Origin of the sequence: Sphingomonas sp. S2M10 (assembly GCF_012650175.1) — a bacterium.
Classification (GTDB): domain Bacteria; phylum Pseudomonadota; class Alphaproteobacteria; order Sphingomonadales; family Sphingomonadaceae; genus Sphingomonas.
This window is the reverse complement of record NZ_JAAILI010000050.1, coordinates 57,672-103,781: the sequence shown is the minus strand read 5'-3', so window position 1 is coordinate 103,781 and position 46,110 is coordinate 57,672. Positions and strand designations below refer to the sequence as shown.

At 67.9% G+C, this 46,110-nt stretch carries 48 protein-coding genes, 1 tRNA gene and 2 pseudogenes (1 of these 51 cut by a window edge); 36 read left to right on the top strand and 15 right to left on the bottom strand.

Going from position 1 to position 46,110, the window contains the following annotated elements:
• Positions 1-236 precede the first annotated feature (236 nt).
• The 10 genes from S2M10_RS12325 (at position 237) to S2M10_RS12280 (ending at position 7,197) form a co-directional block, all read left to right on the top strand.
• The gene (locus tag S2M10_RS12325; protein WP_168846331.1) at positions 237-1,001 is read left to right on the top strand and encodes an exonuclease domain-containing protein; all 765 of its coding nucleotides are present in this window, start codon (positions 237-239) and stop codon (positions 999-1,001) included.
• A gap of 212 nt (positions 1,002-1,213) precedes the next feature.
• Complete coding sequence (locus tag S2M10_RS12320) at positions 1,214-1,666, top strand: YbgC/FadM family acyl-CoA thioesterase (RefSeq protein WP_168846330.1); 453 nt, start codon at positions 1,214-1,216, stop codon at positions 1,664-1,666.
• 6 nt (positions 1,667-1,672) lie between these two features.
• The gene (tolQ, locus tag S2M10_RS12315; RefSeq protein ID WP_168846329.1) at positions 1,673-2,359 is read left to right on the top strand and encodes a protein TolQ; all 687 of its coding nucleotides are present in this window, start codon (positions 1,673-1,675) and stop codon (positions 2,357-2,359) included.
• A gap of 4 nt (positions 2,360-2,363) precedes the next feature.
• Positions 2,364-2,804, top strand: a complete 441-nt coding sequence (gene tolR, locus S2M10_RS12310; RefSeq protein WP_168846328.1) for a protein TolR — start codon at positions 2,364-2,366, stop codon at positions 2,802-2,804.
• A gap of 13 nt (positions 2,805-2,817) precedes the next feature.
• Entirely contained in the window at positions 2,818-3,711 is an 894-nt protein-coding gene (locus S2M10_RS12305; protein WP_168846327.1) for a cell envelope biogenesis protein TolA, read from the top strand.
• 10 nt (positions 3,712-3,721) lie between these two features.
• Positions 3,722-5,113, top strand: a complete 1,392-nt coding sequence (tolB, locus tag S2M10_RS12300) for a Tol-Pal system beta propeller repeat protein TolB (RefSeq protein ID WP_211091023.1) — start codon at positions 3,722-3,724, stop codon at positions 5,111-5,113.
• Between the two features lie 65 nt (positions 5,114-5,178).
• Positions 5,179-5,694 carry a peptidoglycan-associated lipoprotein Pal gene (gene pal, locus S2M10_RS12295; protein ID WP_168846326.1) on the top strand — a complete coding sequence of 172 codons (516 nt, stop codon included), beginning with the start codon at positions 5,179-5,181 and terminating at the stop codon, positions 5,692-5,694.
• A gap of 130 nt (positions 5,695-5,824) precedes the next feature.
• Positions 5,825-6,730 carry an SPFH domain-containing protein gene (locus tag S2M10_RS12290; RefSeq protein WP_168846325.1) on the top strand — a complete coding sequence of 302 codons (906 nt, stop codon included), beginning with the start codon at positions 5,825-5,827 and terminating at the stop codon, positions 6,728-6,730.
• 9 nt (positions 6,731-6,739) lie between these two features.
• Positions 6,740-6,958, top strand: coding sequence for a toxin-antitoxin system HicB family antitoxin (locus S2M10_RS12285; protein ID WP_348770591.1), 219 nt, complete (start codon positions 6,740-6,742; stop codon positions 6,956-6,958).
• Positions 6,955-7,197, top strand: a complete 243-nt coding sequence (locus S2M10_RS12280; protein WP_168846324.1) for a hypothetical protein — start codon at positions 6,955-6,957, stop codon at positions 7,195-7,197. The genes S2M10_RS12285 and S2M10_RS12280 overlap by 4 nt, the downstream gene beginning before the upstream one ends.
• 3 nt (positions 7,198-7,200) lie before the next feature.
• Here the strand turns inward: S2M10_RS12280 and S2M10_RS12275 are convergent, their stop codons facing one another.
• On the bottom strand, positions 7,201-7,644 hold the full coding sequence (locus S2M10_RS12275; RefSeq protein WP_168846323.1) for a hypothetical protein: 444 nt from the start codon (positions 7,642-7,644) through the stop codon (positions 7,201-7,203).
• A 165-nt stretch (positions 7,645-7,809) separates the two neighbouring features.
• Between S2M10_RS12275 and ruvA the strand changes: the two genes are divergently transcribed.
• Positions 7,810-8,406 carry a Holliday junction branch migration protein RuvA gene (gene ruvA, locus S2M10_RS12270; protein WP_168846322.1) on the top strand — a complete coding sequence of 199 codons (597 nt, stop codon included), beginning with the start codon at positions 7,810-7,812 and terminating at the stop codon, positions 8,404-8,406.
• A gap of 41 nt (positions 8,407-8,447) precedes the next feature.
• Here the strand turns inward: ruvA and S2M10_RS12265 are convergent, their stop codons facing one another.
• Positions 8,448-9,338: a 2-hydroxyacid dehydrogenase gene (locus S2M10_RS12265; protein ID WP_168846321.1), complete on the bottom strand. Its 891-nt coding sequence runs from the start codon at positions 9,336-9,338 to the stop codon at positions 8,448-8,450.
• Between the two features lie 74 nt (positions 9,339-9,412).
• Between S2M10_RS12265 and S2M10_RS12260 the strand changes: the two genes are divergently transcribed.
• Genes S2M10_RS12260 through ruvB form a run of 3 tightly spaced genes read left to right on the top strand, consistent with a single transcriptional unit; the run spans position 9,413 to position 11,345 of the window.
• Positions 9,413-10,075: a hypothetical protein gene (locus tag S2M10_RS12260; RefSeq protein WP_168846320.1), complete on the top strand. Its 663-nt coding sequence runs from the start codon at positions 9,413-9,415 to the stop codon at positions 10,073-10,075.
• Positions 10,072-10,326 (top strand): hypothetical protein, encoded by a 255-nt coding sequence (locus S2M10_RS12255; protein ID WP_168846319.1) that lies wholly within the window; start codon positions 10,072-10,074, stop codon positions 10,324-10,326. The genes S2M10_RS12260 and S2M10_RS12255 overlap by 4 nt, the downstream gene beginning before the upstream one ends.
• Positions 10,323-11,345, top strand: a complete 1,023-nt coding sequence (gene ruvB / locus S2M10_RS12250) for a Holliday junction branch migration DNA helicase RuvB (RefSeq protein ID WP_168846318.1) — start codon at positions 10,323-10,325, stop codon at positions 11,343-11,345. Before S2M10_RS12255 ends, ruvB begins: the two co-directional genes overlap by 4 nt.
• On the opposite strand, the gene thiL is transcribed toward ruvB, so the two are convergent.
• From thiL to hisG, 4 genes and pseudogenes are all read right to left on the bottom strand, one after another.
• On the bottom strand, positions 11,342-12,244 hold the full coding sequence (gene thiL / locus S2M10_RS12245; RefSeq protein ID WP_168846317.1) for a thiamine-phosphate kinase: 903 nt from the start codon (positions 12,242-12,244) through the stop codon (positions 11,342-11,344). The genes ruvB and thiL overlap by 4 nt on opposite strands.
• Positions 12,245-12,272: 28 nt before the next feature.
• A complete protein-coding gene (gene nusB / locus S2M10_RS12240) occupies positions 12,273-12,734 on the bottom strand; it encodes a transcription antitermination factor NusB (RefSeq protein WP_168846316.1) in 462 nt (153 codons plus the stop codon).
• Positions 12,735-12,746: 12 nt separating this feature from the next.
• Positions 12,747-14,033 (bottom strand): histidinol dehydrogenase, encoded by a 1,287-nt coding sequence (gene hisD, locus S2M10_RS12235; protein WP_168846315.1) that lies wholly within the window; start codon positions 14,031-14,033, stop codon positions 12,747-12,749.
• 173 nt (positions 14,034-14,206) lie between these two features.
• A pseudogene (hisG, locus tag S2M10_RS12230) lies at positions 14,207-14,851 on the bottom strand (ATP phosphoribosyltransferase); the annotation flags it as partial.
• Positions 14,852-14,911: 60 nt separating this feature from the next.
• Between hisG and S2M10_RS12225 the strand changes: the two are divergent.
• Complete coding sequence (locus S2M10_RS12225; RefSeq protein WP_168846314.1) at positions 14,912-15,994, top strand: DUF2332 family protein; 1,083 nt, start codon at positions 14,912-14,914, stop codon at positions 15,992-15,994.
• Positions 15,995-16,235: 241 nt separating this feature from the next.
• Positions 16,236-19,040, top strand: coding sequence for a TonB-dependent receptor (locus S2M10_RS12220; RefSeq protein WP_348770590.1), 2,805 nt, complete (start codon positions 16,236-16,238; stop codon positions 19,038-19,040).
• Positions 19,041-19,091: 51 nt separating this feature from the next.
• Here S2M10_RS12220 and S2M10_RS12215 read toward each other — a convergent pair whose 3' ends face one another.
• Complete coding sequence (locus S2M10_RS12215) at positions 19,092-19,991, bottom strand: alpha/beta hydrolase (protein ID WP_168846313.1); 900 nt, start codon at positions 19,989-19,991, stop codon at positions 19,092-19,094.
• Between the two features lie 101 nt (positions 19,992-20,092).
• The gene (locus S2M10_RS12210) at positions 20,093-20,992 is read right to left on the bottom strand and encodes a pirin family protein (RefSeq protein WP_168846312.1); all 900 of its coding nucleotides are present in this window, start codon (positions 20,990-20,992) and stop codon (positions 20,093-20,095) included.
• Positions 20,993-21,189: 197 nt separating this feature from the next.
• Here S2M10_RS12210 and S2M10_RS12205 point away from each other — a divergent pair, with 197 nt between their 5' ends.
• From S2M10_RS12205 to S2M10_RS22430, 9 genes are all read left to right on the top strand, one after another.
• Positions 21,190-21,834, top strand: a complete 645-nt coding sequence (locus S2M10_RS12205) for a PepSY-associated TM helix domain-containing protein (protein WP_168846311.1) — start codon at positions 21,190-21,192, stop codon at positions 21,832-21,834.
• A 10-nt stretch (positions 21,835-21,844) separates the two neighbouring features.
• Entirely contained in the window at positions 21,845-22,369 is a 525-nt protein-coding gene (locus S2M10_RS12200) for a DUF2271 domain-containing protein (protein ID WP_211091021.1), read from the top strand.
• A gap of 16 nt (positions 22,370-22,385) precedes the next feature.
• Positions 22,386-23,279, top strand: a complete 894-nt coding sequence (locus tag S2M10_RS12195) for a DUF4198 domain-containing protein (RefSeq protein ID WP_168846310.1) — start codon at positions 22,386-22,388, stop codon at positions 23,277-23,279.
• Between the two features lie 98 nt (positions 23,280-23,377).
• The gene (locus tag S2M10_RS12190; protein ID WP_168846309.1) at positions 23,378-24,271 is read left to right on the top strand and encodes an FAD:protein FMN transferase; all 894 of its coding nucleotides are present in this window, start codon (positions 23,378-23,380) and stop codon (positions 24,269-24,271) included.
• A 128-nt stretch (positions 24,272-24,399) separates the two neighbouring features.
• Complete coding sequence (gene cobT, locus S2M10_RS12185; protein ID WP_168846308.1) at positions 24,400-26,229, top strand: cobaltochelatase subunit CobT; 1,830 nt, start codon at positions 24,400-24,402, stop codon at positions 26,227-26,229.
• Between the two features lie 52 nt (positions 26,230-26,281).
• Entirely contained in the window at positions 26,282-26,491 is a 210-nt protein-coding gene (locus tag S2M10_RS12180) for a ribbon-helix-helix domain-containing protein (protein WP_348770589.1), read from the top strand.
• Positions 26,492-26,708: 217 nt separating this feature from the next.
• Positions 26,709-29,096, top strand: a complete 2,388-nt coding sequence (locus S2M10_RS12175; protein WP_348770588.1) for a TonB-dependent siderophore receptor — start codon at positions 26,709-26,711, stop codon at positions 29,094-29,096.
• A gap of 143 nt (positions 29,097-29,239) precedes the next feature.
• On the top strand, positions 29,240-29,923 hold the full coding sequence (locus tag S2M10_RS12170) for a Fe2+-dependent dioxygenase (RefSeq protein ID WP_168846307.1): 684 nt from the start codon (positions 29,240-29,242) through the stop codon (positions 29,921-29,923).
• 270 nt (positions 29,924-30,193) lie between these two features.
• On the top strand, positions 30,194-30,415 hold the full coding sequence (locus tag S2M10_RS22430; RefSeq protein ID WP_211091020.1) for a hypothetical protein: 222 nt from the start codon (positions 30,194-30,196) through the stop codon (positions 30,413-30,415).
• Between the two features lie 220 nt (positions 30,416-30,635).
• Here the strand turns inward: S2M10_RS22430 and cobS are convergent, their stop codons facing one another.
• Positions 30,636-31,640 (bottom strand): cobaltochelatase subunit CobS, encoded by a 1,005-nt coding sequence (gene cobS / locus S2M10_RS12160; protein WP_168846306.1) that lies wholly within the window; start codon positions 31,638-31,640, stop codon positions 30,636-30,638.
• 73 nt (positions 31,641-31,713) lie between these two features.
• Positions 31,714-32,373, bottom strand: coding sequence for a winged helix-turn-helix transcriptional regulator (locus S2M10_RS12155; protein WP_211091019.1), 660 nt, complete (start codon positions 32,371-32,373; stop codon positions 31,714-31,716).
• Between the two features lie 98 nt (positions 32,374-32,471).
• Between S2M10_RS12155 and S2M10_RS12150 the strand changes: the two genes are divergently transcribed.
• The 5 genes from S2M10_RS12150 to S2M10_RS12130 are packed head-to-tail and all read left to right on the top strand — an operon-like array spanning position 32,472 to position 35,010.
• Positions 32,472-32,903 (top strand): VOC family protein, encoded by a 432-nt coding sequence (locus S2M10_RS12150; RefSeq protein WP_168846304.1) that lies wholly within the window; start codon positions 32,472-32,474, stop codon positions 32,901-32,903.
• Positions 32,904-32,921: 18 nt separating this feature from the next.
• Positions 32,922-33,152, top strand: a complete 231-nt coding sequence (locus S2M10_RS12145) for a DUF4287 domain-containing protein (RefSeq protein WP_168846303.1) — start codon at positions 32,922-32,924, stop codon at positions 33,150-33,152.
• Between the two features lie 16 nt (positions 33,153-33,168).
• On the top strand, positions 33,169-33,840 hold the full coding sequence (locus S2M10_RS12140) for a glutathione S-transferase family protein (protein WP_168846302.1): 672 nt from the start codon (positions 33,169-33,171) through the stop codon (positions 33,838-33,840).
• A gap of 13 nt (positions 33,841-33,853) precedes the next feature.
• Complete coding sequence (locus tag S2M10_RS12135) at positions 33,854-34,210, top strand: DUF1428 domain-containing protein (protein WP_168846301.1); 357 nt, start codon at positions 33,854-33,856, stop codon at positions 34,208-34,210.
• 20 nt (positions 34,211-34,230) lie between these two features.
• Positions 34,231-35,010, top strand: a complete 780-nt coding sequence (locus S2M10_RS12130; RefSeq protein WP_168846300.1) for a VOC family protein — start codon at positions 34,231-34,233, stop codon at positions 35,008-35,010.
• 71 nt (positions 35,011-35,081) lie between these two features.
• Here S2M10_RS12130 and S2M10_RS22690 read toward each other — a convergent pair.
• Together S2M10_RS22690 and S2M10_RS12120 are read right to left on the bottom strand one after the other, a co-directional pair.
• A pseudogene (locus S2M10_RS22690) lies at positions 35,082-35,306 on the bottom strand (endonuclease domain-containing protein); the annotation flags it as partial.
• Positions 35,307-35,607: 301 nt separating this feature from the next.
• The gene (locus tag S2M10_RS12120) at positions 35,608-36,147 is read right to left on the bottom strand and encodes a J domain-containing protein (protein WP_211091018.1); all 540 of its coding nucleotides are present in this window, start codon (positions 36,145-36,147) and stop codon (positions 35,608-35,610) included.
• Between the two features lie 107 nt (positions 36,148-36,254).
• Here S2M10_RS12120 and S2M10_RS12115 point away from each other — a divergent pair, with 107 nt between their 5' ends.
• Together S2M10_RS12115 and S2M10_RS12110 are read left to right on the top strand one after the other, a co-directional pair.
• A complete protein-coding gene (locus tag S2M10_RS12115; RefSeq protein ID WP_064311004.1) occupies positions 36,255-36,539 on the top strand; it encodes a BolA family protein in 285 nt (94 codons plus the stop codon).
• Entirely contained in the window at positions 36,536-36,976 is a 441-nt protein-coding gene (locus S2M10_RS12110) for an NUDIX domain-containing protein (protein WP_168846298.1), read from the top strand. Before S2M10_RS12115 ends, S2M10_RS12110 begins: the two co-directional genes overlap by 4 nt.
• A 181-nt stretch (positions 36,977-37,157) precedes the next feature.
• On the opposite strand, the gene S2M10_RS12105 is transcribed toward S2M10_RS12110, so the two are convergent.
• Both S2M10_RS12105 and S2M10_RS12100 read right to left on the bottom strand, forming a co-directional pair.
• Positions 37,158-41,780 carry an NAD-glutamate dehydrogenase domain-containing protein gene (locus S2M10_RS12105; RefSeq protein ID WP_168846297.1) on the bottom strand — a complete coding sequence of 1,541 codons (4,623 nt, stop codon included), beginning with the start codon at positions 41,778-41,780 and terminating at the stop codon, positions 37,158-37,160.
• An 89-nt stretch (positions 41,781-41,869) separates the two neighbouring features.
• Complete coding sequence (locus tag S2M10_RS12100) at positions 41,870-43,135, bottom strand: hypothetical protein (RefSeq protein WP_247650780.1); 1,266 nt, start codon at positions 43,133-43,135, stop codon at positions 41,870-41,872.
• Positions 43,136-43,353: 218 nt separating this feature from the next.
• Between S2M10_RS12100 and S2M10_RS12095 the strand changes: the two genes are divergently transcribed.
• The 3 genes from S2M10_RS12095 (at position 43,354) to S2M10_RS12085 (ending at position 44,462) form a co-directional block, all read left to right on the top strand.
• A tRNA-Thr gene (locus S2M10_RS12095) sits at positions 43,354-43,429 on the top strand.
• A gap of 146 nt (positions 43,430-43,575) precedes the next feature.
• A complete protein-coding gene (locus S2M10_RS12090; protein WP_168846295.1) occupies positions 43,576-44,154 on the top strand; it encodes a hypothetical protein in 579 nt (192 codons plus the stop codon).
• 5 nt (positions 44,155-44,159) lie between these two features.
• Positions 44,160-44,462: a hypothetical protein gene (locus S2M10_RS12085; RefSeq protein WP_247650777.1), complete on the top strand. Its 303-nt coding sequence runs from the start codon at positions 44,160-44,162 to the stop codon at positions 44,460-44,462.
• Positions 44,463-44,676: 214 nt separating this feature from the next.
• On the opposite strand, the gene S2M10_RS12080 is transcribed toward S2M10_RS12085, so the two are convergent.
• The gene (locus S2M10_RS12080) at positions 44,677-45,090 is read right to left on the bottom strand and encodes a hypothetical protein (RefSeq protein ID WP_168846293.1); all 414 of its coding nucleotides are present in this window, start codon (positions 45,088-45,090) and stop codon (positions 44,677-44,679) included.
• Positions 45,091-45,210: 120 nt separating this feature from the next.
• Here S2M10_RS12080 and S2M10_RS12075 point away from each other — a divergent pair, with 120 nt between their 5' ends.
• Positions 45,211-46,110, top strand: partial view of a LysR family transcriptional regulator gene (locus S2M10_RS12075; RefSeq protein ID WP_168846292.1) — the 5' portion only. The gene runs 6 nt beyond the window's last position; only the first 900 of its 906 coding nucleotides appear in the window; the start codon lies at positions 45,211-45,213; its stop codon lies off the right edge, out of view.

Sequence of the window (46,110 nt, the reverse complement as noted above, 5' to 3'; positions counted from 1 at the left end):
GGAGGGAGGGGCCCGCCGCCGACAGGCGGTGGGAGGGAGAGGGGGCGATTTGCGGAACGCAAATCGCGCGGCGCTTCGCGCCGCTCACCCTCTCCAAGCTGCGCTAGGCGCTGAAGCGCCAAGCTACGCTATCATCCCCCGTCAAAGGGGAGGAGCGATAGCCGCGGGCACGGCCGTGCTCCTTCTCCCCACGCTTTCGGCTGGCATTTCCCCCTAAAAACCCCCACATCGCGGCCATGGCATCGCCACCCCCCTCGATCATTCGCGTCATCGACCTAGAGACCACCGGCGACAAGCCGCCCGTTCACGCCGTGTGCGAGATCGGCTGGCAGGACGTGGCGCTCGGGCCCGACGGCCGCTGGGAACTGCAGGGCGAGGGGGGCAACCGCCTCGTCAATCCCGGTCGCGGCATCCCGCCGCTGACCATGGCGATCCACCATATCCGCGACGAGGACGTCGCCGACGCGCCCTATTGGCACGATGTCGCGCGGCCGATCCTCGACCCCTGGCCGCGCCGAATCGCGCTCGCCGCGCACCGCGCTACCTTCGAGGAGCAATTCTGCACGCCCGCGCTCACCCGCGGCGCGGACTGGATCTGCACCTGGAAATGCGCGCTGCGGCTGTGGCCGGACAGCCCCGGCTTCTCCAACCAGATGCTGCGCTACTGGCGTCGTCCCGAGGGGATGGAGCACGAGCGCGGCCTGCCGGCGCACCGCGCCTTTCCCGACGCCTATGTCACCGCGCACCATCTGCGCGACATGCTCAACGAGGCGAGCGTGGCGCAGCTGATCGAGTGGTCGAGCCAGCCGGGGCTCTTGCCGCGGGTCCGCTACGGCCCCGATCGTGGCAAGGAATGGAGCGAGATCTCCGAGGATTCGCTGGAAGGCTTCCTCACCGATCGCGACGAGGATGTGCGGTTCACGGCGGAGACGGAACTCGCGCGCCGGCGAGGCGGTGCGCCGGTGGGGCGCGGGAGTTCGACGCAGCGGCTGCTGTTTTGACCTAATCTTAACCTCCTCCTCCTTGGAGGAGGGGTTTGGGGGTGGAGGGATTCCAGAACGCTGGTTGGTCTCGGTGAGACACTGCCCCACCCCAACCCCTCCCCTGAAGGGGAGGGGCTTGAAGCGCCAGCGACCACCAACACCCGTCCACCCCCGAAAGCTTCCCCCTTTGGGGTTCCGCTAGGGCATCCCCTCCGCTAGGAGGCCGGATGATGACCAGCAGCGACCAAGCCCCTGCCGGCCGGTTCGACGGCCGCGAGCACCGCTTCGCGCTGCGCGTCTATTTCGAGGACACCGATCTTACCGGCGTCGTCTACCATGCCAATTACCTGCGCTACCTGGAACGTGCTCGGTCGGACATGCTCGACGTCGCAGGCATCGACCAGCGCGGCGTGTTCGAGGCGGGCGGCGGGGCCTATGCGGTCGCCGGGCTCGACATCCGCTACCGTGCGCCCGCGAAACTCGGCGACACGCTGGTGGTTGTCAGCAGACTGACCCGATTGCGCGCCGCCGTCGTCATTATTCAGCAACGAGTCATGCGGGACGAAACCATAGTCGCCGAGGCAACCGTGGAGGTGGCGTTCGTCGCCCCCGGCGGTCGCCCGCGTCGGCAGCCGGCCGAGTGGCTGGCGGCGTTCGAACCGCTCGTGTGGAAGGAAAGTTAAGCGCCCATGCCGTCCGTCACAACCGGTGCCGTCCTGTCGCCGATCCATCTGTTCCTCCAGGCCGACATCGTCGTGAAGCTGGTCATGATCGGCCTGCTGCTCGCCAGCCTGTGGACCTGGACGATCATCGTCGGCTTCGCGCTGAAGGTCAGCGGGCTGCGCAAGGAAATGCAGCGCTTCGAGACCGAATATCGCGAGGCCGATGACTTCGACGAATTCCACCGCCGCGCCGCCGGCCGCGACCAGCCGATCGCGCGCGTGTTCGCCGCAGGGGTGAGCGAATGGCGCCGCTCGACCGCTGGCAAGACGATCGACCGCGAAGGCACCCGCGAGCGCCTCGCCACCGCGATGGGCGCGACGGTCGCGATGGAGATCGACCGGCTTTCGGACCGCCTGAACTTCCTCGCCACGGTGGGCTCGGTCGCACCCTTCGTCGGCCTGTTCGGCACCGTCTGGGGCATCATGCGCAGCTTCACCGGCATCGCCGCGGCGCAGAGCTCGTCGCTCGCCGTCGTCGCGCCGGGCATCGCCGAGGCGCTGTTCGCCACCGCGATCGGCCTGTTCGCCGCCATCCCGGCGGTGATCGCGTACAACCGCTACAGCCACGCCGTGAACCGCGTCGAGGCGCGGCTGAACCGCTTCGCCGACGGCTTCCACGCGACGCTCAGCCGCCGCCTGGAGATGGAGGGCTGAGCCGATGGCCATGCACCTCCCCTCCGGCAAGGGCCGCGGCCGCCGCACGCCGATGGCCGAGATCAACGTCACCCCGCTGGTCGACGTGATGCTGGTGCTGCTGATCATCTTCATGGTCACCGCGCCGCTGCTCACCGCCGGCGTGCAGGTGAACCTGCCCGAAAGCCGCGCCAAGGCGCTCGACCAGGAGCAGAAGCCCGTCCAGATCTCGATCGACGACAAGGGCCAGGTGTTTATCGACACCGACGCGGTGAGCGATGCCGAGCTGCCGGCGAAGCTGGCAGCGATCGCCGCCAGGAAGGGCCCCGATGGCAAGCCCGCCGCCATCTATCTGCGCGGCGATACTGCGCTCGGCTATGGCAAGGTGATGCGGGTTATGGGCGAGCTCAACCAGGCCGGGCTCAACAAGGTGTCGCTGCTCACCGAACCGAGCGACCAGCGCTGAGGTGAGCGAGACCATGGACCGTAGCGAGCGATTAGGGCTCGGCGTTTCCATCGTGGCGCATGCCGCGGTGTTCGCCGCGCTGGCGCTCAGCTTCGCGAAGACGCCGCCGCAGGAGCCCGCCAAGGCGATTCCGATCGACATCTCGCTCGCCGACAAGGTGGGGCTGGAAAGCAGCGCGCCGGTGCCGAGCCAGGAAGAGCTGGCCGCGAAGAAGTCGCCGGTCGAGGCGCCGGTGGAGCCCGAGGCAGCGCCTGCGCCCGCGCCCGAGCCGCAGCCGCTCCCCAAGCCGCAGCCGGCCCCGCCCAAACCCGCGCCGGAACCGCAGCCGCAGCCCAAGCCGGCCCCGCCGCAGCCCAAGCCCAAGCCGGCCGAGAAGCCCGCGCCGGCCAAGCCGAGCAAGCCCTCTCCCGCCGCCAAGCCGCAGCCGCAAAAGCCGAGCACCGCGCCCGCGCAGAGCGCCGCGACCGGCAGCGCGCGCCGCCCGGTCAAGCCCACCGGCAATCTGGCCGGGCTCGATCTGGGTCGCTCGAACAACAAGACCGCCAGCACGTCGCTCCAGAACCCCGGCAGCAAGGCCTCGGCCGAGGACGTGGCGAGCTTCCGCGGGGTAATCGCGCGGCAGATCCAGCCCTGCGCCAACCGCCAGGTCACCCCCGGACCCGGCGCCGAGCGCATCCGCGTGCTGCTGCGGGTGAACTTCAAGCCCGACGGCTCGCTGGCGGGCGATCCGGATATTACCGGCGTACAGGGGAACGATGCGACCAATGGTCGGTATGTGGAGCGGGTGAAGGATCTGGCGATCGCCACCTTCAAGGGCTGCACGCCGATCCGTGGGCTGCCCGCCAATCTCTACGCCGTGCCGAGCGGCTGGAAGAGCCTGGCGTTCAGCTACAAGCTGCCTGGATGAGGATGAAGCGATGAAGTTCAAATTTGCGGCCCTTGCGACCGTGTGCCTAACGAGCGCGGCCCATGCGCAGACCACGCCGCCGCCGATCGCCAACAGCCCCCAGGCCGAGGCTCAGGCCCAGGCCGGCCAGCAGGCGGGCGCCCAGCCGGTGATCGACATCGTCGGCGGCATCTCCGCGCCGATGCCGATCGCGATTCCCGCGATGCCGACGTCTGCCGTGGTCGACACGCCTGCGGGCTCCACCGACGTGCTGGGGCAGAAGCTGGCCGATGTGATCACCAACGATCTGCGCGGCTCCGGGCTGTTCACCCCTGTTCCGCCGGCGCAGCTGCGCACCGTCGCCTTCCCGGAAGTGACCGCGCCCGCCTATGACTATTGGGGCGGCACCGGCGCGCAGTCGCTGGTGCAGGGCTATGTCCGCGCCAATTCGAACGGCACGCTGACGGTCGGCTGCTATCTCTACGACGTATCGTCAAAGGTCGAGCTGATCCGCCAGGGCTTCGTGGTGTCGCCGGGCGACTGGCGCCGCGCGGGCCATAAATGCGCCGACGCGATCTATTCGCGGCTCACCGGCGAGGGCCCCTATTTCGACACGCAGGTCGTCTATATCGCCGAGAGCGGCCCCAAGAACCGCCGTCGCAAGCAGCTGGCGATCATGGACCAGGACGGTGCCAACCACCGCTTCCTCACCAACGGCCAGTCGATCGTGCTGACCCCGCGCCTGAGCCCCAGGCTCAACGCGATCCTGTACATGAGCTTCGAACGCGATCGCCCCTCGATCCATGTCTATGATCTCGCGTCGCGCCAGGATCGGACGCTTGTCTCCAACGTGGCGCTCAACTTCGCGCCGCACTGGTCGCCCGATGCGCGCTGGGTGCTGTTCTCGATGGCGGTGGGCAGCAATACCGACCTGTACCGCGTACCGGCAAGCGGCGGTACGCCGCAGCGGCTGACCAACTCGCCGGGAATCGATACCGGCGGCACCTATTCGCCCGATGGCTCCAAGATCGTGTTCGAAAGCGATCGCGGCGGCACGCAGCAGCTCTATGTGATGAATGCGGACGGCTCCAACCAGCACCGCATCAGCTTCGGCGGCGGACGCTATGCGGCGCCGGCGTGGAGCCCGCGCGGCGACCAGATCGCCTTCACCCGCATGGGCGGCGGCGCGTTCCGCATCGGTGTGATGAACCCCTCGGGCGGCGGCGAGCAGCTGCTCACCAACAGCTGGGGCGACGAAGGCCCGAGCTGGGCGCCCAACGGCCGGGTGATCATCTTCTTCCGATCGGCGCAGGGATCGGGCCGCCCGGACCTGTGGACGGTGGATCTCACCGGCCGCGCGACCCGAAAAGTGCCGACTCCGCTCGATGGATCGGATCCAAATTGGGGCGCCGTGCGTCCCTGACACCGAGTAGAAACTCCAGCGTAACGAATGCGCGGCATGCGCGACACCCGTAAAAGGAGGATTTCATGACCAAGCTCGTCCCCAGCCTGATGCTCGGCGTGGCACTCATCGCCACCGCGGCCTGCTCGAAGAAGCCGCCCAAGGAATTGCCGCCCGCGCCGACCGAAACCCCGGTCGCACCGGCTCAGCCCTATGGCAATGGCGAGACGACGCAGACCACCCCGCTCTCCGAGCAGTTCCGCCGCGAAGTGACGAGCGACACGATCCATTTCGGCCTCGACCAGTATGACGTCGATCAGGAATCGCGCACGATCCTCGACAGCCAGGCGAAGTGGCTGGTCGCGCACCCGAATGTCCGCATCACGCTGGAAGGGCATTGCGACGAGCGCGGCACGCGCGAATACAACCTCGCGCTGGGCGATCGCCGCGCCAATGCCGCGAAGAACTATCTCGCCGCGCAGGGCGTTTCCGCGGATCGCATCACCACGATCAGCTACGGCAAGGAACGCCCGATCGCGACCGGCTCGGACGAGGCCAGCTGGGCGCAGAACCGCCGCGCGGTGACGCTCGTCCTGAACTGAGGACTGCTTCAGCGCTGAAAAGCAAGGCCGCCGGGGCGAAGCCTCCGGCGGCCTTTTTCGCGCGTGCCGAATCCGCTTGTCCGGTCTTCTGATTCGATATAAATATGATATCATAATCCAGGAGGGAAAGATGACGGACGTACGGAGCACCGCACCGGCTTTGCGCCAGAGCACCGAGGCGGTGGCGCACACGGCGAGCGGCTACGGCATGTTGTTGGTGGCGGTGGCGGCGCCAGTCTTGGGCGGACTGGCCTTCACGCAGATCGATCGGCTGCCGGACTGGATGGTGGTCGTCTGGCTCCTGCTCGCGTCGCTCGTCTTCCTGTTCGTGCTGTGCGGCTTCTACCTGCTCCAGCCCAACCAGGCGGCGGCGATCCTGCTGTTCGGCGATTATCGCGGCACCGATCGCACCACCGGCCTGCGCTGGTCCTGGCCCTGGCTGATCAAGACCAAGGTCTCCGTCCGCGCCAACAACATGATCTCGGACAAGATCAAGGTGAACGATCTGCGCGGCAACCCGATCGAGATGGCCGCGCAGGTCGTGTGGCGGGTGACCGACACCGCCCAGGCGCTGTTCGACGTCGACGACTACAAGGCCTTCGTGAACGTCCAGATCGAGGCGGCGGTGCGCACCATCGGCTCGCGCTACCCCTATGACGATTTCGAGCATCAGGAGGTCACCCTGCGCGGCAACCACGACCAGGTCGGCGGCGAGCTGCGTGCCGAGCTGATCGCGCGGTTGGCGGTGGCGGGGATCACCGTCGACGAATGCGGCTTCACCCACCTCGCCTATGCGCAGGAGATCGCCGGCGCGATGCTGCGGCGCCAGCAGGCGCAGGCGGTGGTCGCGGCGCGCAAGGCGCTGGTGGAAGGCGCGGTCGGCATGGTCGAAATGGCCCTGGACCAGCTTTCGGCCAAGAATGTCGTCGAGCTCGACGACGAGCGGCGCGCAGCGATGGTCTCCGACCTGATGGTGGTCCTGTGCGGCGAGCGTGACACCCAGCCGGTGGTGAATGCTGGTTCGCTCTATCAGTAAGGTCGTGTTGTGAGCGTGCCTCCCCACAAGAAAGCGTTCCCGCTCCGCCTCGATCCGGCGCTCTACGCCGCGATCGAGCGGAGCGCGGCGACCGACCTGCGCAGCGTCAACGCGCAGGTGGAATGCCTGCTGCGCGAGGCGCTGGCGCGGCGGGGGGTGAAGCTGGCGGACCCGGTGCGGCCCAAGCGCGGCCGTCCGCCCAAGCAGGTGGAAGGAGACGAGGAATGACCGACGATCGCATTCGGCCGGGCTTCTGGTTCAAGCCCAAGCGGCCGGGCTATGGCGCAACGCCGGTGACGTGGCAGGGCTGGCTCGTCGTGACGCTGTTCGTCCTGCTCACGGGGCTGATCCTGCGCCTGGCGATGCCGAGGCACCCGCTGTTCCTGGCGCTGCTGGCGCCGCTGACGCTGGCACTGGTCTGGATCAGCTGGACGAAGACCGACGGCGAGTGGCGCTGGCGATCCTGAGGGCTAGGCCGCGAGCGCGAAGGCGGGTCCTTCGGCATCGTCGTTCGCAGTGGGCCGCGCGGTCCGGCGCGTCCGCCGCGCGCGGGGCAGGCGGCGGCTGAAGCGCGCCGCCACCCAATGGCGCAGCCCCTTCACCCGCAGGGCCGTGAACACCGTCACCGTCGTGATCGCGATGTCGACCAGCGTGCCGATCTCGAACATGCTCGCCCAGGCGATCGCTTCGGGGGCCATCATCCCGAAGACCACCGCGCCTTCGGTCTCCATGACCCAGACGATCGCGGCGGCGGCGGCCACAAAGCCGAGGACGAGCACCACCTCGCCGCGCGACCAGCGATTGCACCAGCGCGCAGGGGCCTCGACCAACACCCGTCGCAGCGTCCGGCCGATGGGGGTACCGTCCGCCACCAGCAGGGCGAACCAGAACAGCAGCAGCGCCCCCTGGATCATCGTGAAGTCCCCCGTTGTTCGCGGTGAGTTGGGGATCGGTGGCGGCATTGCCAGACGGTTGCGCCGAAAATTGCTTCCTCCGACCTGCTGTTCCGCTTATGTACCCGCCATGCTGCGCTTCGTCTCGTTCCTGCCGCCGCTCCCCCTTCTCTGGGAGCCTCGCCGATGATCGCGCATCTTCGCGGCGCGCTCGCCGCCAGCGGCGCCGATCATGCGGTGATCGACGTGAACGGGGTCGGCTATCTGGTCGGCGCCTCGGCCAAGACGCTGGGCAAGCTGGGGGCGGTAGGCGAGCAGGTCACGATCCATACCGAGATGCTGGTCAGCGAGGATTCGATCCGGCTGATGGGCTTCGCCACCGCCGACGAGCGCGACTGGTTCAAGCTGTTGACCAGCGTGCAGGGCGTCGGCGCCAAGGTCGCGCTGGCGATCCTCTCAATCCTGGCGCCCGAGGAACTGCGCACCGCGGTCGCCCGCGCCGATGCGGCAACGATCGCGCGGGCGAACGGCGTCGGCCCGAAGCTCGCCCAGCGCATCGTCAACGAGCTGAAGGACAAGGCCGGCGGCCTCGCGCTGGGCGGCGCGGGGGCGGCGGCGGCACCCAGCGGTGGCGCGGCGGCGGATGCGGTGTCGGCGATGCTCAACCTGGGCTTCCGGCCCGCCGAGGCGAGCGCGGCGGTGAATGCCGCCAGCGACGAGCTGGGGCCCGCGGCGACGCTCGATGCGCTGGTCCGGCTCGCGCTGCGCAAGGCAGCGAAGTGAAGGCTTTGCCGCAACACCCTCCCGTGTCGGGGCGGTTCTTTTTACAGCAACGGCGTCGGCAGCGACTCCCCGGCGAAATGCGCATCGAGATTGGCCAGCACCAGCGCCGCCATCGCCGCGCGCGTCTCGATCGTGGCGCTGCCCTGATGGGGGGCGAGCACCACCTGCGCCATCGACCGGAGCGCCTCGGGCACCTGCGGCTCCTCGGCGAACACGTCCAGGCCGGCGCCTGCGATCGTGCCCGTCTCCAGCGCCGCGATCAGCGCGGCCTCGTCGACCAGGCTGCCGCGCGCGACATTGACCAGCACGCCCTCCGGCCCGAGCCTGGCGAGCACCCCGGCATCGACGATCTTCTCGGTCGCGGCCCCGCCCGGCGCCGCGAGGATCAGCACGTCGCTCGCCTCGGCCAGCGCGGCGATATCGGGCAGGTGGCGCCACGCCACCGGCTTGGCACTGCGGGCGGTGTAGAACAGTTCGCCGGCAAAGGGTGCTGCGCGCGCGGCGATCGCGGTGCCGATACGGCCCAGCCCGAAGATGCCGATGCGGCGCCCGCTCGCGCGCCGGCCGAGCGGCGCCTTCCATCCGCCACCGCGCACCAGTGCATCGTTGGCGGCGATCCGGCGCTGCACCGCCAGCATCAGCCCGACGGCGAGATCGGCGACATCCTCGGTCAGCACGTCGGGCGTGGTCGACACGCGGACGCCGCGGGCGCGCAGCGCGGCGAGGTCCAGCCCGTCATGGCCGACGCCGTTGACCGCGACGATTTCCAGCGCGGGCAGCCGATCCAGCATCGCCGCGTCGAGCCGCATCTGCCCGCCGCCGACGATCGCGCGGGTCGTCGCGGGCGGCGCGCCCTCGTGCAGCGTAAAGCGGGCGGCGAGTTCGGCGCGGAGATCGTCCGAGACGGCGGCGGCGAGATAGAGATCGACCATGGCATCCTGATGCGCCCGATGCGCGCGGCTGGCCAGCCCCCGGCGCGCGTGCGGGATGATCGGAGGACGAAGCGATGAACCCACCCCATACCGATTTCGTCCAGCGCATGGCCGAATCCTTCCCGTCCGGCCTTGCGGTGCCCGCTCCCCTGGCGGACTTCTTCGCATGGCAGGCGTCGAACGGGCTCGTGCGGGCGTTTCGCTCGGGCGGCAGCTATGCCCGGATCGATACGCGCAGCGAGGCGGGCTGCATGTACACTACGCCCGTGGATCCCGGCTTTGCCGAGGCATGGCTGCCGCATGCCCCAAAGGCGGAGCGCGATCGGCTGGCGACCTTTTTCCGCACCGGCGGCGACGGTTCCTATGCCGCGCTGTGGCGCGACGACGCCGGCGCGCCGCATATCGTCCATCTCGGATCGGGATCGGGATCGACGATGCTGGGCGTTCTCGCCTCGGACCCGATCGATTTCCTGCGGCTGCTCGCGATCGGCTATGAGGAGCTGTGCTGGCCGGACCAGTTCGACCGGACGCCGGCGGAGATCGATGCCGAGAACGAGTATCTGGAGGATGCGCCCTGGGATCGCAGCGCTGCCCTGCGGGAGTGGGTGACCGCAAGGTTTGCGGTAGCGGTGCCGCGGCGGGCGTCGGACCTGCTGGGCAGGGTGTCGGACATGGGCGACGAGACCAACACCGACCCCTTTCTCGCCTGGCTGCGCGGGTGGGACGAAGCCCGGTGACCGAACCCGTCATCCTTCATCTGCGCGACCGGATCACCGATGCAGACGGGCAGATCGAGCAGGACTATCATTATCTCGTCTATGATTTCGGCGACGACGTGATCGCCCGCGCGTATCTCGACACGCACCATCGTGTCGCCGTGATGCGGCCGGGCGCGGTGCCGGAGCCGGTACTTGCCTATCTCCGCGCGCGGTTCGACGTGATCGACCAACTCGGCCCTACGGGCTATCAAACCATCTGGACCGCATGACCGAACCTGATCGCCTCCTCACCGCAGGCCGACGCGCCGAAGACGTTGATGCCGCGCTCCGCCCCAAGTCGCTCGACGAGTTTGTCGGGCAGAAGGCGGCGCGCGAGAATCTCCGCGTGTTCATTGATGCCGCCAGGGCGCGTGGCGACGCGCTGGACCATGTGCTGTTCTTCGGGCCACCGGGGCTGGGCAAGACCACGCTCGCCCAGATCATCGCGCGCGAGATGGGGGTGGGGTTCCGCTCGACGTCGGGGCCGGTGATCGTCAAGTCGGGCGATCTGGCCGCGCTGCTCACCAATCTCGAGGACGGCGACGTGCTGTTCATCGACGAGATCCACCGGCTCAATCCGGCGGTGGAAGAGGTGCTCTACCCGGCAATGGAGGACCGCGCGCTCGATCTGATGATCGGCGAGGGGCCGTCTGCGCGCAGCGTGCGGATCGAGCTGCCGCGCTTCACGCTGGTCGGCGCGACGACACGGCAGGGGCTGCTGACCACGCCGCTGCGCGACCGTTTCGGCATTCCGGTGCGGCTGCAATTCTACACGGTGGACGAGCTGGAACGGGTGGTGACGCGTGCCGCCGGGCTGCTGGGCCTGCAGATCGCCGCCGATGGCGCGCGCGAAGTCGCCCGCCGCTCGCGGGGCACGCCGCGCATCGCCGGGCGGCTGCTGCGCCGTGTGCGCGACTTCGCCAACGTGTTCGGCGAGGCGGTGGTCCATGCCAAGGTCGCCGATGCCGCGCTCAATCGGCTGGAGGTCGACGGGCTGGGCCTCGATGCGATGGACCGGCGCTATCTGATGATGATCGCCGACGTCTATCGCGGCGGTCCGGTGGGAGTGGAGACGCTCGCCGCCGGCCTCAGCGAACCGCGCGACACCGTCGAGGAAGTGATCGAGCCCTATCTGATCCAGCTCGGCCTGATTGCCCGCACCGCCCGCGGGCGGTGCCTGAACGGGCCGGGCTGGAAGCATCTCGGGCTCAACCCGCCCGCCGGATCGCAGGACGGGCTGTTCGACTAGGCGCCGTGTTCGAAGCCCAGCCGGCTGGGGAGCGCCAGCGCCGTGCCGGCATCGTGGAGCGTCAGGCCTGTGCCCGCGCTGAACGCGCCGAGGCAGGTCGCTGCCAGCGGCAGCGGCAACCCCGACGGCGCGGCGAACAGCAGCTCGTAATCGTCGCCCGCGGTCGCGGCGGCGAGGCGCGCCTCGCGATCGCCTCCGCGCACCGCTCGATAATCCGCCGAAAGCGGCACGGCGGCGAGATCGATCGTCACCGCCAGCCCGCTGGCATCGGCCATCCGCGCTGCGTCGATCAGCAGCCCGTCGGACACGTCCATCATCGCATGCACGCCCGAGGCGAGCGCCTGCCCCTCTTCCAGTCGCGGGGTCGGTCGACGATAGCGGGCGAGCAGCGTTGCCGGGCCTTCGCCTGCCAGCGCCACTGCCAGCCCCGCGCCACCGTCGCCGATGGTGCCGGTCACGTAGAGCAGGTCGCCCGGCTGCGCGCCGCTCCGGGCGGGGGCGTGGGCGGAGCGGCCGAGTGCGGTGAGCGACAGCGTGCGCGGGGCGCCCGCCGGCGCCGTCACCGTATCGCCGCCGATCAGCGGGCAGGCGAACGCCGTCAGCGCCGCCTCCAGGCCCGCCAGAAACGCGCCGTCCCATGCGTCGTCGCCCGCGAGCGGATAGCCGAGCAGCACCCCTTCCGGCACCGCGCCCTTGGCGGCGAGGTCGGACAGGTTCACCGCGAGCAGCTTCCAGGCGACGTCCTCCGCCGGGTCGTCCGGCAGGTAGTGGATGCCTTCCACCAGCACGTCGTGCGTGACGACGAGATCGCCGAGCACGGCGGTATCGTCGCGCAGGCCCCGCGCGCCGGCATGGAGCGGCAGGTGGCGCAGATAGGCGAGGAACGCGGCTTCGTTCATCCCGCCCGGCACGGGGCAGGGGCGCGCATCAGGCGCGTGCTTCCTTGGCGATCGCGTCGAGGATGCCGTTCACGAACCCCTTTTCGCGGCGATCGTAGAAGGCGTCGGTCACGTCGAGATATTCGCTGATCACCGCCGCGGTCGGCACGTCGGCGCGGGCGAGCAACTCATAGGTGCCGGCGCGCAGGATCTGGCGCATCGGCTTGTCGAGCCGCTCCAGCGACCAGCCGGTGGTCAGCTTGCCCGCGATGATGCCGTCGATCTCCTCGCGGCGGGCATCGGCCCCGCTGACGATGTCGTCGAAAAAGGCGATGTCCGCCTCGGCATATTCGACGTCCTCGATGATCGCGCCGAGCCGGTGCTGGTGGAATTCGTGCAGCAGCGCGGGGATCGAGGTGCCCTCCATCTCGCGCTGGTAGAGCGCCTGAACGGCGCCGAGGCGCGCGGCGGCGCGAGCCTTGGAACGGGACTTTGCTTGCGGACTGGCCATGTTCTTACTCTATCACTTCAAACGGATCGCGACCGACCTTGCGTGCGCGGGCAGGCCTTCGGCGTCTGCGAGCGCGACCGCGGCGGGGCCGATCGCGGCGAGCCCGGACGGATCCAGGCTCAGGAACGAGGTGCGCTTCATGAAATCGAGCACGGACAGGCCCGATGCGAAGCGCGCGCGCCGCCCGGTGGGCAGCACGTGGTTGGGGCCGGCGACATAATCGCCGACGGCTTCGGGCGTATAGCGGCCGAGGAACACCGAGCCCGCGTGGCGGACCATGTCGAACAGCGCCTCGGCATCGTCGCAGGCGAGTTCGAGATGCTCGGGCGCCAAGCGATCGACCAGCGGCATCGCGGTGGGCAGGTCGGGCACCAGGATGATCGCGCCGTTGGCGTCCCAGCTGGTGCGCGCGGTGGCGCCGGTCGACAGGGTAGCGATCTGCGCGTCGACCGCCGCGGCGACCCTGTCGGCAAAGGCAGCGTCGTCGGTGAACAGGATCGACTGGCTGGTGGGGTCGTGTTCGGCTTGGCTGAGCAGGTCGGCGGCGATCCATTCGGGATCGTTCTGGCCGTCCGCCACCACCACGATCTCGGACGGACCCGCGACCATGTCGATGCCGACCACGCCGTAGAGCTGGCGCTTGGCCTCGGCCACCCAGGCGTTGCCCGGGCCGGTGACGACATCGACCGGCGCGATCGTGTCGGTGCCATAAGCAAGGGCGGCCACCGCCTGCGCCCCGCCGACGCGGTACAGTTCGTCCACGCCCGCGACATGCGCGGCGGCGAGGACCAGCGGGTTGACCTCGCCATTCGGCGTCGGCGTGACCATCACGAGCCGGCGCACACCCGCCGCCTTGGCGGGAATGGCGTTCATCAGCACGGAGCTGGGATAGGCGGCACGGCCACCGGGGACGTACACGCCCGCCGCGTCGACCGGGGTCCAGCGCGCGCCGAGGCGGATGCCCTGCGCGTCGGTTTCGTCGCGATCCTCGGGGCGCTGCTTCGAATGATAGACCGCGATGCGCTCGGCGGCGAGTTCCAGCGCGTCGCGCAGCTCGGGAGGCAGCCCCTCAAAGGCGGCGAGGCAGTCGGCGCGGTCGATCGTCCAGCCCGAGCGGTCCAGATCATGCTTGTCGAACAGCCGGGTGAGGTCGCGCAGCGCGACATCGCCTTCGTCGCGGACGCGCTTGATGATGTGGGTGACGTTGCGCGCGACATCGTCGTCGGCCTCGCGGCGCGCGTTGACCAGCGCGGTGAAGGCGTCGGCGAAACCGGCATCGGTGGAATTCAGGCGGATCATAAGCCCCTCCCCTTCAGGGGAGGGGTTGGGGTGGGGGATTTCGCCCCCAGCGCCGGACTCGCTCCCAGATCAGGCCCCACCCCCAACCCAGTGTCAGGTCGGTCAGCCTCCCAGGCTGACCTGAACCGCGCGGGGCGCGGTTCACCTGACACTCCTGAAGGGGAGGGGCTTTGAATCGCCTTTCGAAAGCCATCCACCAGCGGCACGACGTCGCTCGCGCGCGTCTTGAACGCGGCGCGGTTGACGATCAGGCGGCTGGTCACCTCGGCGATGACTTCCACTTCGACGAGTCCGTTTTCCTGGAGCGTGCGGCCCGAGGAGACGAGGTCGACGATACGCGGCGCCAGGCCCAGCACCGGCGCCAGTTCCATCGCGCCGTTGAGCTTGACGCACTCGGCCTGCACCCCGCGTGCCTCGAAATGGGCGCGGGTGATGTGCGGATATTTGGTCGCGACGCGGACATGGCTCCAGCCGCGCGGATCGTCCTGTTCGGCGAGCGCCACCGGCTCGGCCACCGAAATACGGCAATGGCCGATGCCCAGGTCGACCGGCGCGTAGAGCTCCGAATAGTCGAACTCGGCCAGCACGTCCGATCCGACGATGCCCAGATGCGCGGCGCCGTGCGCGACGAAGGTCGCCACGTCGAAGGCGCGAACCCGGATCAGGTCGATCGCGGGATTGTTGGTGGCGAAACGCAGCGCGCGCGAGTTCTTGTCGGAAAAGGCCGCTTCGGGCACGATGCCGACCGCCGCCAGCAAGGGCAGCGCCTCTTCGAGAATCCGGCCTTTCGGCACGGCAAGGATCAACGGCTCGGTCATGGGTTCGGGGGCTTTACTTGGGGGGCGCCATGGGCGCAACACGCGCCAAAGGGGAAGCGCATGGCGACCGAAGCCGAAAATCGCAAGAGTTTTGCCGTCCAGGCCGGATATTGCACGGCGATGGAGGCGCCGATCACCGCGCGCATCTGTATCGCGCTGGGGCAGGGCATCACCCGCGCGAGCGAGACCGGCCGGCGCGTGCTCGACTGGCCGGGCGAACCAGTGGCCGATGCGCTGGTGCTGCGGCTGGTCGGCGGGCTGCACGCGCTGCACCGCCGCGGCGTGCCCGAGCTGCGGCGCATCTTCACCGGGGAGGAGACCGACCTTGGCCGGATGGGCGCGGCGCTGGACGCGGTGCTGTGCGCCTATGACCTGCCGCTGATGCCGTGGCTCTACGGCCCGCCCCAGACCAACGAGGCGGCGCGCTCCGCGGGGCTGATGACCGGGCTGCTGCATTTGGCCGAGCGCCACGGCCCCCGCTTCGAGCTGCTCGAGATCGGCGCGAGCGCGGGGCTGAACCTGATGATCGGGCGCTATCGATTCGATCTGGGCGGGGTGGCCGTGGGCCCGACCGAGTCGCCGCTCACGCTGCGGCCGGAATGGCGGGGAAGCCCGCCGCCCGCCGCGCCGGTGGAGATCGTGTCCACGCGCGGCGTCGATATCGCACCGCTCGATCTGACCGACGATCGCGATGCCGATCGGCTCCAGGCCTATGTCTGGGCCGAGGCGGTGGAGCGGCAGGCGCGGCTGGTAACGGCCATCGCCATGCTTCGTGCGGCGCCCGTGCAGTTGGCGCGCGGCGACGCGGCCGACTGGCTCGGGACAAGTCTCGCCGAGCCGCAGCCGTCCGGCGTCACCCGGGTGCTCGTACATTCGGTCGTCTGGCAATATCTCCGCCCCGAGGCGCAGGCGCGCATCACCGCCCTGATGGAGGCGGCCGGCTCCGCCGCCACGCCCGATCGGCCGCTGGGCTGGGTGATGATGGAGCCCAACCGCGACCTTGCCGCGCACGAGGTGCGCGTGCGCGGCTGGCCGGGCGACACGCCGATGGAACTGGTCGCCCGCAGCCATGCGCATGGCGCATGGGTGGAGGGGCTCGCGCCGCCCTATGCCACCACGCCCTATGTGATGCGCACGGCCTGACGGCCCCGCAGACCCTCGCTTCCACCGGACTGCCCGACGGCGTCGCCGCTGCTGCCGCTGCCACGACTGGTTGGCTGGCCGTCTTTCATCCATGCCGGCCAAATTTCATCCACGCATCATTGACAGTCTTACCTTTTTGTCAGACTTAAAAGATCGACACCGCGTTGGGCGCGGCAGTCTGTGTCCGTTTTGGCGATCGGGAAAAACCCGGCCCGGCGGACGTCATATTGGGGAGGACCAAGTGACTCGCAAAATGCATTTATCGCAGGGCGTTGCCCTGATCGCGCTTGCCGGTGCCACGCCAGCCTGGGCGCAGATCGACGTTCCGCCCGATGACGCAGCGCAGGCCGCGAGTGCGCAAAGCACTGAGACCGAGGAAGAGATTCTGGTCACCGGCATCCGCGCGAGCCTTGCCTCGGCGCGTGAGTTCAAGCGCAACTCCGACTCCATTCTGGACGCGATCGTCGCCGAAGACATCGGAAAGTTGCCAGACAATAACGCGGCGGAGAGCCTTGCGCGCCTGCCGGGTGTGCAGGTCAGCCGTTATGCCGATGAGGCATCGGGTGTGTTGATCCGCGGCCTGCCCGATGCCGGCAGCACCTTCAACGGACGCGAGATCTTCACCGCCGAGAACCGTACCGTGCAGGTGCAGGACTTCCCGGCCGGCGCGCTGGCCGCGCTCGAGGTGTACAAGTCCGCAACCGCCGATCTGGTCGAGCCCGGTCTTGCCGGGCTGGTCAACGTCCGCTCGCGCCGCCCGTTCGATTTCAAGGGGCTGGAGATCGCCGGCGCGATCCGCGCCTCGTACAACGACCAGTCGAAGAAGACGAACCCCAACGGCAACCTGCTGATCAGCGATCGCTGGAACACGCCGATCGGCGAGATGGGCGCGCTGATCAACGTCGCCTATAATCGCTTCTACTACAACAACGCGATCCGCTATACCAATGGCGGCGTCGATCCGGTGGCGAACAGCAGGGCGACGCTGCCCGCCGGCGAAGCGGCGGACTTCCGGTTGCCGTACAGCGTCGGCCTATATTATCCGCGCGGGCTGCGCGAGCGACCCTCGGTGAACGGCTCGCTCCAGTGGAAGCCGGCGCACAATCTCGAAATCTATGCCGACGGGCTGTGGCAGGCGTTCCGCAACCAGGGGTCGACCGAGAGCTTCGACGTCTCGCTGCTCCGTGCCGCGCCGCGGAATGCCGACGGGGTGGAAGTGCCGCCCACCCTGTCCAACATCGTTCGTGTCGACGGCGAGCCGAACAAGCTGGTCAGCGTCAGCAAGACCGGCGGCTATCCGGCGGAAATGTTCCGCTCGACCAGCCGCGACTTCACCAACACCTATCAGGCGGCCGCCGGATTTATCTGGAATACCGGCCCGGCTGTGATCTCCAGCGACTTTGCCTATACCTTCTCGGAATATGGCGCCAACGAGCGCAGCCTCGACTCGCAGACCGTATCGGCTCCGCCGGTCAATGTGATCTTCGAGAAGGAAAAGTCGTCCTGGTTCGATCTCGGCGGCTACGACATGACCAACCCCGCCAACTATGCCTGGCGGGGCTATTACGAGCGCGAATATTATGTCAGCGGCGCCGGCATCCAGTGGCGCGGCGACATCGCGCTGGATACCGAGATCGACTGGCTGCCGAACATCAAGTTCGGCCTGCGCGCGACCGATCGCGACGCCAAGCGCCGCCAGGGCAGCCGCTACGCCTATACGGCAACGCTGGGCATTCCGTTCACCAGCCTGCCGACCGGCAGCCTTGAGCAGGTGCAGGACGGTTTCCGCGGCGACGGTCCGCCGTTCCGCAACTGGCTGATGCCGTCCTACGACTCGATCCAGAGCAATGCCGATGCGCTGCGCCAGCTCTCCTATGAATCGCTGCAGAGGATCGTCGCGGCCAATCCGAACGATCAAGGCTACAAGGACGCGCTGCAGCAGTTCAGCACGAAGGCGATCCCGATGGATCCCTATGGGGGCTTCTATGCCAAGGAATCGAGCTATGCCGCCTATGCCTCGGCCGGCTATGCCCTCGATGTGGGCATTCCGATCGACGGCACGGTCGGCGTGCGGATCGTCAACACCGACGGACGCTATGTCGGCACGTCGCGCGTGACGGCGCTCGACGGCAGCGTCTCGGCGGTGACCGACACCAATCGGCAGAACTATGTCGATGTGCTGCCGAGCTTTGGCCTGCGCGCCAAGCTTGCGCAGGGGCTGCAGGCCCGGTTGGGTTTCACTATGACCCGAACCCGGCCAGGTTTCGGGCAGCTCAACCCCGCGTTCAGCCTCAACCGCAACACCGATACCAGCTCGGGCGGTAACAATGCGCGCTACGCTTTTTTCGGGTCGGGCGGCAATCCGGATCTGAAGCCGCTGACGTCGAAGAATTATGATGCGACCGTCGAATATTATTTCGGCCGCAACGGCGCGGTGAGCGGCGCGGTCTTCTACCGCGATCTCGACGGGTTCATCAGCAACTATACCCGCGACGTCAACGATCCGGTCTATGGCCTGATCCAGATCAGCCGTCCGGAAAATGCCGGCACCGGCAAGATCAAGGGCTTCGAGCTATCCGCACAGAGCTTCTTCGACTTCCTGCCGGGCTGGCTGAGCGGTTTCGGCGCACAGGCGAACCTCACCTATGTCGATGCGAAGAACCAGCTGCCCAGGGCGCTCGGGGCCGCGCAGCCGATGGTTTCGCTGACCGGCCTTTCGAAATGGGCGTACAATCTCAGCGGGTTCTATGAGCGCGACCGGGTTTCGCTGCGTCTGTCGTACAATTATCGCAGCTCCTATGTCGATTTCTACAGCCGCAACTCGAACGACCAGCAATATACCGGCCAGATGGTGCGGCCGATCTCGCGGCTTGATTTCTCGGGTTCGTTCACCCCGATCGAGAACATCACGTTGACGGCCGAGGTCAACAACATCCTCGCGCAGCCGTTCAGCAACTATCGCTACTTCAACGAAACGCAATATTATCCGATCGATACGCGCTACGAGGGGCGCTATTACAGCGCGGGCGTGCGCTTCCGCTTCTGATCGGCAGGCCTCCGGCGCTGTCCGCTGCGCCCGGCCTGGCCGGGCGCCCTTTCACACCGGTCGTTTCTCCAGCCACTCCAGCAGGGTGGCGGTCACTTCGTCAGGCTGCTCCCAGGGGACGAAATGGCCTGCGTCGCGGATCGGCGCCAGCGTGTAATCGGGGATCAGCGTTTCCAGCCCGTCCAGCAGGCAGGGTAGCAGCCCGCGATCGCGCATGCCCCAGATGACCAGCGTCGGCTGGGGCTGGAGCGGGAAGGGCCCGTCGATCCAGCCGGGGCGCGGCGGGTCCTCGTCGACGGCCGGCACCACGATCTGGGTGGCGCGATACCAGTTGAGCATCGCGGTCAGCGCACCCGGCTGGCTCCACTGATTGAGGTAGATCGCCTTCTCCTCCGGAGTCACCGTCACCTGCAGATGCTCGCCGAACAGCGACAGCAGGAACTGCTCGAGGCCCGTCTTGTCCGGCGCGCGGTCAAGCTCGGTCTCGCGAAAGAAGCGCATATATTGGCTGGCGCGGCGCTGACCCGCATCGTCGAACAGCTTGCGCTGGAAGACCTGCGGATGCGGTGCATTGAGAATGGCCAGCCGGACGACGCGCTTGGGTTCGCGCAGCGCGGCCATCCAGGCGATCGCGCCGCCCCAGTCATGCCCCACCAGCGTGAAGCGGTCGATGTCCAGCGCATCCGCCAGCGCGAACAGGTCTGCGGCAATCTTGTCCGCGGCGTATGCCTCCACCCCGTCGGGCTTGGAAGAGCCGGCATAGCCGCGCTGATCCGGGGCGATGACGAAATAGCGTTCGGCCAGCGCCGGAATCTGATGCCGCCAGGTGCGATGCGATTCGGGAAAGCCGTGCAGCAGGATGATCGGGGGATGGGCGGGATTCCCCGCCAGGGCGACATTAAGGGTAACCCCCGTCGCCAGGGGTAGGGTCGTCTGTCGAATTGCGGTCACGCGGCTCTCCCTGTCCGCCAAACAACGCCGCCTCCGCGCCGCCCGGCTTCTGCCCCGATCCTAGATGCGCCGGTTGGGCAAAAGCCGCAAGCCAAGGAAAACTAGGGGTAACTGACCGTCTTCGGGACCTCGGGAATCGGGATGAATTCCTTGTCGTCATCGGGCACCTTGGGAAAGGCGCCGGCCTTCCAGTCTTCCTTTGCCTGGTTGATCCGCTCGCGGTCGGAACTGACGAAGTTCCACCATACGTGGCGCGGCGTGGTGAAGGCCTCGCCGCCGCACAACATCACGCGCGCACCGCGTTCGGAACGCAGCGTCGCGCGGATGCCGGGGCGCAGCAAGTACAGCGTCATCGGCAGCAGCGGCATGCCATCGAGACTGGCATCGCCCATCGCGACATAGAGCGCGCGCTCGTCCGCCACCGCGTCGATCGGAATGTTCGCGCCGCCATCCAGGACAATGTCGCCATAGATGGTCTGGGCATAGGTGGTGGTCGGTGCCGAAGCGCCCCAAAGGTCCCCCATGATCACCCTGGCGCGGGCGCCATGCGCCTCCACGATCGGGAGATCGGCAGCGGCGACATGCTCGAAGGCGGGGTCCATCTCTTCCAGCGCCTCGGGAAGCGCAAGCCAGGTCTGGATGCCGGAAAGCTCGGGGCCCTTCTCGCGCTCGGCCGAGGGCGAGCGTTCGGAATGGACGATGCCGTGGCCGGCGGTCATCAGATTGACCGCGCCCGGCTCGATGGTGGCGAAGGTGCCGAGCGAATCGCGATGGTCGATCGCGCCGGCGAACAGATAGGTAACGGTGGCAAGGTTGATGTGCGGGTGCGGGCGCACGTCGATGCCGGTGCCGACATCGAGAATCGCAGGGCCCATCTGGTCGAAGAAGATGAACGGCCCCACCATGGTGCGCGGCCGCGAGGGGAGGGTGCGATGCACCTTGAAGCCGCCCAGGTCGTGCGTGGTCGGCTCGATCGTCTGGATCACCAGGTCGTCGCGCATCGTTCGTCTCCGTAACTGCTGCTGCGGGGATAGCGGGTTGCAGAGGGCGCGCCCAGCCCAACCAGCGGATAGGATCATCAAAGACGCGTTTCCGGGCGGAAAGCGGCGGTACAGACTGTTACAACTCGAACGTTGTAATTGCGAATCGTTCGCGTTATCGCGGCACATCGACTCCAGCTGAGATTGTTCCCTACCCAATGCACGCCCCGTCCCCGACCGCTGCCCCGCGCAAGCGCAGCCGCAAGAGCTTCTGGCTCAAGCAGCTGCACACCTGGCACTGGATGAGTTCGGCGGTGAGCCTGATCGGGTTGCTGCTGTTCGCGATCACCGGCTTCACGCTCAATCACGCCGCCGATATCGAGGGCGCGCCCCAGACGGTGGACCGAGCGGCCCAGCTGCCGGCCGCGCTGCTACCGCTGGTCAGGCCCGACGACAGGCCGGATGCCAAGCAGCCGCTGCCCGCGCCGGTCGCCGCCTGGCTGCGCGACGCCCTCAAGATGCCGGCAGACGGCGTCGCCGAATGGTCCGCCGACGAGATCTATCTGGCCAAGCCGCGCCCCGGGGGCGACGGCTGGATCGCGATCGAGCGGGAAACCGGCAAGGTGACGAGCGAGGTAAGCTCGCGCGGCTGGATCGCCTATCTCAATGATCTCCACAAAGGTCGCAACGCCGGCACCGCGTGGAAATGGTTCATCGACGTCTTCGCCTTCGCCTGCCTGGTGTTCACGCTGACCGGCCTCGTGCTGCTGTGGATGCATTCCAAGCATCGCAAGAGCACTTGGCCGCTGGTCGCCGCCGGGCTCGTCCTTCCCGCGCTGATCGCGCTGTTCCTGATTCACTAAAGGGGGCTTCATGCAATTTCGCCTGACCGCATTCACCACTGCCGCGCTCGGCGCCGGCGCGCTGCTGCCGAACGCGGCGGCGGCGCAGACCATGGACCTGTCGATCGAGCTGCCGCGCATCCGCGTCGCCGAATATCACAAGCCCTATGTGGCGGTGTGGCTGGAGAAGGAGGGGCAGGCGCCCCGCACGCTCTCGGTCTGGTACGATGTCGACAAGCGCGGCGGCGAGGGCACCAAATGGCTGCACGACCTGCGCCAGTGGTGGCGCGCCTCCGGCCGCACGATGAGCTTCCCGGCGGACGGCGTGAGCGGCGCGACTCGCGCGCCCGGCGTGCAGAAGCAGCGTCTCGTCGCCGGCAGGGGCGGCATGCCCGCGCTGACGCCGGGCCAGTACACGCTGGTGGTGGAAGCCGCGCGCGAGGTGGGCGGCCGCGAGGTCGTCCGCCTGCCCTTCGCCTGGAACGGCAGCAGCGCCACCGCAGCCGGCAAGGGCGCCAGCGAACTCGGCGCCGTCTCGTTCACGCTCAAGCGATAATCGGGGGATATACATCATGAAGTTCCGCAAGCCGCTGCTCGCGCTCGCCGCCGTCACCGCGCTCGCCGCGCCCGCCGCGATCGCCCACCGTATGTGGCTGCTGCCGTCGTCGACCATCGTTTCCGGCAGCAACAACTGGGTGACGATCGACGCCGCGGTGTCGAACGAGCTGTTCTACTTCGACCATCGTCCGCTGGGCGTGGTGCCCGTGATCACCCAGCCCGACGGCACCGAAGGCAAGGCCGAGCATCACAATATCGGCCAGTTCCGCGCGACCTTCGACGTGCACCTCACCCAGCAGGGTACCTATCGCATCGCGGTGGTGAACCAGGGCGTGTTCGGCCGCTACTCGCTGAACGGCGAGACCAAGATGATCCCGCGCGGCACCACCAAGGCGCAGCTGGCCAGTGTCATCCCGGCAGGGGCCACCGACGTGCAGACCAGCGAGACGCTGGCCCGCAACGAGATTTTCGTCACGCAGGGCGCGCCGACCACCACCGTGTTCAAGCCGACCGGCCAGGGCATCGAACTGGTGCCGGTGACGCACCCCAACGACCTCGTCGCGAATGAGCCCGCCACCTTCCAGTTCCTGATGGACGGCAAGCCGGCGACGGGCCTGTACGTCACGGCGATCCTCGGCAACGGCCGCTATCGCGCCGCGCAGAAGCAGATGGATCTGCGCACCGATGCGGCAGGCAAGGTGACGATCCAGTGGCCGGAAGCGGGCATGTACTGGATCAACGTCACGCCGAACGCGCCGCGGCCCGAGGGCGAAGGCGAGGGCCCGCGTCCGCAGCAGGGCCAGGGTGCGGGGGCGGCTCCCGCGCCGGGCGCACCGCAGGGCATGCGGGGCGTTCCCTCCGGCCGCCGGGTCAGCTACACGACCACGCTGGAGGTACTGGCACCCTGATCGCCGACGCTCGCATCGCAGTTCCCGAAAGCCTTTCGCCGGCGGCGTTCCACCGGCGGCGACCGGCTGCACCCGTTGCCACCTTCGGGGGGGCGACGATGGGCACCACCTGGCGTCTGGTGGTGGTGGACCCGCCAGAAGATGTTCGGGAAGTCGTCCAGGGCGTGCTGATGCGCATCATCGCCGAGTTCAGCCACTGGGAGCCGGGCTCGCGCGTCGGTCGCTTCAACCGGGGAATGCTCGGCTATTGGCACCCGCTGTCGCCGGAGGCGGCGCGGGTGCTGGACGCGGCCTTCGCGGTACACGACGCCAGCCGCGGCGCGTTCGATCCCGCGGCGGGCGTGCTGGCCGACCTTTGGGGGTTCGGCCCCGCCGGCGCGCGGCACGACGTGCCGAGCACCTATGCCATCGGCGAGGCGCTCATCATGTCCGGCGCGCGGCACTTGGAGTTCGACCGCGACCAGTCCCGCATCCGCCGGCGCGAGGCCGTGCAGATCGATCTGTCGGGCATCGCCAAGGGCTATGCCGTCGATGCCGTGGCCGAGCGCCTGGTCGCTCTCGGCATCGAGGACTTCCTGATCGAGATCGGCGGCGAGCTGCGCGGCGAGGGCATCAAGCCCGATGGCCAGCCCTGGTGGGTGGAGCTAGAGCCGGTGCCGGAGACCACGCTGGCGCCCGTTCGCGTCGCGCTGCACGGCCTGTCGGTTGCGACATCGGGCGACTATCGCCGCTTTTTCGAACGCGGCGGACGGCGCTATGCGCACAGCATCGATCCGCGCAACGGCTGGCCGATCGACAACCAGGTGGTCTCGGTATCGGTGCTGCACCGTGAGGCGATGTTCGCCGACGCCTGGGCCACCGCGCTGACCATTTTGGGGCCCGCGGGCATGGCCCTTGCCGAGCAGCACTCCCTCGCCGTGCATATGGTGACGCGGGACGGTGCCGCCTTTTACGAACAGCTCTCGCCCGCGCTGCAGGCGATGCTGGGCTGAGCAGCCGCGTTCCCCGCCGGTTTCGGCGGCTCCGCCGGCGTCGCCGGCGCTGCGTCGACTGACTTCCCCCTCGACCATCCACCCCGCGCCTTCCTTGACTTCTGCCCCGTGCGGCGCATGTGGGAAGGATGGCGCAGGACAATCCTCTCGACCGGCTTCGCGACGTGCTCGCGGGCACCGCGCGCGCGCTTTCGGGTGCGCCGGAACTCGAATTCGGCTTCACCGCCGACGCGCCGTTCCAGAGCGGCAAGACGATCAAGGTGCCGACCCCGTCGCGCACGCTGCCGCCCGAGCAGATCGCCGAGGCGCGCGGCTTTGCCGACAGCTTCGCGCTGCGCATGCGGCACCATGACGCCAATCTTCATGGCCGCACCGCGCCGCGCGAGCCGGTCGCCCGCGCGGTGTATGACGCGATCGAGGGCGCACGGGTCGATGCATTGGGTTCGCGCGGCTATGCGGGAATCGCCGACAATCTGGAGCAGGCGCTGGCGATGCGGCTGCGTTCGGACCCGATCGGCCGCGCGCGCACTCGCGACGAGGTGCCGCTGTCGACCGCGCTCGGGCTGATGGTGCGCGAGCGGCTGACCGGCCGCGAATCGCCCTCCAGCGCGGCACTCGGCCTGGCGCTGGTGCGCGACTGGATCGAGGAGAAGGCTGGCTCCGATCTGGATGCCATGGCGATGGCGATCGACGATCAGAACGCCTTTGCCGCGCTCGCCGCCAAGCTGCTCCAGGATCTGGAACTGACCGAGGGCGAGATGGTCCCCGACGAAGCCGATGAAGGCGGCGGCGAAGAGGAAGGCCAGGAAGAGCAGCAGGAACAGGGCGAAGAGGAAGGCGAGTCCCAGCAGCAGCAAGGCGAAGGCCAGACCGAGGCACGCGGCGAGCAGCGCGAGTCCGAGCAGGGCGAGGACGGCGACCAGGAGCAGCAGTCCGAAGGCATGGACGACGGCGACGGCGAGCCGGGCGACGACGGGGACGAGGGCATGATGCCCGTCCGCCCCAACCGCCCGTGGAGCGACCTGCCGCCGAGCTTCGAATATCGCGCCTTCACCACCCAGTTCGACGAGATCGTGGCGGCCACCGACCTGTGCGACACCGACGAGCTGGAGCGGCTGCGCTCCTATCTCGATCAGCAGCTGGTGCATCTGCAGGGCGCGGTGACCAAGCTCGCCAACCGGCTGCAGCGCCGGCTGATGGCGCAGCAGAGCCGGAGCTGGGACTTCGATCAGGACGAGGGCCTGCTCGATGCGGCACGGCTGGCGCGCGTGGTGGTGAACCCGATGCAGTCGCTCAGCTACAAGGTGGAGCGCGACACCGAGTTCAAGGACACGGTGGTCACGCTGCTGATCGACAACTCGGGGTCGATGCGCGGACGGCCGATCTCGATCGCGGCGATCAGCGCGGACATCCTCGCGCGCACGCTGGAACGGGTGGGCGTGAAGACCGAGGTGCTCGGTTTCACCACCCGCGCCTGGAAGGGCGGCCAGTCGCGCGAGAAATGGCTGGGCGAGGGCCGCATCTCCCAGCCCGGCCGGCTCAACGACCTGCGCCACATCATCTACAAACAGGCCGATGAGCCGTGGCGGCGCGCCAAGAAGGCGCTCGGGCTGATGATGCGCGAGGGGCTGCTCAAGGAGAATATCGATGGCGAGGCGCTGCTCTGGGCGCATTCGCGGCTGATCGCGCGCCCCGAGGACCGCAAGATCCTGATGGTGATCTCGGACGGCGCGCCGGTCGACGACTCGACGCTGTCGGTGAACTCTGGCTCCTATCTGGAGCGCCACCTGCGCCAGGTGATCGGCTGGATCGAGGCGCGCTCGCCGGTGGAACTGGTCGCGATCGGCATCGGCCATGACGTGACCCGCTATTACAGCCGCGCGGTGACGATCATGGATGCCGAGCAGCTGGCGGGCACGATGGTCGAGCAGCTGGCTGCGCTCTTCGATACTGAGTGACGCGGTGGCGGCGCTGGAGATCGTGCCGCCTCCCGGGGGCTTCCATGGCCCGGTGAAACGGTCGATCACGATCGCTGGCCATCCCACTTCGATCAGCCTGGAGCCGATCTTCTGGGCAGCGCTGGAGGCGGCGGCGGTAGCGGCCGGACTGCCGCTCAGCGCGCTGGTCGCCGCGATCGACCATGCCCGGATCGGTGCGGAGAACCCGCCAAATCTCGCCAGCGCGATCCGCACATGGCTGATGGCGGCGCGTGCCGGGTAGCCGAACCGCTCCGCCGCACTGACATCACAACGATCAGACGAATGCCGCGCCAGCAGTCCGCCCTGGTCTAGCGGAGGCGAGTCCGCACGCGCCGACATGCCCGCGATCTGCGCTCCCACCTCCCGCCAGCTAGTTTATGCAAATCGCTCGCAATCGCATTGACAATGCGAACGGGTCGCAATAGGCGGCTGCGTAACGACGATTAAAGGGGAATTACGTGAATCGCACCTCCGCGACGCTGGCGAACTCGCCGGCATTCGTTGCTCTTGCCTGTGTGGGCTTCCTGGTTTCGGCACCGGCCCATGCCGAAGACAAGCGCGCCGGGAACGAGCCGGCGGTAGCCGCCGACGCGAAAGACGACGCGCAGGACCGCGACTCCATTGTCGTGCAGGGCCAGCCCTATTCGCCGCACCAGGAATCGCCCAAGGCGACCCGTCCGGTGCGCGACACCCCGCAGACCATCACCATCCTGACCAACGAGGTGATCGAGCAGCAGAATCTGCTCACCCTGCGCGACATGCTGTCGACCGTGCCGGGCATCACCTTCGGTGCCGGCGAAGGCGGCGGCGGCTATGGCGACTCGATCAACCTGCGCGGCTATTCGGCCAATACCGACATCACCGTCGACGGCATTCGCGACAGCGCCCAGTACACCCGCACCGATCCGTTCAACCTCGAGCAGCTCGAAATCGTCAACGGTCCGAACTCGGTGCAGAACGGCGCGGGCTCGGTCGGCGGCTCGATCAACATGGTGACCAAGAAGCCCCAGGCGAACACCCGTATCCTCGCCTCGGGCGGCATCGGCACCGATGATTATTATCGCGGCACCGTCGATGCGAATGTGCGCGTCAACAACCTGATCGCCTTCCGCCTCAATGCGATGAAGCACGACAATGACGTGCCCGGCCGCGATGTCGAGACGATGAAGCGCTGGGGCGTCGCGCCGGCGGTGACGATCGGCATCGAGGGCCCGACCAGGCTCACGCTGCAATATCTCCACCAGGAAGACGACAACACGCCGCAATATGGCGTGCCCTATTATCAGGTCGCCGGCGGCCCGCTGCAGGGCGTCAGCCGCGCCAGCTATTTCGGCTTCCGCAACGTCGATACGCAGCAGAGCAATGTCGACCAGGCGACCGCCACCTTCGAGCATCACTTCAACGATCGGGTGACGCTGCGCAACATCACGCGCTGGCAGGACGTGACCCAGCACAGCATCGTCGATCCGCCCCAGGGCACCTGGTGCCTGGCGAACGGCCGCACGCCCACCGGCACCGCCTGCACCGCCACCGTCGGCAGCGCGACGCTGACGATCCCGGCCGGCTATTATCTTCCCTCCGGCCCCCGCGGGAACACCCGCGACACCCGCAACCAGCTTGCCTATGATCAAATCGACCTGATGGCGCGGTTCAACACCGGCTTCATCGAGCATTCGATCACGCTGGGCGCGGCGGCGAGCTGGGAGAAGTTCTTCCTTTCCACCGGCAACGTGCTGCGCAGCGCCAACGGCACCAACCCGTTCACCTACTATCCGCTGATCAACATCGCCAATCCCAATGCGGTGGTGGCGGGCCCGGCGGCGACCGGCGGCGTGGCGCGCGTCTATGGCAGCAACGTCTATACCGGCCCGATCAACTTCATCGAAAGCGCGCGGCAGACCGGCGAGCTGACCAACTATGCCGTCTATCTGTTCGACACGATGAAGCTCGGCGAGCATGTCGAGATCAACGGCGGGCTGCGCTGGGAGTCGAACGACGGCAGCTACCGCGCCGACACCGTCTCCACCACCACGGCGACGCTGGGCCAGGTGACCCCGGGCACCGTGTTCTACAACAAGGACAAGCTGTTCTCGTACCGCGCGGGCCTGGTCTACAAGCCGGTCAAGGCGATCAGCCTCTACGTCGCCTATGGCAACTCCAAGACCCCGTCCAAGACCTCGGTCAACGGCTCGTGCACCGCGGCGACCTGCAACGTCGATCCGGAAACTGCGCGCAACTATGAAGTCGGCGGCAAGGCCGAAGTGTTCGGGGGGCGCCTGCTGCTCACCGCCGCGCTGTTCCGCAACGAGCGCACCAACTACAAGGTGGCGACCGGCGACCCGCTGGTCCCCGAGCAGCAGCTGGACGGCAAGTCGCGGGTCAACGGCGTCGCGCTGGGCGCGGTGGGCCAGATCACCAAGGCCTGGTCGATCACCGCCAACTACACCTATCTCGACGGCAAGGTGCTGCGCAGCATCGCGCAGAACAGCCCGGCCGGCACGATCGACTATGGCAAGGATGCCGAGCTGCAGAACACGCCCAACCATTCGGGCAGCCTGTTCAGCACCTATCGCCTGCCGTTCGGCCTCACGCTGGGCTATGGCGTGACCTATCAGGGCAAGGCGGCGTTCAACCTGCCGACGGCCGCCGCACCGCAGGTGCTCTACAGCCCCGATTACTGGGTGCACAACGCATTCCTCTCCTACGAGATCACCCGTGCGCTGTCCGCGCAGGTGAACGTGAAGAACGTCACCGACTCGCTCTACTATACGCGGATCCGCAACAATGGCTGGGCGACCCCGGGCGACGGCCGCGCGGCGGTGCTGACGCTCAACTACCGCTTCTGATCGCGCGACGTGCGATCATCGGGCCCCTTCCGGTTTCGCGACCGGGAGGGGCTTCTTCTTTTCTCCGCCCTTGATCTGGCGCATGTCCCGCAGGCCGCGGGACGATCACAGGGCAAGTTCTTTCCCCGAGCAGGAGTGTGTGCATGCTGATCCCGATCCCCGACCTGCTCTCGCCGGCCGAACTGGCCCGCGTCCGCGCGCTGGTGGATGCGGCGGAATGGGTCGACGGCAACGTCACCTCGGGTCCGCAGGCGGCGCTCGCCAAGCGCAACGCGCAGCTGCCCGAGACGCACCCGGCGGCGCGCGAGGCGGGGGCGGTGATTCTCGACGCGCTGGCGCGCTCGCCCCTGTTCATCGCCGCGGCGCTGCCGCTCAAGATCTTCCCGCCGCTGTTCAACCGCTATGCCGGCGGCCAGAATTTCGGGCTGCATGTCGACAATGCCGTGCGCATCCAGCGCGGCAGCGAGTTCCGCGTCCGCTCGGACCTGTCGATGACCGTGTTCCTCGAAGACCCGCAGGCCTATGACGGCGGCGAACTGCTGATCGAGGGGCTGTTCGGCGCACAATCGGTGAAGCTGCCGGCGGGGCACGCCATCCTCTATCCCTCGTCGAGCCTCCACCGGGTGACTCCGGTGACGCGCGGCGCGCGGGTGGCGAGCTTCTTCTGGCTGCAATCGATGGTCCGCGACGACGGCGCACGGCGGATCCTGTTCGACCTCGACCGCTCGATCCAGGGCCTGGTCGGCGAAGTGGGGCAGGGCCATGCCGAGGTGGTGGCGCTGACCGGGGTGTACCATAACCTGCTGCGGCGCTGGGCGGACGCGTAGGGCGCGAGGCGTACTTCCGCTCCCGCCCACTTGCGGTCGTTCGCACCTTGATCGCATATTGCGCCAATGGCCCAAGGTCCGTCAAAGTCAGAGCGAATGGAACTTCGTCGCGCGTCGGGGAACAGAGCGTTGCCCGTGACGACGGTGGTCCCCTACCATCGGGGACCACTCTGCCTTTGGCCACATGCCTGCTTCATCTGCCGTAAGTCGTGGAAGCTGCCAGACGAGGCTGCTGGCAAGTGCCCGGAATGTGGCGGCGCACTTCACTCGATGGGACGTGCGTTCAAGGTGCCCAAGAAGTCCGACAAAGAGCAGTGGGACAAGGTTCGTTCTCTCTGGCTGGCCGGATTTCGTTTTGTAAATCACACCCGATGGCAAGAGGCAGAGGCGTTTCCAGAGCGCTTGCGCGAGGTTGACGAGTTTGTCCGCCTGAACCCGCGACACCCGTTTCGCCTCGCAAAACCGGACGGCAGCTATCCGTCAGTAGGGTGAACGGTTCTGCGCCAATTCCGCGAGCATCGTAGTGGCGGATGCAACGCCTCTGCCCTCGCTACAGCGTTCCCGCCCCCGCCAGGGGGAGGTGGCCCGCGTCAGCGGGTCGGAGGGGGAGGAAGCACGACGGTCGGCGAGGTTCTGGCATCCTCCCCCTCCGTCGCCTCCGGCGCCACCTCCCCCTGGCGGGGAAGGATACGCTCAACTCAAATCGCGGCGCTTACGCCCGCCCGACCACGCTTTCCGGCAGGTCCTTGCCGAACACGCGCTGATAATATTCCGCCACCTGCGCCCGCTCGGCATCGTCGCACTTGTTGAGGAACGACAGGCGGAAGGCGAAGCCCACATCGCCGAAGATCAGCGCGTTCTGCGCCCAGGTGATCACGGTACGCGGGCTCATCACCGTCGAGATGTCGCCGTTGATGAAGCCGCGGCGGGTCAGCTCCGCCACGCGGACCATGTTCTCCACCGTCTCCTTGCCGCCCGGCTTGTCATATTCGCCGGACTTGGCGAGCACGATCCGCGCCTCGGTGGCCGCAGGCAGATAGTTGAGCGTGACGACGATGTTCCAGCGGTCCATCTGGCCCTGGTTGATCTGCTGGGTGCCGTGGTACAGCCCGCTGGTGTCGCCCAGGCCCACCGTGTTGGCGGTGGCGAACAGGCGGAACCAGGGGCTCGGGCGGATCACCCGGTTCTGGTCGAGCAGGGTCAGCTTGCCCTCGGTCTCCAGCACGCGCTGGATCACGAACATCACGTCCGGGCGGCCCGCATCATATTCGTCGAACACGAGCGCGGTCGGGGTCTGCAGCGCCCAGGGCAGCAGGCCTTCGCGGAACTCGGTGATCTGCTGGCCGTCCTTGAGCACGATCGCGTCGCGGCCGATCAGGTCGATGCGGCTGATATGCGCGTCGAGATTGATGCGGATGCACGGCCAGTTGAGCCGCGCCGCCACCTGCTCGATGTGCGAGGATTTGCCGGTGCCGTGATAGCCCTGGATCATCACCCGGCGGTTGTGCGCGAAGCCGGCCAGCACCGCGAGGGTGGTGTCCGGATCGAACACATAGGCGGGGTCCAGATCGGGCACGCGCTCGTCCGCCTCGCTGAACGCGGGGACTTCCATGTCGCTGTCGATCCCGAACAGGTCGCGCACCTTCACCATCTTGTCGGGCGCGTCGAGGATCGTGGAGTCCCGGCTGTCGGGCAGGGTGTTGGGGATGTCGGCCATATCAAATCCTTCAGTCGCACCGGACCTAGTGGCTTGTCCGCCGCACTGCAACCGCATGTCCGAAGGGGAGGGTTCAGGCGCCGATCCTGGGCGGCAGCAGGAACAGCGTGGCGAAGTCGGCGGCGCGGGCGGTGTCGCCCTCCACCGCGAACCGACCTTCGGCGAGTGCGATGGCCAGCGGCATGGTGCCGAACAGCACCGGCAGGAAATCGTTGGGCTCGCCGACGAACACCGCCTCGCTATCGTCAAGCGTGCCGCGATCGACCGCCAGCGCGCCGTCCGCCACGGTGACGCGATAGGCCTCCTCGCCCAGCCGGAAGCCGATCCGGCCGGTCCAGCCCGCCGCCCTGTCCGGCAGCAGCAGCATGCGCAGCGCCAGCATCAGCGACACGCGCGAAAAGGGGAGCGACGGATCGTGCTGCGGCGAGCGCAGCGCCCAGCGGCCCATCGCCATCACCACGGGCTCGACCTCGTACCCCCAGGGGGTGAGCGCATAGACCTGGACGCTGGAGGGCGGCGGCAGCTTCTCGCGCACGACGATCCCGTCCGCCTCCAGTCCCTGCAGCCGCTGGGTGAGCACGTTCGCGCTGAGCCCCGGCAGCCCGGCGCGAATCTCGCCGAAGCGGCGGGGCCCAAGCAGCAATTCGCGCAGGATCAGCAGCGCCCAGCGCTCGCCGACGAACTCCAGGGCAAGGGCGGTGCCGCAGGCATCCTCATAGCGACGTTTGGACATGGTTATATTTTCTAACTTCACGGTTGTTTTTTAGGATCAGACGCGGCACGAATCAAGCAGGGCGCGACTCGAAAGCCGCGCCGAAGGGGAGAGAAAAGATGCCGGACGCCGTGTTCGTGAATCTGCCCGTGGCCGATGTGTCGCGCGCCACTGCCTTTTACGAAGCGATCGGCTGCGCCAGGAACGCGCAGTTCAGCGGGCCGACCGCGAGTGCGATGGTGCTGTCGGAAACGCTCACCTTCATGCTGCTTCACCGCGACTTCTTCCAGACCTTCACGCCCCGCGCCGTCGCCGACGCGACCACCACGACCGAGGTGCTGATCGCGCTGCCTTTGGCAGACCGGGCGGCGGTCGACGCGCTGGTCGCCAAGGCCGAGGCGGCAGGCGGCAGCGGCGACATCCGCCCGGTGCAGGACATGGGCTTCATGTACGGCCGCACCTTCACCGATCCCGACGGCCATATCTTCGAGCCGTTCCACATGGACATGGCCGCTGCTGCCGCGGCGATGGCGCAGGCGGAGCCGGCCTGACCAGGAGGGAGCGCGACGATGTCGTTCCAGGCCTATCTCGACAATATCCAGGCCAAGACGGGCCGTAGCCCCGAGGATTTCCGCGCGTACGCCGCCGAGAAGGGCTGGGCGGATGCCTCCGGCCTGCACGACGGCGTGAAGGCGGGTGCGATCGTCGCCGATCTCAAGGCGGCGTTCGGGCTGGGCCACGGCCACGCCATGGCGACCGTTGCGTTGCTCAAGGGTGCCAAGCGCGAAGGCGACGCCTGAACCGAGGAGAGAATGAATGCCGATTGATCCCGAAAGCCCGATCGAGATCGTCACCTTCGACTGGGTGCCCGATTTCGCCCGCAGCTATGTCCGCGACTTCCGAGTCCGCTGGGCACTGGAGGAGGCCGGGCTCGGCTATCGCACCGATCCGATCAGCGCGGTGCATCGCCCGCCGGCCTATTTCGCCGAACAGCCCTTCGGCCAAGTGCCGGCCTATCGCGAGGGCGACGTGCGCATGTTCGAATCGGGTGCGATCGTGCTGCACATTGCCGAGCGTTCCGAGGCGCTGCTGCCGCAAGAGCCGGCGGCGCGCGCGCGGGCGCTGTGCTGGATGTTCGCCGCAATGAACAGTGTCGAGCCGATGTTGCTCGAACTCACCAATGTCGATCTGTTCGCGCGCGATGAGGCATGGGCGAAGCTTCGCCGGCCGAGCCTCGTCGCTACGATCGACAAGCGGCTGGGGCAACTCGCCGCCGCGCTTGGTGATCGGGAATATCTCGAAGGTCGCTTCACCGCCGGGGACCTGCTGACGGCCTCGGCGCTGCGCGCGCTCGATCACACCGATCTGCTCGCCGCGCATCCGGCGCTGGCGGCGTACCAGCAGCGCTGCCTCGCGCGACCGGCGTTCGCCGCCGCCATCGCCGCGCAGCTCGAGGAATTGCGGACGGAAATGCCCGAACCCGCCTGAAGGAGGACGAAGCATGGCGTATATCGACGGCTATGTACTGCCGGTGCCGGAGGCGAACCGGCAGGCCTATACCGATCTCGCGCTGCGCGTGGCGAACAAGTTCCTCAAATATGGCGCGACCCGTGTGGTGGAAGGCTGGGGCAAGGACGTGCCCCACGGCGAGACCACCGATTTCTATCGCGCGACGCTGGCCACCGAGGGCGAGGCGGTGGTCTTTTCCTGGGTCGTCTGGCCGGACAAGGCGACGCGCGACGCCGGGTGGGACTCGCTGATGGCCGACCCGGACATGCAGGACAACACGATGCCGTTCGACGGCAAGCGCATGTTCTGGGGCGGCTTCGAGCCGATCGTCGATCGCGGCGAAGGCTGATCGCAAGGGGGAGAGCGGAGATGACGAACCGGCAGGGCGACATCATCTGGTACGAACTGATGACGCGCGACGCGGAGAAGGCGGCGGCCTTCTACGGCGCCGTGGTGGGATGGCAGGTCGGCGCGCCGATGACGGACGGCCCCGACTATCGCATGATCGCCGCACCGGACGGCAATGCGGGCGGCATGCTCCAGCTCGACGATGCGATGCTGGCGGCAGGCGCAAGCCCGAGCTGGCTTGCCTATTTCGGCGTCGACGATGTCGATGCGAGCGTGGCGGAGATCATCGCGGCGGGCGGCAAGGTGCTGGTGCCCGCCTGGGACGCGGCGGGCGTCGGCCGGATCGCGATGGTCACCGATCCGCAGGGCGTTCCCTTCTATGTGATGCGCGGCGCGACCGACGGCGCGAGCAGCACCGTCTATCAGCGGCATGGGCTCGGCCATGCCGGCTGGAACGAGCTGTACGCCCCCGATGCGGAAGGCGCGCTCGGCTTCTACCACCGCCAGTTCGGCCTCACCCGGATGGGCGGGATGCCGATGGGCGAGATGGGCGAATACAGCTTCATCGGCCATGAAGGCGGCGAGCCCATCGGCGCGATCATGGGCTGCCCGCCGGGGGCCAGACCGGGCTGGAGCTTCTATTTCCGTGTCGACGATGTGGATGTGGCGAAGGCGCGCGTGGAAGCTGCCGGCGGGACGGTGGTCAATGGCCCGATGGATGTGCCCGGCGGCGAGCGGGTGCTGCAGGCGGTGGATCCTGACGGCGCGCTATTCGGGCTGGTCAGCGGGGCCGAAGCGTAACGGCGGCGTGCCGTAGCGAGGATGTGGCGCAGGGCGCCGTCGAGATTGTGGAGCAGGGCGTCGGCCGGGATGCGAAGCGTGGTGATCCCGATCGCGGCGAGCCACGCGTCGCGGCGGGCGTCGTGGTTTGGCTGGTCTCCATGGCCATGGCCGGCGCCGTCGAGTTCGATCGCCAGCCGGGCGCGGGCGCAGTAGAAGTCCAGGACATAGGGGCCGGCCTGGTGTTGGCGGCGGAAGTGGAGGCCTTCGGGATCGCCGCGGAGGTGGCGCCAGAGGCGGCGCTCGGCGGGAGACATCTCGCGGCGGAGCTTGCGGGCGAGGCTGCGGGTATGCGGGTTTCCACCAAGGCGCATTTGGGCGACTCCCTGCCGATTGGGTCGGGCGGAGGATGCCGGATTTTATGGAACGAATAAAGAACGAATTTCGCGAGAGGCCCCCTCCACCACCGCCTTCGGCGGCGGTCCCCCTCCCCCGCTTACGCGGGAGAGGAAACACTAAGGCTGCAGCCGAGGGAAGCATTTCCTCCACCGCGAAGCGGGGGAGGGGGACCGCGCCGCGTCAGCGGCGTGGTGGAGGGGGCCTCCCTCCGGCCCAGCCTCAGGCGAACGCCGCCGACCCCTTCAGCTGCTGATAGGCCGCGATCACCCGCTGCAGCCGCGCCTCGTGGCTGCGATCGCCGCCATTCCGGTCCGGATGGAACTTCCGCACCAGCTCCGAATAGCGTTTGCGCAGCGCCGTGCGATCGCAGTCGATCTCCAGGTCCAGCACCTTCAGCGCATCGCGATCCGCGCCGGACAGCGGCCGCCCGTCCTTGCGCTCGCCGCGATCCTTCATCCGATCTCGGAACCTGGCGCCGATCGCGTCGAGCGGGTCGGCGAAATCGGCCCAGCGCGGCGGCACGTCGGGATTGGCGCTGAACGCGCGCGTCTCGCGCTCCCAGCCGGCGATCGGGCGCTGCGCCTCGTGGATTTCGTCCGCGCTCATGCCCGAGAAGAAATTATAGCCCGAGTTGAACGCGCGGACATGGTCGAGGCACAGCCAGCGGAAGCGCGGCGGCCCGTCGAAGCCGCTGCGCGCGCCCTCCAGCGGCGGCGCGCGGAATTCGCCGGGGGCGGTGCAGCCCGGCTCTGCGCACAATCTTCCCTCCGCTTCCACGCGACCGTGAAAACGGGCATTCGGACGATCCTTTTTCGGCGGACGGCTAGCCACGCGACTCCCTCGAGCAAACCGCCTATATAGGCGCGATGACCGACCTCGCTACCGGCCCCCTGGCCGATCTGATCGCCGATCGCCTGCGCACCGCGCTCGCCCCGTCGCACCTCCATGTCAGCAACGACAGCGCCCAGCATCGCGGGCATCTGGGCGACGACGGCACCGGCGAAAGCCACTTCACCGTCACCATCGAGAGCCCGGAGTTCGCCGGACTCAATCGCGTCGCCCGCCAGCGCAAGGTGAACCATGCGCTCGCCGACCTGCTCGCCACGCGCATCCACGCGCTGGCGATCAAGGCGACCGCGCCGGGCGAATGAGCACGCGCGTCGCGCGCCCGGCGGCGCGGATCCTGCTGCTGGACGGCGCGGGGCGGGTGCTGCTGTTCCGCTTCGATCCCGCCGACCGGCCGCCCTTCTGGTGCACGCCGGGCGGCGCGGTCGATCCGGGCGAAAGCTATGCGGACGCAGCCCGGCGCGAGCTGTGGGAAGAAACCGGCATCCGCGCCGAGCCCGGACCGGAGGTGACCCAGCGCGTCGTCGAGTTCGTGACGATCGAGGGCGTGCCGGTCTGGGCCGACGAGCGCTATTTCCTCGTCCGCACGGAAGCCGAAGCGATCGACACTGCCGGGCATACCGCGCTGGAGCAACGGGTGATGCGCGGCTGGCGCTGGTTCACCCGCGACGAGATCGCCGCGCACGACGAGCCGATCTTCCCCGAAGACCTGCTGGACATGCTGACGGCCCTCCAAGTCTAGCGCCTTCCATTCTCCCCTCCGCTTGCGGGAGGGGTAGGGGGAGGGGGTGTGCTGGGAGCGTGTCCTTCGCCTGAAGAAGCGCTGCGTCGCTTCCGCTCCTTTTGAGCGAATCGCCTGCCACCTTTACACGCCCTCCCCTGACCCCTCCCGCAAGCGGGAGGGGGACTTGAGGCCGGTAGGTTTACTCCCGCCCGAGCAGCACGCGGGCCTGGCCCGCGATCTGGGCGAGCATCGCCGCGTTCGGCACTGCCGACTGCCGGGCGCGCTGCACCAGCGCGCGGAACTGGTCCACCCGGGCGCGGTGTTCGGCCAGCCATGCATCGACCGTGGCTTGCGGATCTTCGCCGTCCACCCGGGCGAGGAAGTCGAGCCGCAGCTGCTGGAAGTCGCGGGCAAGGCCGGCGATCAGCAGGCGTTCCCACACGTCGCCGGTGGTGATCCGCGCCGCCGTGGCCTGCGCCCAGTCGAGCCCGAGGGCCTGGCCGAGCGCGGTAAAGGCGCGGGTGAGCACCAGCTCGTCGATGCCGTGCCGCTGGCCGAGATCGGCAAGGCCGATACAGCCATCGAGCTCGAACACGCGGACAACGCGGTCCACCAGCTCACGCGGCGCGCCGGCGGTGGTAAGCTTGCCGCAGATGCGATCGGCCTGGGCGCGTACTTCGCTCAGCATCATGCCCTTGGCCTCGCGGTCCAGCGCATCGACACCCGGCTTCAGCCGCGCGATCACCTCGGCGGGGCTGGCGCCCGGACGGGTGATGCGCAGCAGATCGGCGATCTGGCCGCGCACCGCCACCGCCAGCTCGTCGAGCAGCGCGATGCGTGCGCCTTCCCCGATCTCGGCGGTTTCCACCGCTTCCCACAAGGCCGGCAGGCCGAGCAGCTGTTCGGCGACGACGAACATCGCGGCGATGTCGCGCATCGACGCGCCTTCTTCCTCGGCCAGCTCGAACGGGTGGAGCACGCCGAGGCGGTTGACCACGCGATTGGCCAGCTTGGTCGCGACGATTTCGCTGCGGAGGCGATGTTCGTCGATCGCCTGGCCGAAGCGCTCCTGCATCGCCCTGGGGAAGGCGGCGTGGAGGTCCTGGACCAGCGCGGGGTCATGGCCCAGATCGCCCTGTTCGATCGCATCCTGCAGCGCCAGCTTGGCCGATGCGAGCAGCACCGCCAGCTCGGGCCGGGTGAGCCCGCGGCCTTCCTGGGCGCGGCGCAGCAGGTCCTCGTTGGCGCCGAGGCCCTCGACATTGCGGTCGAGCCGGCCGCTCGCTTCCAGGATCTCGATCACCCGCACATAGCTGGGCAGGTCGAGCGCGCCGTCATTCTCCATGAAGGAGAGCGCCAGCGTCTGGAGGCGATTGTCCTCCAGCACCAGATGCGCGACGTCGTCGGTCATCGAGGCGAGCAGCGTGTTGCGATCCTCGAATCCGAGTCGGCCCTCGATCATCTCGCGGTTGAGCGCGATCTTGATGTTGACCTCGTTGTCCGAGCAGTCGACGCCGGCCGAATTGTCGATGAAGTCGGTGTTGAGGCGGCCGCCGTTGCGCGCGAACGCGATGCGCGCCGCCTGCGTCACGCCGAGATTGGCACCTTCGCCGACCACCTGCGCACGCACCTGCTCGGCATTGATGCGGATCCGGTCGTTGGCGGGATCGCCCACCTCGCCGTTGCTCTCGCTCGCCGCCTTCAGATAGGTGCCGATGCCGCCGAACCACAGCAGCCCGACGCGCGCCTTGAGGATCGCGATCATCAGGCCATTGGGATCGATGCTGTCGACATCGAGGTCGAGCAGCGCCTTGATCTGCGGGCTGAGCGGGATCGACTTTTCGGTGCGCGGGAACACGCCGCCGCCTTCGGAGATGAGGTCGGGGTTGTAATCCGCCCAGCTTGAGCGCGGCAGCGCAAACATGCGCGCGCGCTCTTCCCAGCTCTTCGCCGGATCCGGATTGGGATCGAGGAAGATGTGGCGATGGTCGAACGCGGCGACCAGCTTGATCGCCTTGGACAAGAGCATGCCGTTGCCGAACACGTCGCCCGACATGTCGCCCACGCCCGCCACGGTGACCGGCTCGGTCTGAATATCGGTGCCCATCTCCAGGAAGTGGCGGCGGACCGAGACCCAGGCGCCCTTGGCGGTGATGCCCATCGCCTTGTGGTCGTAGCCGACGCTGCCCCCGGAGGCGAAGGCGTCGCCCAGCCAGAAGTCGCGCTCGATGGCCAGCGCATTGGCCACGTCGGAGAAGGTCGCGGTGCCCTTGTCGGCGGCGACGACGAAATAGGGATCCTCGCCGTCGTGCACCGTCACGCCCTGCGGGTGGACGACCTCGCCCGAGACGATGTTGTCGGTGATCGACAGCAGCGCGCGGATGAAGATGCGGTAGCTCTCGGTACCCTCGGCCAGCCACGCGTCGCGATCGATCGCGGGGGAGGGGAGCTGCTTGGGATAGAAGCCGCCCTTGGCGCCGGTCGGCACGATCACCGCGTTCTTCACGCGCTGCGCCTTCATCAGGCCCAGGATCTCGGTGCGGAAATCGTCGCGGCGATCGGACCAGCGCAGGCCGCCGCGGGCGACCGGGCCGGCGCGCAGATGGATGCCCTCGACGCGCGGGCTGTAGACCCAGATCTCGCGCCAGGGGAGCGGCGCGGGCAGGCCCGGCACCTTGGCGGAATCGAGCTTGAACGCCAGCGCCTCCGCGCCCGCCGGCGCATAGGCGTTGGTGCGCAGCGTCGCCAGCACCACGCCCTTGAACAGCCGCAGGATGCGGTCGTCATCGATCGCATTGACTTGGGCAAGGCCGGCATCGATCGTCTTTTCGGCAAGATCGACGGCTTCGGGATCGTCGCGGCGTGCGGGATTGTGCGCCGCCTCGAACCGCTCGACCAGCGCCAGCGCGACCAGCGGCGCACGGCGCAGCGCGTCGACCACCGTGGCCATGCCGTACAGCATGCCGGTCTGGCGCAGATAGCGAAACCAGGCGCGCAGCAGCACCACCGCCTCGGGGGTGAGCCCCGCCTCGACGATCAGCCGGTTGAACAGGTCGTTCTCGGCCCGGCCTTCCAGCACGGCGGCGATGGCGGCCTCGACGATCGCCGGATCGCGATCCAGCATGTCGCCGCGCGTTGCCGGCTCCACCTTGAAGTCGTGGATGAACGCGCCGTTGGTCAGCTCGGTCGGCACTTCCTCGATCACGCGGAAGCCGAAATTCTCGAACGCGGGCACCGCATCGGAAAGGGCGAGCGCGCCGCCCAGGCGATAGAGCTTGATCCGGTACTTGCCCGGCTCGTCACGCAGCGCCACGATCCGCACCGACCGGGCATGCTCGTCCTCCAGCCCGCCGATCCGCACCATGTCCTGCGCGGCTTCCTCGGGCGTGTGGGTGAGGCGGTAGACGTCGGGGAAGGCGTTGGCGAGCCGCAGCGACAGCCGCGCCGCGCCGCTGCCGGCGAGATCGTTGAGGCAGGCCTCCACGGCCGGTGCCCAGCCGCGCACCATGCGGGCGATGCGCGCGTCGAGCTCGGCCTCGTCCGGCATCGTCGTGTCGCCGCGCAGGTCCAGCGTGTAGCGCAGCTGCGCGAGCACACCGTCTTCCAGCGCGATCGACCAGTTGATCATCTTCGCATGGGCGGCCTCGGTCAGCATGTTGCCGATCGTCTCGCGGTGGCCCGCGGCGACCTGCTCGCGCGGCAGCCAGACAAAGGCGAACAGGTGGCGGCCGAGCGTGCTGCGCACCAGCACCAGCTTCGAACGCGGGCGATCGGCGACCGACATGGCGGTGAGCACCAGGCTCTCCAGCGCCTCGAGGTCGAAGGCGGTGGTCAGGTCGTGCGGCAGGCCGGTGAGCGCGTGGGTCATCGCCTTGCCGGTATGGCCGGCGGGATCGAAGCCGAACTTCGATTCCAGCATCTCCAGCCGGCCGCGCAGCATCGGCACCATCGCCGGGGGCGTGTTGAGCGCCTGGCTGGTCCACAGGCCGTAATGGATCGACAGGCCGGTAACGTCCTGTCCCGTCATCAGCGGCGTCACCACGATGTCGAGCGGCACGCGGCGATGGACGGTGGAGGTGGCGTTGGACTTGAGCAGCAGCGGGATTTCGCCGCCCATCTCGAAATAGTCGACGGCAAGCTTGCGCGACGTGTCCGCCAGCAGTGGCACCTCATGGGTATAGCGGGCGAGGCCGATCTGGTCGCTGTTCTCGCCGCCGACCGACCATTTTTCGTGGCCGAGCAGCGTCATCGCATCGTCGGCGAACCAGCGCAGCAGCGCCTCGCCTTCGCGCGAGGGGACGCGGGCGCCGTCGATCGACAGCGCTTGCTGCAGCGGGCGCCAGTCGGACACGACGTCGCGGACATGCTCCAGCACGCGCTCGATCTCGCCGGTCAGTGTGCGGCGGGTGCGGGCGTCGGCGCGTTCCATCTCGATGTAGATCATCGACTCGGGCGACGCGTCCTTCGCCTTCTCGCCGATGTCGGTCACCAGGCCGGCGGTGTCGCGCTCGACCGGCAGGATCGGGTGGATGATGCGGAAGATGCTCAGATCGAACGCCGCGATCGCCGCCGCGATCGAATCGACCAGGAACGGCATGTCGTCGTTGATCACGGCCAGCCGCATCTTGCGGCTGGCATCGTCCTGATAGGTTTCGAGATTGAGCCGCACGGTCCGGGGCGGGCGTTCCGCCGCCGTTTCCGCGACGAACCGCGCCACTTCCGTGCGCTCGGCCTCGTCCAGTCCTTCCAGCTCTCCGGGCAGGGCGCCTTCGAAGATCCGATCCTCAAAGGCCTGCATGATCTTTTTTTCTAGGTTCTTCATGGATGCGGCTATGCTCCCGGGAACAGGGCACCTCAAGTCTGGAAAATCCGGTAGGAAAGGCGCAGAAGCGCCCTCCGCCGCGGCGGGACTCAGGCCGCCGCGCGGCGTACCGCCCGATCCGTCAGCTGCGCATCGTCTTCCAGCTTGGCGATGATCTCCAGGCCGTGCTCGCCCGCGCGCGCAAGCAGCAGCACAAACTCCGACTCGCCCGCCGGGATCGCAACCCGCGCCAGCGGCGGGCGCGCGCGCAGTGCCTCGGCGGCGCGCGCCAGCGCGGCGGGGCGGCGCTCCCCGACCAGCGAAGCGCGCAGTTCGCGCTCGGCGTGCACCACACCTTTCACGCCCCCGGGCGTGATTTCCAGAAAGGCATCCAGCCCGCCCGCGGGGATCGCCAGCCGCCTGGCATGGGTCAGCACGGCGGCGTATTCGGCGAGGCGGGTCTTGTCATAGTCCGGCCCGAAGACAAGCTTGACCACCGGCGTCATCGGTGCGCGGGCCTGCGCCGCGATCCCGGCCTCGGCCAGCAACAGGGCATAGCCGTCCGCTTCCTTCTCCGCGGCCAGCGCAAAGCCATAGGCGCGATCCAGCGCGCGATACAGGGCAACGCGGCCCCGCAGCTCTGATGCGCGGACCGCTGCGGCCGATTCGCGCGCGAGCATCAACTGGTCGGCGAGCGGCGAGGCGACCTCGCTATGCGCCATTCCGGCTGCCGTAGCGGGCGGATCGAAGCCGGCGCTGGGTCCGTCGGCCCAAACGGACTGGGTCGGGGCTGGATGGGGGACCGCACGGCGCGAAGCCTCGATCTCGGCATCCAGCCGCGCCTGGGTATCGGCGTCGACCACTTCCTTCCAGTTGATCACGCCGTAGATGAAGCCGATCGTTTCTGCATCGGAGGCAAACGGCATCAGGATGCCGCGGTAGAACATCTGGTGCCCGCGTTGGCCGACGAACTCGGCCTCGAACCCGATCGGCGCGCGGTTGGCGATGATCTGGAGATAATGGTCGGTCAGGCGCGAGAGCAGCGAGCGGCTCGGCACTTCGCCAACCTGTGCGATCGGGCCGTCGATGCCGCATTCTTCGCGCAGCGCGGCGCCGAGATAGCGGATGGCGGGATTTTCGATCCCCGCGGTGAAATCGAGCAGCACGCTGTTCGGGCCGAAATCGGCGATGTTCTCGGGATCGAGGTCGTGGATCGCGGGGAAGGCGCGGCCGCGCAGCAGCGACACCCAGTGGTTATAGGCGCGCACCTGCATGCGGCGTTCGTCGCCGCCGATCGCGACCGGGCGTTCGTCGATCGCCTCGTCGGGCGTGGGCGCGGGCTCGGGTTCTGCCGGACGATTGATGCCGCGAGCCATGTTCATGCGGATGCTCCACTGCGGGCAAGGGCCCGAAACGCTGATCCGGGGCCTTGTGCAGCGTCCATGGTAAATGCCGCGTAAAAAGCCGCACCGGAAAAGCCGAGGGAATCTCCGGAGGCGAGAAAATTGGCGCTGGGGAAAGGAGGCGCTTGCATGCGCCGGGAACGGCTGGTAAGCGCGCCTTCCTCCGGGCACGCCAGCGCCCGGCACCGGGCGCCGCTTTAGCTCAGCTGGTAGAGCATCGCATTCGTAATGCGGGGGTCACAGGTTCGAGTCCTGTAAGCGGCACCATCGTGAAATCCCACCTCATAGAAAACACGGGCGGCACCAGCGCGCGGGCTTGTCATGCCTCAGGCTTGACTTTTCCTGAATGTTCCCTATATGTTCTTTAGGCCCCGATAGGGCGGGGCGGCACGGCCGGTCGCGCTATCGCAGGTATGATCGATGCTGCGATCGCTGCCGAGGATACGCCCGCCCGTATCCAGGCTTCGCGTGCGGCAAGCGCCGTAGCCAACGCGTCCGCTCGGGATATCGGTCGTGTCACGGGGACAGTCGCCGGGAACGTTGCGCTGGCGGCGGCACCGGGGGCGGCGCTCTCGAAGGCGGCCACATTGCGCCGACTTCGCATGGCGAGGCCGCGCACGACCTTTGATCCGCCGCAGATCGGTTGGGTAAAGGAGACGACCAAGTCGCAAAAGCCCTGGAGGGCTTACAACGACGCTGCGACGGGTGCCCAGCCCGGTTGGGCACCGACGTTGATGCGAACGATGGCGGATGGTTCGAAGCGGCCAGTCAAGTTCGACGGCATTCAGGGCGATTACATGATCGACCGGAAATGGAAGGTGGTCGATGCTCCCCACGCCCGAGCCCAGCTCTTGCGACAATCGGAGGAGCTGGCAGAACATCGCCTGATCGGTACGTGGGAGGTTCCTACGCCTGCTCAGAAAGCCAAGGCGCTGAAGTTGTTCAAAAAGATGAAAGTCACCAATATTCATGTGAGGGTAGTCAGGCCATGATTGCTATGCAGATCGCGAGCTTGATCGCGGAGTATTATGTATTCCTGACGCTGACCGACGAGGAGGAACTCAATCTCGACACTGCCGTGAAGATGACTGAATCTCTCGCCAGCCATCTCGAAGAGATGGACAAAGGATTTCTTCGCGAGCTGGTGGATGCGTTTCCGATTATAGCGGAGGGATACAGTGGCGAAGCGCAGGAGGTGGTGCGCAACCTCGCCCACAGCTTGTATCTTGAAGAGGCCCTGGCAGCTGACGATGCCGTCAAACTGGCTGAGTTGGAAGCGCTGCGCGACGCGAGGGATTGAGCGCCGGCTGGAGTTTCAAAACAGCGTGATTATGACCTCGTCCATCTCTATCACCGGCGACTGATCGAAATTTTCCAGGGATCTGAGTGCTTAGTTTCCCCGCCCCCTGTGGGGCACCATCCCGTTCAAATCAGCACCCAGCGGCGTACTGCACCGATCTTCCGGGCATGGCCGCCTGTCATGTTTCCGTTGCCTCCATGTCCATGCAGTCGCATCAACGTGCCCGTGTCGCTATGAAGCGCCAGTCGGCGATTGCCGCGAAGCGATGCGGCTTGGCCCGGCGGGCGTACACCTCGCTGTCGAGGACCGCGCGGAGGTCGGCGAAACTGTCGTAGCGGACGATGACGATGTCGTCCCAATGATCGTCCGGTCCGGCCAGCAGGCTGTGGACCCGCTGGCCCGCATAAAGCAGCTGCGGCGTCACGCCGGCGGCTTCGCACGCTGCGTAGAAGCCGCCGACATATCCTTCGTAATAGCCGCTGCGCGAATCCGGCTTTTCCTCGGCAAATCCGTCCGGATAAGCGGGAGTTTCGCGGAATCGCACGAGATTCACCATTACCACGGGACCTTGGCCAATAGCCTGCGCGGCCGCGTCCAACGCCACGTCGTCGAGCTCGTTTGCTTGCATTCCAGTGCACCTCCACATTTCGATGCGACAAGTATCGCGATCTGCGAACGGCGCGTGTAGAGATGCTGGGAGCAGGATTGAGTTGCCATCATGTCCACACCAGCCAATGTTCAGCGTCTGTTGAACCTGCTGCATTTCGCGCGGGTGGTGGATGCCGGATCGTTCGCGGAGGCGGCGCGGCGTGCGGGGACGACGACCTCGGCAGTGTCCAAGGCCGTCGCGCGCTTCGAGAAGGCGAACGGCGTGCGCCTGCTCCATCGCACCACGCATGCAATCTCGCTGACGCCCGAGGGTGAACGGCTGCTGGACGGAACGCGCGACCTGCTTCGTGAGGCGGAAAGGCTGGAGGCCATTCTCGACCATGCGCGGGCCAGCGGGTCGGGCGGGCGCATCCGGCTGAGCGCGCCGGCGCCCTTCCTTCGCGCCAGGCTGGCGCGGCAGGTGCCCGCCATCCTTCGCGCGAATGCGGACATCGAGCTCGAACTCAAGATCGATGACGGCACGCTCGATCTCGCGGCCGAGGGGATCGACATCGCCATCCGGTTCGGCGCGCTTGCCGGCTATGCCAATGTCGTTTCGACGCCGCTGGGCAGCTTCCCCTGGGTGCTGTGCGCGACGCCGCGCTATGTGGAGATCATGGGCACGCCGCAATCGCCGGCCGATCTCGACGCGCACCACCAGATCGGCTTTCGCGATCCCGGCTCGGGGCGGGTGATGGCGTGGCAATTCGCCGATCCGGATCGCGGCGACGTGGTTCGACACCTGCCGCGCCCGCGCGTCGTGGTGGAGGATCTGGGCGCGATCTGGTCAATGATGCGCCAGGGCCTCGGGCTCGCCTGGCTACCGGCCTGGGTCGGCCTGGGGCCGTTGCGCGACGGGCGGGTGGTCGAGCTTCTGCGCGCGTGGCGCGTTCCGGAGACGCCGATCCACGCCGTTCGGCTGGAGCGGCGCCATACCCCCTTGCGGGTTCGCTCCGTGCTGGATGGTCTCAAGGCGGCGGCAACAGACTGGCGGTATCTC

Coding starts and splice junctions, on each gene's coding strand:
- S2M10_RS12325 (WP_168846331.1), top strand. CDS start 237: ATGGCATCGCCACCCCCCTCGATCATTCGCGTCATCGACCTAGAGACC.
- S2M10_RS12320 (WP_168846330.1), top strand. CDS start 1,214: ATGACCAGCAGCGACCAAGCCCCTGCCGGCCGGTTCGACGGCCGCGAG.
- tolQ (WP_168846329.1), top strand. CDS start 1,673: ATGCCGTCCGTCACAACCGGTGCCGTCCTGTCGCCGATCCATCTGTTC.
- tolR (WP_168846328.1), top strand. CDS start 2,364: ATGGCCATGCACCTCCCCTCCGGCAAGGGCCGCGGCCGCCGCACGCCG.
- S2M10_RS12305 (WP_168846327.1), top strand. CDS start 2,818: ATGGACCGTAGCGAGCGATTAGGGCTCGGCGTTTCCATCGTGGCGCAT.
- tolB (WP_211091023.1), top strand. CDS start 3,722: ATGAAGTTCAAATTTGCGGCCCTTGCGACCGTGTGCCTAACGAGCGCG.
- pal (WP_168846326.1), top strand. CDS start 5,179: ATGACCAAGCTCGTCCCCAGCCTGATGCTCGGCGTGGCACTCATCGCC.
- S2M10_RS12290 (WP_168846325.1), top strand. CDS start 5,825: ATGACGGACGTACGGAGCACCGCACCGGCTTTGCGCCAGAGCACCGAG.
- S2M10_RS12280 (WP_168846324.1), top strand. CDS start 6,955: ATGACCGACGATCGCATTCGGCCGGGCTTCTGGTTCAAGCCCAAGCGG.
- S2M10_RS12275 (WP_168846323.1), bottom strand. CDS start 7,644: ATGATCCAGGGGGCGCTGCTGCTGTTCTGGTTCGCCCTGCTGGTGGCG.
- ruvA (WP_168846322.1), top strand. CDS start 7,810: ATGATCGCGCATCTTCGCGGCGCGCTCGCCGCCAGCGGCGCCGATCAT.
- S2M10_RS12265 (WP_168846321.1), bottom strand. CDS start 9,338: ATGGTCGATCTCTATCTCGCCGCCGCCGTCTCGGACGATCTCCGCGCC.
- S2M10_RS12260 (WP_168846320.1), top strand. CDS start 9,413: ATGAACCCACCCCATACCGATTTCGTCCAGCGCATGGCCGAATCCTTC.
- ruvB (WP_168846318.1), top strand. CDS start 10,323: ATGACCGAACCTGATCGCCTCCTCACCGCAGGCCGACGCGCCGAAGAC.
- thiL (WP_168846317.1), bottom strand. CDS start 12,244: ATGAACGAAGCCGCGTTCCTCGCCTATCTGCGCCACCTGCCGCTCCAT.
- nusB (WP_168846316.1), bottom strand. CDS start 12,734: ATGGCCAGTCCGCAAGCAAAGTCCCGTTCCAAGGCTCGCGCCGCCGCG.
- hisD (WP_168846315.1), bottom strand. CDS start 14,033: ATGATCCGCCTGAATTCCACCGATGCCGGTTTCGCCGACGCCTTCACC.
- S2M10_RS12225 (WP_168846314.1), top strand. CDS start 14,912: ATGGCGACCGAAGCCGAAAATCGCAAGAGTTTTGCCGTCCAGGCCGGA.
- S2M10_RS12210 (WP_168846312.1), bottom strand. CDS start 20,992: ATGCGCGACGACCTGGTGATCCAGACGATCGAGCCGACCACGCACGAC.
- S2M10_RS12205 (WP_168846311.1), top strand. CDS start 21,190: ATGCACGCCCCGTCCCCGACCGCTGCCCCGCGCAAGCGCAGCCGCAAG.
- S2M10_RS12200 (WP_211091021.1), top strand. CDS start 21,845: ATGCAATTTCGCCTGACCGCATTCACCACTGCCGCGCTCGGCGCCGGC.
- S2M10_RS12195 (WP_168846310.1), top strand. CDS start 22,386: ATGAAGTTCCGCAAGCCGCTGCTCGCGCTCGCCGCCGTCACCGCGCTC.
- S2M10_RS12190 (WP_168846309.1), top strand. CDS start 23,378: ATGGGCACCACCTGGCGTCTGGTGGTGGTGGACCCGCCAGAAGATGTT.
- cobT (WP_168846308.1), top strand. CDS start 24,400: ATGGCGCAGGACAATCCTCTCGACCGGCTTCGCGACGTGCTCGCGGGC.
- S2M10_RS12170 (WP_168846307.1), top strand. CDS start 29,240: ATGCTGATCCCGATCCCCGACCTGCTCTCGCCGGCCGAACTGGCCCGC.
- S2M10_RS22430 (WP_211091020.1), top strand. CDS start 30,194: ATGGGACGTGCGTTCAAGGTGCCCAAGAAGTCCGACAAAGAGCAGTGG.
- cobS (WP_168846306.1), bottom strand. CDS start 31,640: ATGGCCGACATCCCCAACACCCTGCCCGACAGCCGGGACTCCACGATC.
- S2M10_RS12155 (WP_211091019.1), bottom strand. CDS start 32,373: ATGTCCAAACGTCGCTATGAGGATGCCTGCGGCACCGCCCTTGCCCTG.
- S2M10_RS12150 (WP_168846304.1), top strand. CDS start 32,472: ATGCCGGACGCCGTGTTCGTGAATCTGCCCGTGGCCGATGTGTCGCGC.
- S2M10_RS12145 (WP_168846303.1), top strand. CDS start 32,922: ATGTCGTTCCAGGCCTATCTCGACAATATCCAGGCCAAGACGGGCCGT.
- S2M10_RS12140 (WP_168846302.1), top strand. CDS start 33,169: ATGCCGATTGATCCCGAAAGCCCGATCGAGATCGTCACCTTCGACTGG.
- S2M10_RS12135 (WP_168846301.1), top strand. CDS start 33,854: ATGGCGTATATCGACGGCTATGTACTGCCGGTGCCGGAGGCGAACCGG.
- S2M10_RS12130 (WP_168846300.1), top strand. CDS start 34,231: ATGACGAACCGGCAGGGCGACATCATCTGGTACGAACTGATGACGCGC.
- S2M10_RS12115 (WP_064311004.1), top strand. CDS start 36,255: ATGACCGACCTCGCTACCGGCCCCCTGGCCGATCTGATCGCCGATCGC.
- S2M10_RS12110 (WP_168846298.1), top strand. CDS start 36,536: ATGAGCACGCGCGTCGCGCGCCCGGCGGCGCGGATCCTGCTGCTGGAC.
- S2M10_RS12105 (WP_168846297.1), bottom strand. CDS start 41,780: ATGAAGAACCTAGAAAAAAAGATCATGCAGGCCTTTGAGGATCGGATC.
- S2M10_RS12100 (WP_247650780.1), bottom strand. CDS start 43,135: ATGGCTCGCGGCATCAATCGTCCGGCAGAACCCGAGCCCGCGCCCACG.
- S2M10_RS12090 (WP_168846295.1), top strand. CDS start 43,576: ATGATCGATGCTGCGATCGCTGCCGAGGATACGCCCGCCCGTATCCAG.
- S2M10_RS12085 (WP_247650777.1), top strand. CDS start 44,160: ATGCAGATCGCGAGCTTGATCGCGGAGTATTATGTATTCCTGACGCTG.
- S2M10_RS12080 (WP_168846293.1), bottom strand. CDS start 45,090: ATGCAAGCAAACGAGCTCGACGACGTGGCGTTGGACGCGGCCGCGCAG.